Consider the following 57,671-nt stretch of genomic DNA (forward strand, 5'->3'; position numbering starts at 1 on the left):
GCCGAAAAGTAAAATTTGTCGGTTTCCCGGGCTCTAAGTCCGACAGGCTGCTAGCCAGGATCAGCTCAGATGCTGCTCGATGAAGCGCTTCACAGCTTCGACACTGACGTCCATGACCGCGACTCGTTGTGGCAGGTTTTCTATACCCTGCAGGCTGGCGGGCCGTTCTGGTTTCCGGCCGAGGGCCTCGACCATGGTTTCCTCGAACTTGACCGGCAAGGCCGTCTCGAGGACAATCATTGGCATTCCAGGTGTGCGTAACTCACTGCCGACCTTGAGTCCATCGGCGGTGTGCGTGTCGATCATCAGACCATACTTTTCGAAGGTTCGGCGGATTGTTGCCAGACGGTCAGCGTGTGTGCTTTTCCCGGAAACAAAACCGAATTCCGGCAGTCTGGCAAAGAATGACGTTCCGGACAAGTCAAAGCTGCGGCCCGCATCGATCTCCAACCACAACTGGCGAACCATGGCCGGGTTGCGGCCAACGAGATCAAAGACAAAGCGTTCGAAGTTTGATGCCTTCGAAATGTCCATCGACGGACTCGAAGTAGCGCAGGTTTCGGCGGCAGCCCGCGGGCGATAGACGCCGGTACGGAAGAACTCGTCAAGAACATCATTCTCATTGGTTGCCAGAACCAGGCGACCGATTGGCAAGCCCATCATGCGTGCGATGTGGCCAGCGCAGATATTGCCGAAGTTGCCTGAGGGTACCGCAAAGGCGACCTGTCGGGCGTTGCTGCCGGTAGTTGCTGCGAAGTACCCCTTGAAGTAGTAGACGATCTGTGCGGCAACCCGTGCCCAGTTGATCGAGTTGACCGCTCCGATCTTGTACTTTGCCTTGAAGGCATGATCATTGGACACTGCTTTGACGATGTCCTGGGCATCATCAAACATGCCGCGTACCGCCAGGTTGTGGATATTCGCATCGTGCAGCGAATACATCTGCGCCCGCTGGAAAGCGCTCATCCGCTCGTGCGGCGAGAGCATGAATACCTGTATGCCTTTCTTGCCGCGCATCGCGTGTTCGGCCGAAGAACCTGTATCGCCCGAGGTAGCGCCAAGGATGTTGATTTCCTCACCCTGCCTGGCCAGAACGTACTCGAACAGATTGCCGAGCAACTGCATAGCCATGTCCTTGAAAGCCAGGGTTGGACCGTTAGACAATTCAAGGATCGCCAGTCCGCCTTCGGCGCGTGCGGAATCCGGCCTTTCGAGCCAGCGTAAGGGGGTAATCTCGCTCGCCTGTGCACTGCTGCGACCGTTGCAGTAAACCCCCGCAGTGTAGGTCCTGGCCAGCAAAGCCTGCAGATCGGCGGCGGGGATATCGTCGATGAATCTGGAGAGCACGGCGTAGGCCAGCTCGGCGTACGACAGGTATCGCCATTGCTCAAGTTCATCACGGCTGACTTGCGGATAGGTCTCGGGCAGATAGAGGCCGCCATCCGGCGCCAGTCCACCGAGCAGGATCTCGGTAAATGTGTGACCAGAGGAACTCAGTGAACTTGCGGTGTAACCCCGAGTCGAGATATAGCGCATGGCAATGACCGTATGGAAGAATCGGATGGAGGACAAGTGGTGAATGGCGAGCAGTCTATCATGCTCTTTCCCTGACACCGGTGCATGCTCGGGTCTCCGATTCCTTGGGTCTCCACACAGGGACAGTTCAACCCGTGACGACGCAATTCTTGCCTGCCCGCTTGGCCGCGTAGGTCGCCACGTCGGCACGTAGAATCGACTGTTCGAGCGATTCGCCACTTTGCTGCACAACGACGCCGGCACTGAAGGTCAGAACGATTTCCTGGCCCGGGATGGCCTGTGCAGCGAGCTGGCGCTGAAAACGGGCAATTGCATTGATCGCCTGGCTGAGTGCCGTTTCGGGCAGCAGCACGACAAACTCCTCGCCACCAAAGCGGCAGAGAATGTCTGATGGACGTAGCGCCGAGCGCATCACCCTGACCAGATGAACCAGTGCTTCGTCGCCCACCTGATGTCCAAGGGTGTCATTCAGCCGCTTGAAATCATCGAGATCGATCAACGCCAGCGCCAATGGGCTGTTATTGCGGCGTGAGCGCGCAGTTTCACGCTGGTAGGCCTCGGCAAAACCGTGGCGGTTAAGTGCACCGGTCAGCGCGTCGGTATGGGCCGCCTCCCGCGCTTCGCTCAAGGCTCTTTCGAGGTCACCGATGCGCAGTTCGGCTGCCAGTAATTCCAGTGCAGTGGCTTCGGGTTTGCGCGTATCGAAACGGCGAACGTGCGCGTGTTGCGCGCGGCCGGAAGCTGCCGGCAGGCACCCGGGCGGCTGTGCCGACGCCAGGGCTGGAAGAGTTGGGCGCCTGTGAAAGCGACGGGATGCGCGCCGGGAAGAATGCACAAGGGATGAGTGGTCATGCTTGAACATTGTGCTTGCTCCGTCAGTACTGTCGGTGAAGTGGGGTAATACCCTCAGAAACGGATGCTCGCTCGAAATCTTGAGAGTGTGTTCGCCCATCACGGATCACTGGCGGTGCCTTGTTTCAGTTGCCAATGTGCATCTGATATTTGGCGCCGTTGGCGAACGAGCAAGTCCCCGCACCCTGATGAGGCGTGTTCATCTGGTACTCGCAGGACATGTACATGCCACCCGAACTGTAGGCGCTCGCGACGCCGCGCTTTTCTTCGTTCGAGACGCGTGTTGCTTCCCCGCTCAGTACTTCACCAAGATAGTTGACCACGAAGCGGCCTTTGCCGGTCATCATGTTGGTAACACTGCCGCTAACGACGCCGGTGTGGGTCGCTTGTTCATTGCTTGGATACAGCCTGACCGTGAGCGTCGCTGGCGTGGCACCTGCCGGCACCGGCAGCGGCGTTCCTGCGGGAGGCAAAGGGTAATGACTATATTGAACCGTGCCGTCAGTCCCCGTCGTGGGCACCACGTAACAGGCGGAAATAATGTATGTTGCCACCACCAGTCCCATGCTGGTTCGCCGGCCAAAGATGTGTGTTCTCTTGTTCATGATGATGATTTCCCTTTCACTTTCATCGAGCACTGACAACAGATCAGCTCAGCAAGCACAGTATAGCGGAGCCCCGGGAAGAATTCTTCACAAGGCGGGCCGCACAGACAACTTGTGTCAATGTCATTGACGTGGATGCCTGGATTCTCCATCCAGCGTGGTTGGGAACCATGTCTGGTATGGGCATGTGCAGGATTGAACGTCAATGGGCCTTGAGGTAGACTGGGATACAGGGTGATCTATGGTCATCAATGAAATCGAGTGACATTGACAGGAAGGATGGTCGGATGGAACGTATCGTCATCAAACACCTTTCGGGCTCCAAAGCAAATCAGGAGATCAGTTTTCCCATTGATCAGGTACCGGAGATCTCGCTTGGACGAGATGCCGGATCGACCGTCGCTTATGACATGGAACGGGACGATGCCGTCAGCCGCAACCATGCCCGGATCACTCGTGATCCTACACAGAGCACGGTTTTCATCCTCACTGATCTCGGTAGCCGTAACGGTGTCTTCGTCAATCAGTCAAGGATCGCCGGTAGCACGCCGCTCCATCATGGGGACATCGTGCAGCTCGGTACCGGGGGTCCGGAATTTAGCTTCCAGATGGACCCGCCACCGGCACTTACTCCAAAGGCGACGCGCCAGATCGATCTCAGGCAAGCGGCACCTACTCGTGAAATTGCCCCAGGGCCAGCGGCGAACGCTGAGGTACGACCGCAACGCGTGCTGCTCAGACACCTGACCGGCTCGAAAGCGAACCAGGAAGTGACCTTCCCGGTCACGCAGACGACTGAAATTACCTTTGGGCGCGACCCTGCAGCCAGCGTCTCCTACGACGCCGAGCGTGACGATACGGTCAGCCGCAATCATGCGACGATCAAGCGCGACGCTCAGCAGAAGGGCTTCACGCTGCTTGACCTCAACAGTCGGAATGGCGTGTTCGTCAACGGTGCGCGCATTCGCGACAATGTCGCTCTGCACCATGGTGACCTGATTCAGTTCGGGGCGGGCGGGCCGGAACTCACGTTCCTGCTCGACCCGCCGCCTGCCGATGCCCTCCGGGCGACACGCCAGTTCGACCCGCGCCAGGCTCCGCCTGCGCAGACCCGCGAGGCGACGATGACCTCGATGGCGCCTACTGCCACCGGTGGCGAGACAGCCGCGTCTTCCGCGACGGCGGCAGGTGCGCGCGGGGTGGGCAAGGAAACGGTGGAACGACTGATTACCCAGACCAAGGCGGAGTCGCGCAAGTCCATGGTCAACATCGTGGCTGCCCTGCTAGCCTTGGTGGCCGTGGTGGCTGGGGTGTTCGTCTTCATGGGCCGGGAAACGGACAAGAAGATCGAGGCCACAACATCCCAGGTCCAGGCTGCAAAATCGCAATCGGAAGCGACTGCGTCGACAGTCAAAGCGATGCAGGATCTGATGACGCCGAAGGAAATTGCCGCAGCGTATTCGGGGTCGACGGTGTACATCGAAGTGAGCTGGAAGCTGATCGACCTGGCTTCGGGACAACCTTTGTATCACCAGTCCTGGGAAGGGAAACCAGCCTACGTGCGGACACCGAAAGGCGACCTGGAGCCTGTGTTGACCGCGCAGGCACAGAAGAACAGCGTGCCGATCGGCGGTAGCCACTCCGGTTCCGGATTTGCTGTCACCGAGAACGGATTCATTCTGACCAATCGCCATGTGGCTGCACCCTGGAAAGCCTACCAGATGTTACCGGCAGGGGTGCGACTCGAGCTGAATCAGAAGAAGGAATTGGTCGCCGTCGAAAATGTTCCCCAACACCGATGGTATCCCGAAAAAAGCGTCTGGTCGCAAACGCCTCTGGGTGAACAGAAACCTGTTGCCGGACGACATGATCGCCTCGAAGTTACTTTCGCCAACAACAAGCTGCGAATTCCTGCGAAACTCGCCAGGGTCTCGGACGAGCATGACGTGGCCTTGATCAAGGTGGACACACCGGCAGCGGTCAAACCGACCGTACTCGCGCCCGAATCGAGCTACGAGGATGTCAGGCCCGGCGATCCGATTACCGTGCTGGGTTATCCCGGAGTTTCGCCCAAGGTATTCTTCGCCGGCAAATCGAAAGACATGCTCGACCCGGGTGGAATGAATATCGTAGACATTCCGGTTCCGACCGTCACACCAGGGTCCATCGGCAAGGTCATACGAGGCACGGTAACGACTGCCAGCGGTGGGAAAGACGATTACTATAGCGCCTCGGATTCCTACCAACTGACTGCCAACGCCACCGGACCAGGTAATAGTGGCGGGCCAGTTTTCGACAATCGTGGGCGGGTCATTGGCCTCTTCTACGCTGGCAACCCGACCATCACCTTTGCGGTACCCATCAAGTTCGCAAAGGAACTGATGGAAGTCAAGGCCGTGCTCCAGTAATATGATTGTGCGCTGACAGCCCATGACCATGCTCGCCAACGCGGCGATTGGCGAATATCGACTGCTCGAATCGCTTGGTGCAGGTGGTATGGGCGAGGTGTACCGCGCGGTACACTCCAGAATCGGACGGATCGTCGCAGTCAAGATTCTTTCGGGTACCGAACCCGGATCAGGTCTGGTCGAGCGCTTTACCAACGAAGCGCGGATCCAGGCTGGGCTGCACCATCCGCACATTGCCGAACTCTATGATTTCGTCGAGTTCGAAGGACGCCCATGCATCATCATGGAGTATGTGGACGGCATCACCCTCCATGACCGGATACAGCGTGCTCGTGCTGGGCTACCGGTGGCCGAGGCGCTGGCCATCTTTCGTGCCGTGGTCGAAGCCATCACCTATCTGCACGAGCGCGGCATCCTTCATCGGGACATCAAGTCCTCGAACATCAAGCTGAGTTCGTCTGGACAGGTCAAGCTGCTCGACTTTGGCATTGCCAAGGATCCCAGCAGCAAGCGTCTGACGATGGCAGGCGGCTGTATCGGCACGATGGATTACCTGGCGCCTGAACAGATCAGGGGCAAGCCAGCGGATGCACGGGCAGATGTCTGGTCGCTGGGCGTCCTGTTCTACGAAATGCTGACTGCCAACATGCCATTCGCCGCCGACTCTGTAGGTGTACTCTGTGAACGCATCAGCCGCGCAGAGTACCCTACTCCGACGCTGGCCTCGCCGATGTCAGACGATCTGCAGCGCATCATCAGGCGCTGTCTGCGCAGCAATGCGTCGGAACGTTATCATGATGCCTGCGAGCTGCTTGACGACCTTAAGCAAATCGGACGATCACCTCCTGCGCAGATGGTAGTAGCGGATCAAGGATTCCGATCAGGGGGGTGGTCGGCCTGGCGGGGACACTGGCCTCTGATCGGCAGCGGATTCCTGCTTGCGGGCGTACTGCTGGCAGGATTCTTATGGAAGATGCGGCCGGAAACCGTGGTGAACTCTCCGCTCACCAGCGCAGGCTCCGAGCCGATGGTTCCTACCGGGCTGCAGGGTGCCGCGCTGAGGGTGGTGCGCATCGGTACGATTGATGGGCCTGCAGATATCTACGAAGATGGCAAACTGCTTGGCACGACGGTGAAAGTATTCGAGAAACAGTATCCGGTAGGGGCCCATGTCATATTGACGCTCAAGCGAGAAGGACATGAAGATGAGCGCGTGGCGTTCGAGGTTCGCCAGAGCGGTAACGAGTTTCTGGCCTGGCAACTCCGACCGAAAGAGAGAAAGTGATCCCATGAGCGATGCGTCCGTATACTATATTTTCCAGACCTGCATGGCCACTGACATCGGTTGCGTGCGAACCAGCAACCAGGATTCGATTGCTTTTGTTTCTCCGGGCGACCCCGATGAACGCAAGAGGCGAGGTGTTCTGGCGGTGGTGGCGGATGGCATGGGCGGGCACAATGGCGGCGAGGTGGCGAGCAAGCTGGCGGTGGATACGATCTGCAGTCATTACTTCGCAGCGCATGATGATGACCCTCTGCATACGATCGAGCAGGCGCTACGGGAGGCGAATGCTGCGATTTTTCGCGCTGCCGAGGCCGACAGGGCGCTCTCGGGAATGGGAACCACGGCGACGGTGCTGGCTCTGTCTGGACGGGGCATGTGGTTTGGGCATGTCGGTGACAGTCGGCTCTACCGTTGCTCACATGGCCAGGTCACGCAATTGACCAAGGATGACACCCTGGTCGAACAACTGGTCAACGAAGGACTGATCTCGCCCGAACACGCACGCTACCACCCTGAGCGCAATGTACTGTTGCGGTCATTGGGCACGCGCCCGGATCTGCGGGTCACCGCCCAGGTCGGCGACCCGCCAGAGGTCGGCGACTACTTCGTACTCTGCTCTGATGGGTTGTACGACTGTGTCGATGCGCCCGAGATTGCCCAGGTGGTCGAATCGTCCGACCCGCAGGTTGCCTGTCGGCGGCTGATCGAACTTGCGCGCGAGCGAGGTGGCAGCGACAACATTTCCGTCGGGATCATTGCCGTTCGGCTTCCCGAGGCCGTGGAGAGACCGATACCGGTAACGCGTGAAATGGTCACTAGCAACCTAGAGGTCAGGTGATGGGCAACCAGGTGATCGGTGATTTCGAACTCGTCGCCAAAATTGGCGAAGGAGGGATGGGTGAGGTTTTCAAGGGCCGCGACCCGATGCTTGAACGCGATGTCGCGATCAAATCACTGCGCCCGGAATTTGCCGCGCGTGCAGACATTCTCGAACGCTTCCGAACCGAGGCAGTGGCCCTGGCACGCCTCAACCATCCGAACATCGCCGGCGTCTACCGGTTTTTCCGGCATGCTGACCAGTACTACATGGTCATGGAATTTGTCGCTGGCGAAACGCTCGACCAGCTCGTCGTTCGACGCGGCGCGTTACCCTGGCAGGAAGCGATACGCTATGGCATTGCCGCGCTGAACGGTCTTGAGCACGCGCACCGTGCAGGTGTGGTGCACCGCGATATCAAGCCTGCCAACATGATGGTGGCAGTGGACGGGTCGCTGAAGTTGATGGATTTCGGCATCGCGCGCATCCTCGAGAAGATGCGCCTGACGCGTAGCGGACATCTGATCGGGACGCTCGAGTACATGTCCCCCGAACAGGTCCAGGGCCGGGATGTGGACGCCCGCTCGGATCTGTACTCGCTGGCCGTGGTTCTTTTCGAGCTGTTGACCGGGCGTGTCCCGTTCTCGAAGGGGACCGACTTCGAAATCATGAAAGCGCAGATCGAGGAGCCGCCGCCTCCACTACGCCAGTTTGCAGGCAGCCTGCCGGTAGTGCTTGAGAACATCCTGTCACGAGCGCTGGCCAAGGATCCTGCGCAGCGCTACCCTGATGCCAGCGCGTTTCGCAACGCGCTGGAGGGAGCGTTATCCAGTCATTTGCCGCCCCCCGACGCGGCTCCCCACCCGGTTCCCGCGACACGCCTGTTTGCTCCGCAGGATGCCATATCTACGGCAGCAGACATTGGCCGATCCGCCAGTATCGCGGAGCCGGAGACCGCCCGGATTGCTGCCGATGCAAACAGGGAAACCATGGGTGCATCGCCAGGACTAGCGCTCTGGAAAAAGTACCCGGGCATTCTGGCCCTGCTTGTTGCGCTATTGATGCTAGGTGGTCTGGGCTGGTGGAGCAGCAGCAAGAAGACTCCTGCGTCACCGGCGGAAGCGTCCAGTGGGCTGGTGCAAAAACCTCCGGCGGGGGCAACGACTGCGCCTTCGTTGCCGCGTAGCGAGCCTGCTGCTGCGGCCACTGTGAACGCATCAACGCTGCGCGAGCCGATGCTACCGGCGAGTACCCTACAATCCGTTCCGACCGAGGTCGGCACGCCAGCCACGATCCCGGCGCCACCACCGGACCCTGTTGCTCGTCCTACTACCGCCAGCCGCGAGCGAGCCAGCCCGGATTCGGGCGAGAAGGTCGCAGTCACCTCAAAGGTGAAGGAAGCCCCTTCACCACGAGCGAATATCCGCAGCGACCGAAATCCGCCGGTCGTCAAGCGTGACGATTCCGGTTCGGCGGGCGGATGGACCATACGAAAATGATCAATCGCTTGCCAACGATCCCGCTACTGCGTGTCCTGCTGCTCAGTTCCGGCACGGTCCTGCTTGCCGCCTGCGCCACTGGCCAGGGTTCCACCCCGATCGACACCATTCAGTCCTGGTTCTCGCGCAAGGATAAAGGAGTGCGCCAGCCTGGTGAAAAGCTTGTCAGCCCTCCTGATGTCGTCTGGAAAGAGCGCAACTGCGCCAGACTGCAACGTCCCTACATTGACATTGACTTGAACGAAATCCTGCCCTCCCGCGTTCCCGCAGGCGAAGAGTTCAATCACCGCATGGTCTATTCGATGTGTCCGCTGCGTACTGGGGAAGGAGTGGTGGGGGACCTTTCCCGCCGCATCACGTTCAAGGGCAACACGGTCTTTGAAGACATTTCACGTCGTTTCGAGATCAAACCCGGCAAGTGGCAGCTTGACGCTTTCATCGGCATTCCGGCAGAGGCCCCCGCCGGTGTCTATGCTCTGGAAGTCGCTTTTTCAGGTGGCTCAGTACGGTTTCAGCGTAGTGCGAATCTGGTGGTCAGCCGACGCTAGGGCCCGGACCATCCAAGTCCCGCCCTGTCGCGATGATTCGCCTGTCCTCCCATTGGCCGTGGCAGGAAAGGCCGAGGCACGGCTCATTGGTGAAGGTGCGAGATGAAATTTATCGACGAGTTCCGTGATGGAAACCTGGCCAGGGGTCTGGCGGCGGCGATGCGGCAGGCAGTGCGGGCGGATCGCGACTATCACTTCATGGAATTTTGCGGTGGGCACACACATGCCATTTCGCGCTATGGGGTCAATGATCTGTTGCCGCCAAATGTGCGCATGATTCACGGACCAGGCTGTCCGGTATGCGTGCTGCCGATCGGACGGATCGACATGGCGATCGCGTTCGCTCGTGACCTGGGCGTCATCCTGTGCAGCTACGGTGATCCCATGCGCGTGCCGGCATCCGGCGGGCTGTCGCTGCTCAAAGCGAAAGCGGGATTGGGCAGGCATGCGGGCAGCGACACCGTCAGCAAGGACAAGCATCGCGGCGAAATCCGGATGATCTATTCGGGTGCCGACGCGCTGGCCATCGCGCAGCAGAACCCTGCCCGCGAGGTGGTCTTCTTTGCCATCGGTTTCGAAACCACGACGCCGCCAACGGCGGTGCTCATCAAACAGGCGCAGGCGCTTGGTCTCGGGAACTTCTCGGTATTCTGCTGCCATGTGCTGACACCGTCGGCGATTGCCAGCATTCTCGAATCACCTGAGGTCCGGCAATGGGGCAGCGTGCGGATCGACGGTTTCATCGGACCAGCGCATGTCTCAACGATCATCGGCACGCGGCCGTACGAGTTCTTTGCCGAGGAATATCGCAAGCCGGTGGTGATCGCCGGCTTCGAACCGCTCGACGTGATGCAGTCGATCCTGATGCTGATCAGGCAGGTCAACACTGATCGGGCGGTGGTTGAGAACCAGTTTACGCGCGCCGTGACGCGCGACGGCAATCGCAAGGCGCAGCGTCTAGTGGCCGAAGTCTTCGAACTGCGTCGCTCTTTTGCCTGGCGCGGACTGGGCGAGCTGCCCTACAGTGCGCTCGGTATCCGCAAGGAATTCGCCAACTTCGACGCCGAGCGCCGCTTTGCGGTTCGCTACCAGGCGGTGGCCGATCATCCGGCCTGCGATTGTGGTGCGATCCTGCGTGGCGTCAAGCGACCGCAGGAATGCCGGATTTTCGGCAGCGTATGCACCCCGGAAAACCCCATCGGCTCGTGCATGGTTTCTTCGGAAGGAGCGTGTGCAGCACACTATTCGTATGGGCGTTTTGCCGACGTAGCGGCGGTGTCATGAAGGACGTCCGCAAGGGCTACATCCGCCCCCTCGATCTGCGGCAAGGCCGTGTCGACATGACGCATGGCAGCGGTGGGCGGGCGATGGCGCAACTGATCGAGGAACTGTTCGCAAGACGGCTCGGCAACGCCTACCTGGGGCAAGGCAACGATGCGGCCGTGCTGCCGATGCCGCCAGGCCGGCTGGTGTTGTCCACCGATGCGCATGTCGTCTCGCCGCTGTTCTTCCCCGGCGGCGACATTGGCTGCCTGGCGGTGCACGGAACGATCAACGACGTCGCGGTGATGGGGGCAAGGCCGCTGTATCTGGCGGCCAGCTTCATTCTCGAGGAGGGCTTCCCGCTCGGCGATCTGGCGCGCATCGTCGAATCGATGGCGCGCGCCGCCAGCGACGCCGGCGTGCCGGTGGCGACCGGCGATACCAAGGTGGTCGAACAGGGCAAGGGAGATGGCGTCTACATCACGACCACCGGCGCCGGCGTCGTCGCCGAGGGCGCCGACTACGCCGGCGACCGCGCCCGCGCCGGCGACCGGATCCTCGTTTCCGGCAGCATCGCCGAACATGGCATGGCGATCATGGCGCAGCGCGAAAGCCTCGGTTTTGCCGCGAACATCGTTTCCGACACCGCCGCGCTGCATGGCCTGATCGCCGCCATGCGCGCGAGTGGGGCGGCCATTCGCGTGCTGCGCGATCCGACGCGAGGCGGGGTTGCGACGACGCTCAACGAGATCGCTCGCCAGTCGGGTGTCGGCATGATGCTGCAGGAGAGCGCGCTGCCGGTCCAGCCCGAGGTGGCCGCCGCCTGCGAGTTCCTCGGTCTCGACCCGCTGTATGTCGCCAACGAGGGTAAGTTGCTGGCGATCGTCGCGCCGCAGGATTGCGACGCACTGCTCGCCGCGATGCAGGCACACCCGCTCGGCCGGCGTGCGGCGGTGATCGGCAGCGTGCATCAGGACGCGCAGCATTTCGTACAGATGACCACGACCTTTGGCGGCCGGCGTATCGTCGACTGGCTGAGCGGCGAACAATTGCCGCGCATCTGCTGAACCGAGATGCGCATCCTCTTCCTCTGCCACGCTTTCAACAGCCTCAGCCAGCGCCTGTATAGCGAGCTGCGCGCGCGTGGGCATCAGTTGTCGATCGAATACGACATCGCCGACGTGGTGGCCGAGGAAGCCGTTGCGCTGTTCCGGCCCGAGTTGATCGTTGCACCGTATCTGCGCCGCGCGATTCCGGAGTCGATCTGGCGCCGCTACTGCTGTCTGGTGGTCCATCCGGGAATCGTCGGCGACCGTGGCCCGTCGGCGCTCGACTGGGCGATTCAGGAGGGCGAGCGGAATTGGGGGGTCACGGTCCTGCAGGCGACCGCCGAGATGGATGCCGGCCCGGTCTGGGCAACCGAAACCTTTCCGATGCGAAAGGTCAAGAAGTCGAGCCTCTATCGCCACGAGGTCACCGAAGCCGCGGTGCGCGCGCTGTTGAAAGCCGTCGAGCGTTTCGTTGTCGGTGGCTTCGTGCCGACGCCGGTCGACGATGCCGACCCAACCATTCCAGGCAGACAGCGGCCGTTGATGAAGCAGGTCGATCGCGCCATTGACTGGCAGTGCGATGAAACGGCGCGCGTGCTGGCCAGGATCAACGCCGCCGATGGTTTTCCCGGCGTCGCCGATCGCTTGTTTGGCGAGCCCTGCCGCCTGTTCGACGCCTGGCCCGAAGAGACCCTATGCACATTACGCCCCGGAGCGCCGGGCGGGGTGATCGCTTGGCGCGAGACCGCGATCCTGCGCGCAACGGTCGATGGCGCGGTATGGATCGGTCACTTGCGCCGCGAGGAACCTGGCAACTCGCTCAAGCTGCCGGCGACGCAGGTCTTTTCAGCAGCACTGGCGACGATTCCGGAAGCACCGCTCGACGGCTATTTCGCTTCGGCCGGGCGTACCTGGCAGGACATTCGCTATGAACAAGCCGGGCGCGTGGGTTTCCTGCACTTCGACTTCTACAACGGCGCCATGAGCACTCGTCAATGCCAGCGCCTGCAGGCAGCTTACGCCTGGGCACGGCAGCAGCCGATCCGTGTGCTGGTGTTGATGGGTGGACGCGACTACTGGTCGAACGGCATCCACCTCTCCTGTATCGAAGCGGCTGAATCGCCGGCGGATGAATCCTGGGCCAACATCAACGCCATCGACGATCTCGCCGAGGCGATCCTGTGCAGCGAGAACCAGATTACGATCGCCGCGCTGCAGGGCAATTGCGGCGCCGGCGGCTGCTTCCTGGCGCGCGCTGCCGATCTGGTCTGGGCACGCGCCGGCGTGCTGCTCAATCCGCATTACCGCAACATGGGCAACCTGTTTGGCTCGGAATACTGGACCTACCTGCTGCCGGCGCGCGTCGGGATGGCGGGAGCGCGGGCGATCATGCACCACCGGCTGCCGATGACTGCCGCCGCTGCGGTCGCTGCAGGTTTGATCGACGCCAGTCTGGCAGGCGATCCCGACGCTTTCCGGATCGATGTCGCCCGCCGCGCCGCCGAACTGGCCATGGCTCCCGACCTCGACGAGCGGCTGCGGGCCAAGCGGGCGAAGCGCCTGGCCGACGAAACGGCGAAGCCCCTAGCGAGCTATCGTGCGGAGGAACTCGCCGAACTGCAGCGCAATTTCTATGGCTTCGATCCCAGTTATCACGTCGCCCGCTTCCATTTCGTGCACAAGACGCCGAATTCATGGACGCCGCGCCATCTGGCGATTCATCGCGATCTCGGCTGGAGCGTGCCGCCATGACCGCCAGGTCGAGGTTGCCGGCGGTACTGGTCGTCGATGACGAGCCGCGCTCGCAGGAAGCCTTGCGACGAACGCTTGAGGAGGACTTCGAAGTGTTTACCGCCGCAAGCGCCGAGCAGGCGCAGCGGATCATGGAAACCGAGTGGGTACAGATCATCGTCTGCGACCAGCGCATGCCGGAAACGACCGGCGTCGAGTTTCTCAAGAGCGTCCGCAGTCGGTGGCCGGATACCCTGCGTATCATCCTGTCCGGTTACACCGATGCCGAGGACATCATTGCCGGGGTCAACGAGGCCGGCATCTACCAGTATCTGATGAAACCCTGGCAGCCCGAGCAACTGCTGCTGACGCTGCAGACCGCGGCCAGGATCTATCGCCTGCAGCAGGAGAACCAGCGGCTCTCGGTCGAGTTGCGCACCGCCGAACCGGTGCTCGCCAAGCGTGTCGAGATCAAGCACGAACGCGCCAAACGCGAGTTGGCTCTCGACGGGCTGGTGCGAACTCCGGAAAGCCCGCTCAATGCGGTCTGTCATCTGGTCGAGAAACTCGCGCCTTTTGACCTTTCCGTCCTGATCAGCGGTGAGTCGGGGACCGGCAAGGAGATGCTGGCGCGTGCCATCCATTACTGCAGTCGGCGTGCCGACAAGGCTTTCGTCGTCGAGAACTGTGGTGCGCTGCCCGATCAGTTGCTCGAAGCCGAGCTTTTTGGTTACAAGCGCGGGGCATTCACCGGCGCCTATGAAGATCGCATCGGCCGTTTCCAGCAGGCTGACGGCGGCACCCTCTTTCTCGACGAAATCGGCGATACCAGCCCGGCGTTTCAGGTCAAGCTGCTGCGCGTACTGCAGGAAGGCGAGTTCCGGCCGCTCGGTGCGGCGCGCCCGCATTCGGTCGATATTCGGGTGGTGGCAGCCACTCATCACGACCTCGAAGCCGACGTGCGCGCTGGCGCCTTCCGCGAGGATCTCTACTACCGGCTGGCAACCGTGACGCTGCACGTGCCGGCGTTGCGCGAGCGCGCGATGGACATTCCGCTGCTCGCCGGCCGCCTGCTCGAAGCCAGTCAGAAGCTGCTCGGCAAAGCGGTCGATGGCTTCACGACCGAGGCGATCGTTTGTCTCGCGGCGTACCGCTGGCCAGGCAATGTGCGCGAGCTGCAGAACGAGATTCTGCGCATGCTGGCGCTCTGTGAATCGCCGCGCCTCGGTGCCGACCTGCTGGCGCCGCGCATCCTGCGCTCGCCGGCGGTCGACCAGCAGGACGACCGCCTGCTCGATCTGATCGCCGTCGATGGCGGGCTCAAGGAGCGGATGGAAGCACTCGAAGCGCGCGTGCTCAAGGAAACGATGATCCGCAGTCGCTGGAACAAGTCGCGGGCGGCGAGCGAGCTGGGCCTGTCGCGCGTCGGCTTGCGCAACAAGCTCCTGCGTTACGGGCTGGAGCGGGCATGAAACTTCTCTGGCTGCAGGCGGCCGGTTGCGGCGGCTGTACGCAGTCCCTGCTCGGTGCCGAGAGTCGCGCCGGGGTACTCACGCAGTTCGCCGACAGCGGTCTCGATCTGATATGGCACCCCGGCCTGTCGGAAGCCAGTGGCGACGAGGCGCGGGCGATCCTGCAGGCGGCCGCCGACGGCCGCCTGCCGTTCGACATCCTCTGCGTCGAAGGCGCGCTGCTGCGCGGACCGAATGGCAGCGGGCGCTTCCAGATCCTGTCCGGCAGCGGCCGCCCGCTGATCGAATGGGTCTGCGAGCTGGCGGCACGCGCCGCCTATGTGCTGGCCATCGGCACCTGCAGTGCCTATGGCGGGATCGTTTCCGGTGGCGAAAACATCACCGGCGCCTGCGGACTACAGTTCGACGGCGATCAGGAAGGCGGCCTGCTCGGCACCGATTTTTGTTCCGGCGCGGGCCTGCCGGTGATCAACGTCGCCGGCTGCCCGACGCATCCCGGCTGGATCGTCGATACCCTGCTCTCGCTGGCCCTTGGCGCCTTGCGCGCGGCCGACCTCGACGCCTGGCAGCGACCGCGTTTCTACACCGAACAACTGGTCCATCACGGCTGCCCGAGGAACGAATTCTACGAATTCAAGGCCAGCGCGCAGAAACTCTCCGACCTTGGCTGCCTGATGGAGAACATGGGCTGCAAGGGCACACAGGCCAACGCCGACTGCAACCTGCGGCCGTGGCATGGCGTCGGCTCGTGCGTGCGCGGCGGCTTCGCCTGCATTTCCTGCACCGAGCCCGGTTTCGAGGAGCCCGGGCATCCGTTCATGGAGACGCCGAAGATTGCCGGCATCCCGTCCGGTCTGCCGGTCGACATGCCGAAGGCATGGTTTGTCGCCCTCGCCGCGCTGTCCAAATCGGCCACCCCGAAGCGCGTCCGCGAGAACTCACGTTCCGACCATCCGCTGATCGCGCCGGGAATCCGCAAGAGCGGTCCGAAGTGACGCGGCGCCTGACCATCGGTCCGTTCAATCGCGTCGAAGGCGACCTTGAAGTGACGCTCGAAGTCTCCGACGGTCGCGTCGCCTCGGCACAGGTCAGCTCGTCGCTCTATCGTGGCTTCGAACACCTCTTGCTCGCCAAGCACCCACTCGACGCGCTGGTGATCGTACCGCGCATCTGCGGCATCTGCTCGGTATCGCAGTCGGCCGCTGCCGCGGCGGCGCTGGCCGACGCGGCCGGGCTGCAGATGCCACCCAACGGCCGCCTGGCCGCCAATCTGATCCTCGCCTGCGAAAACCTGGCTGATCATCTGACCCATTTCTACCTCTTCTTCATGCCCGACTTCGCGCGTGCCGCCTACCGCAAGCGCTCCTGGCATGCCGCGACCGAGCGGCGTTTCCAGGCCAGCGTCGGCGAGGCGCTACGCGAGGTGCTGCCGGCGCGCGCCGACCTGCTGCGCCTGATGGGCCATCTCGCCGGCAAGTGGCCGCACAGTCTGGCACTGCAGCCGGGCGGCACGACGCGGGCGGTGACGGCAACCGAGAAGGTGCGCCTGCTCGCCGTCCTGCGCGAGTTCCGCGCTTTCCTGAGCCGCACCGTCTTTGGCGACGTGCTCGAGAACGTCTCCGCGATCGGCAGCGCCGACCAACTCGCCGCCTGGGCGGAGGGCCGGTCGGCCGATCTGCCGCGTTTCCTCGAAATCGCCCGCGATCTCGGTCTCGCTCGCCGCGGACGCGCCACTGACAGTTTTCTCAGTTACGGCGCCTACGCGCATGGCGACGGCGACGGCCAGCCGCTCTTTGCGCGCGGCGTCTGGCAGGACGAACGCCGGCCCTTCGACGAGCAGGCGATCCGCGAGGACGTGACGCATGCGTGGCTGCACGGCGACCGGCCGCTGCATCCTGGACAAGGGGAAACGCACCCGCTCACCGGCGAGTTTGCCGACAAGGCCGGCGCCTATACCTGGTGCAAGGCGCCGCGTTACGACGGGCGCATCGTCGAGACCGGCGCCCTGGCTCGCCAGATGGTCGCCGGACAGCCGCTACTGCGTGCGCTGGTGGCCGCTGACGGCGGCAGCGTCCTGGCGCGGGTCGTCGCCCGGCTGCTCGAACTCGCCCTGGTGGTGCCGGCGATGGAGCGCTGGGTACGCGCCCTGACGCCGGGCGAGGCCTTCTGTCATCCCTGGCAGTTGCCGGATCAGGCGAGCGGCGTTGGCCTCGTCGAAGCCGCGCGGGGATCTCTGGGCCACTGGCTGCGCATCGAACGTGGCAAGATCGCCGGCTACCAGATCATCGCCCCGACCACCTGGAACTTCTCGCCACGCGATGCGGCGGGCGTTCCCGGCGCACTCGAGCAGGCGCTGGTCGGGTTGCCCGTGGGCCAAGGCGAAAGGGTGCCGCTCGTCGTTCAGCACGTCGTGCGGTCGTTCGATCCGTGCATGGTATGCACGGTGCACTAACTAACAGACTGCTTATATAGCAACTGTTTTAAGCTGATTTCTGTACCGGAGCGGTATTTAGGTATCACGACTGGTATCACATCATTTTGATGTTTACCGCCGTGGTACCTGCCGGCAAATGACAAAGCTGGGCCGGCAATAGCCACAGCCACCCCGGCAATGCAATCAAATGTCGATATCTGTCACGAGCATGACAAATATCGGCACACAAATTCCCATCAACAACATTCAGCCAATTTCCCTGTCAGGCAATTGGCAAAAAAACATTTGTTGTTGGATAAGGAAAAACGTTGAGTTAGTAGTACCACACCGGTATGCGGAAGGCATATCTGGCACGTCAGCTGCTCTGTACTGGACATCCACGATCAAACAGAGGAGTCCAGAAATGAGTGAACTGCAAGACGAGGTCTTGACCGAAGACGAGGTCGGCGCCCTTGTGAAATCCTCGCAGCGCCGTTTGGCCAAATGCCGCTTGGATGGGCAACCGGTGTTTCCATTTTTTATGGTGGCAGGTCAGCCGCGTTACCTACGTTCTCAGGTCCTTCGGACACTGGCAACCGGCGTTCCCGCAACGCCCACGAATACTCAGCCACCGGGGATTGCGAAGGAAAAACGCGGACGTGGCCGTCCCCGCATTCATCTGCAAACGTAATGCGGATAAATGACCCCGCGTGAAACCCTAGAAATCAGCCAAATGAACTGACATCAATCGCCCCACGGGAGTGACAGCATGGAAAATATTTGCGAGCAATTCGATGGCCCCGAATCGACAGATGACGAACTTGAACGGGAATTCCTCGAAAGTGGTCTGCCAACCACCATGCCGAAATCGGTCGTCAGCCAAGCGCAGCAGATGCGGGATGAATGGGAATACCGAATCGATTGCGTCGACGGGCATGTCGGCTTCCGCCATCTGCCTTTCGAAACCGCGCGAGAGCTAATCGCAGCTGTGAAAGACGCGGGGCTCGACCGTTACGGAAATCGGCGTGATACGCCGGATGTTTATGTGAAAAAACTGCGCGTGCATTTCGGCCGACGCGGCGACGGCCGCCTCTGGTACTACACCGGAACGCACTGGCAACCCTTCGACGACGAGGAGGTTATTTCGGCGGCGTCGCACTTAATTGAAGCGTGTGGCGGTAGCCAGAAAGATCCGCGCAAAGCGCGTGACCTGTGCCAGATGCTGCTGTCCCTCGCCAAGAAGGTTCCGGAGACGGAAGCTGGAATCAACACCGGCAATGGTTTGTTGGTCCGGAACGGTGATACGTGGGAAATCGTTCCCCATTGCCCCGACGACGGACAGTTGAGTTGCCTGCCGTATGGTTACGACTCGAAGGCGGATTGCCCGCGGTGGCGACAGTTTTTGGTCGAGGTTCAGCCCGACCCGGCGGTTCAGTTGTTCCTTCAGGAACTCGTTGGCTACATCTTGCTGGGCGTTTCGCGCCCCCGCGCCGAAGTGTTTTTTGTTCTTCTCGGCATCGGCAAGAACGGGAAATCAGTCTTCATAGAACTCATTCGGTTATTGGTCGGCGAATCTGCTTGCGGCGCTTTGTCGATGCATCAATTCACCAATCGAAATCTTGAAATCCTGGTAGGCAAATTGGTGAATATCGGTTCGGAGACTGAAGAATCCCAGCCGATGCCCACTGCGCTGTTCAAACAGGCGGTCTCCGGTGAATTAGTCTTGGCCGAGCCAAAGTACAGGAGTCATTACTCCTTCCGGAACACTGCCGCGCTGCTGTTCGCGGTAAACGGTTTGCCATCGATCACTGACAAATCCGACGGCATCTGGCGGCGCGTCAAAATCGTCCCTTGGCTGCGGGTGATCGAAAACGAAGATCGCGACTTGATCCAGAAACTCAAAATTGAATTGCCCGGAATTCTCAACTGGGCACTGGAGGGCGCGAGCGCCGTTCTCCGCCGCGGGCACCTGATCGATCCGCCGCAAGTCACCGCGGCAGTCAGCAAGGCGCGAACTGAGAATAACTCGGTGTCCCTTTTCCTGTCGGAATGCGCCGAGTACGGCAAGCCGCCCTACGACCATCGAATTTCCAAGTCCGATGCCTACCGTGCGTATCAGGTCTGGTGCGAGGGCTCGTACCGTCCATTGGCACGCCATAACTTCGGGCGCGAAATCTCGCGTCTTCTGCAATGTCGGGACGATCTCAAGGTGTCGGCGTACTACATCGACATCGATGGCTTCGATTTGAAGAGCAGGCCAGACGCGTATCCCTTTTATATCCCTGAGGGCCGGATCCTGCGCATCGTCAACTCGGACAAGGGACAAACTCGGACGAAAGCCGCGGTCGGCATGGTTACCCGGAACGGCAGCGATGGCAACCGCTGACCCGTACGTCGGAGGTGTCGGAGACGTGTGCGCAAACTTTTCCGGGGTACGCAATGTATGTCATCTGAAGCGTCGCCATTGCAAACTCACCACCCCCTCTCCGACATCTCCGACAAACCGTCGAAACCCTTGGTTTCCAAGCCAACGGCGATGTCGGAGAGGCGTCCGACAAAATTCTTTCCCGGCAGCCGAAGCCCCCTGGGGGCAAGGATCGGGGGCATTCTGAATTCCGACACACCACCCATTCCGTCGCCCCGTGAGGGGCGACGGCTACCGGGAGAAAATTCATGAAGAAGACCGGACTCGATGGTCTGCGCTGGATTTCGCCGGAGCTTGTCATGCTCGGCCTCGGTTGCGTGCGCGATCGGCGAGAACGCAACAAGTGGCGGTCGCCGCAGAACGAGGTAATCACGCTCGACGGTGACAGGGTGTACAACCACAGCACGGGAGCGGGTGGCGGTGGAGCCGTGGATGTCGTGATGCACGTGACCGGTTGGACGCTCGGTGCGTCTGCCGGATGGCTGCGGCGGTTCGCGGCGACATCGGAGGCCATCGACGGAGAAATCGAGCACCGCTGCGAACCGAGTCGTTCGGACGACGTCGAGGTGCCAGACTTCTCCCCGCCGCCGGCCAGCGAGGCGGCGTGGCCGCGAGCCCTCGCCTACCTCGTGGGGCGCGGACTCGATCCGCAAATACTGGAGACGTTGCGCTCCAGCGGCGACGTGTTTGCCGAGGAAAAACACCAGGAAACCGACGAAGTCGATCGTGACCGTTCGGCCCGTGCGGGCGAAGTGGTTTTCCGAACACGGCCGATCATCAATGTCACGTTTCTGCGACGCGCCTACGACGGTACGCCGACCGGAGTGGTCCGTCGGGGAATCTTCGGTGACTTCAAACAAACCTTGGGCAAAAAGGAGGCCGGCTGCTTTTCAGTCGGCAACCGTCTCGCGCCCGACGTGATCGCGATCGTCGAATCACCGGTCGACGCGATTTCTTATCGTCAGCTTCATTCGCCCGACGACATGCTGGTGCTGAGTTCCGACGGTGCCGGCACCGTCTATCGCCCGCTGCTCGACCGATTTCCGAACGCCGAAATCCGGCTCGCCCAGGATGCCGACGCGGCCGGAGATGCGATGGCCGAGCGACTCCGAGCGCTGTTCTCGACCCGCCGAATCCTGCGCGACAGACCGCTCAGCGCGAAGGATTGGAACGATGTCCTTCGGCAACGCTGTCGACAGACCTGCAACCTTTATCCGGACGCGCCATGATCCAGAACCCGGTATTTCGCATCGTAACGGCTCTTTCCGAGCTGTATGCGCAGTTGCCAGCTTCGCAAGCCGAACCTGGCATTTGCCCCAACACCGGTTTGGTTTCGACCCGGCAGTGCCGAAAGACCGTCGATTGGTCTCCAGACTTTGTTCCGAGTGGTCGGACGCCGAGGCGCATTTCGGTCTACCGTTGCTGTCGGCGCGGCACAGGGATGCGGCAATATCATTGGCTATGCAGGCGGTGTTGCGTTGTGCGAGCCTGTCGGATCAGGTCAACTGCGCGGAAGTCCTCGTTGCCGCGGGATATTTTTCGCGATCGCTGATCGGCGCGCTCGATCGGAGCGTGCTCGGCAGGCGGCACGAAGATTGGCGGAATCACGCCGATCTGGCGACCTATCTCCCGCACGTTCTGGCTGCGAACCGGCGCAACCCGCAATTCGCGGACCGGCTCGGCGGACCGATGGTGTTCGCCGCACTGGTCGACCGGTATGGCAATGAGTCCCGCACAAGAATTCGCGCGGGTGAAACCTACTGGCCGATGGAATGAGCGACAAACATCCGAAGATGGCGGCACACGCCGCCAGGATGTCCCACGAAGCGTAGCTGAACCGGTGCCGCGCCGATTGTTTCGGCACGGGGTTATGCGCTGAAAAGACTTATGCTATTCTGCGCAACACCCCAAGCAATAGAAGTAGGGAAATGATCCGCTGCCAATTATCCACGCTCATGGGCCGAGAAAAGCTTCGCATTGCGGATGTCTCTCGTCGCACGGGCCTGAATCGCAGCACGATCACCGCTCTCTACAAGGAAACGACCACGCGGGTCGATCTCCCGGCCATCGAGCAGCTCTGCCGGCTGTTCAGTTGCCAGGTCGGCGACCTGTTCGAGTACGTCGAGGACGGCAGCGAGGTGAACCTGTGACGCTCGGTGCAGCACGCTGGCACGTCATCGCCGAGTCCAACTTCGCATGGGAGCGAGAGGCGCTGGACTGGCTTCGAAGCCAACTACCCGATCGCGACCCGTGGCACGTCTGGACCAACTTCGAGTTCATCGACGACGAGGGCAAGGTCAGCGAAGTCGATGCTCTGGTGCTTTCGCCGGCTGGGCTTTTTCTCGTCGAGATCAAGAGCCGCCCGGGAGTCCTGACGGGCGATGTGCACAGCTGGACCTGGAACACCGATGGCCGATCGACCACGGTCGACAACCCGGTCATCCTCGCCAATCGCAAGGCCAAGCGCCTCGCCAGCCTGCTCAAGCGGCAGCCGGCCATCACCAAGGCCAAGATCCGCCTGCCCTTCGTCGAGCCGGCGATTTTTCTCTCGTCCACCAGTCTGTCCTGCCGGCTCGAAGGGCTGGCCAAGTCGGCCACCTTCCAGCATGGCCGCCCCGGTTCCCAGGGCGACCCGGGGATCGTCGGGGCACTGGCCAACGGCATCACGAATCGATCGGCGACCACCGTCGACTCGCAACAGGCACGCGCCATCGCTCGCGGCCTCACCGAGGCCGGCATCCGCCCCTCCAACAAGCACCGCCAGGTGGGCGACTACCGCCTGGGCAAGCTCCTATCCGAGGGCGAAGGGTTTCAGGACTGGGAGGCCCAGCACGTCAGCATCGACACGGTTCATCGCCGTGTCCGTATCTACACCGTGGCTTCCGCCTCCTCCCCCGAGGCTCGTGCTACACGCGTGCGCCAGGCGCGGCGCGAATTCGAAATCCTCGAAGGCATCGACCACCCCGGCATCCTGAAGGTCAAGGACTACAAGGAGACCGAGCTCGGCCCAGCACTGATCTTCGATCACGACCCCAAGGCCATGCGCCTGGATCACCTGCTGCGCGACTACGGCAAGGACCTCTCAGTCACGCAACGCTTGCAGCTCGTGCGCGACATCGCCGAGACGTTGAAATACGCCCACTCGAAGCGCCTGTACCACCGTGCCCTGGGGCCTCAGAGCATCCTCGTTCATGGCATCGGAATTGGCAGCGGTACGTTGCATCTGCGACTGATGAACTGGCAGACCGCGTCGCGTAACGTCGGTGAGTCAGCGTCGCCGTACACCGTGCATCGAACAACCGGAACGCAGCACGTCGAGGACTATGTCGAAGACCCGGGGATGATCTACCTCGCCCCGGAGACGACCCGCGCCGACCCGGCGCATGGTCCGAGCCTGGATGTGTTCTCGCTGGGCTGCATTGCGTATCAACTCTTCAGCGGCCAGCCACCCGCCGAGTCGGTGCTCGACCTCGCAGAGAAGCTGCGCGTTGGCCAGGGGCTGCGCCTGTCGGACGTGATGGACGGCTGTGGCGCGCGGCAGCAGGAACTGATCCAGTTCGCCACCTGCCCCGACGTGCTCGCCCGCTACGACACGGTTCAGGACTTCCTGGATGATCTGGATCGAGTCGAGGACGAGCTCACGACCCCCGACCCGGAAGCGACTGTCGACCCCAGCGTCGCCAGCGCGGGCGATCGCCTGGACGGCGGCTTCACGGTCGTCAAACGCATGGGGCGCGGCTCCTCCAGCGACGCGCTGCTGGTGCGCAAGGACGGCAGCGACGAAGAGCACGTCCTCAAGGTCGCCTGCGACGTCGCGCACAACGACCGCCTGGCCGCGGAGGGCGAGGTCCTCGCGCGGCTTCATCACCAAAACATCGTCGCCCACCGCGAGACACTCACCGTCGCCGGCCGAACGGCTTTGCTGATCAAGAGCGCCGGCAGCCGCACGATGGCCGAAAAACTCAAAGACGAGGGGCGCCTGTCGCTCGACATGCTGCAGCGCTTCGGCGAAGAGCTGATCGAAGCGGTGAACCACCTCGAAGCCGAAGGTGTCGCCCACCGCGACATCAAGCCCGAGAACATAGGCATCGCCGAGAACCGCACGGGTAAGCTGCAGCTCGTGCTGTTCGACTTCTCGCTGTGCCGTACGCCGGCCGACAACATCACGGCCGGAACCCACCCCTACCTCGACCCGTTCCTCACACTGCGCCGGCCACCGCGCTGGGATCTATACGCCGAACGCTTCGCGCTGGCCGTCACGCTCTACGAGATGGCGGTCGGCCAGCCGCCAGTCTGGGGCGACGGACAGACCTCGCCGGCCATGCTTGACGTCGAGGCCACCATCGAGCGCGACGTCTTCGACCCGGTCACGCGCGAAGGTTTCACCGCGTTCTTCTCGAAAGCCCTGAAGCGCGAATACCGCGAACGCTTCGACAATTCCGAAGACATGCTGCGCGCGTGGCGCGCCATTTTTGCCGCACGACAAACGATTCATCCGGGTGAGTCCGGCGCAGCGGAGGGCCTGGCCGCCATCGCCATGACGGCCACGCCGCTCACGACGATGGCCGAGCTGGGCTACAGCCTGGAAGCGCAGGACATTCTGGAGCGCATGGGCATCCACAACGCCCGCGAACTGCTGGCCGTCGATCGCATCCGCTTCCGTTACCTGCGCGGCGTAGGCGACAAGATCCGCAAGGAGATTCGTCTCACCGCCAAGGAACTCGCCCGTCTGCGGCCCGACCTCACGCAGGGCCGCAGTACTGCGCACGACGCCGACGAGGAGGTCGGCGGCGCCGTCAGCGTCAATGAACTGGCCGCGCAGTTGCTGCCGCGCCGCCCCGCCGGTGATGACCGACCGGAGGAAGCCGCCCTCGCGCACTACCTCGGGCTGGATGACAGTGTGCAGGCCGGCACCTGGCCCAACCTTGGCGATTCCGCGCAAGCCAATCAGGTCGACCGGGGAACGCTGACCGCCGCACTCATCAAGGCCCGCGAGCGCTGGCTCAAGAATCCCGCCTTCACCGAGCTACGTCAGCAACTCGACACCCTGCTGCGCAGCCAGGGCCAGGTGATGAGCGCCCACGAGAGCGCCATGGCCCTGCTCGCACTGCGCGGCTGCGCATCGCAGGACGATGCGGAGCGGCTGCGTCAGGCCATGGCCGTGCTGCGAGCCGCGGTCGAAGCCGAATCGCACCTCGATCAGCCGCGGTTCGAAGCGTTCGATCACCAGCCGCGTGCACTGATTGCCAGCGCATCGCCGTGGGCCGACTACGCCCGGCAGCTTGGCGCCGCCGCCGACGCATGCGCTCTGGCAGATCCCCTGCTCCCGCCACCCCGTGTGCTCGAAACGCTGGAAGGCGTCCCCCTGCCGGCCGCCCTGGCCGGTGAAGGCGCGCCCGCTGCGACGCTGACACCTACCCGACTCCTGCGTCTGGCCACCTCGGCGTCGCGAAAGGCGGCGCTGTCCAGCCGCCAGGAGATCTACCCCCGCGGCATGGCGCCGCTACAAGCCTTGCGCCAGTCCCTGGGAGCCCTGATCGGCGCACCGCAATTGCGTGCGCGTGAAATCCAGGATCGCGTGCGCGGCCGCTATCCCGATGCCGCCGCCGTACCAGGTCGCCCCGAACTGGACCGCCTGCTCGAAGCCGCTGGCGCACCGCTGAGCTGGGACCCCTCTGCTGCGGAAGGTGCCGGCGCGTACCGACTCTCGACCTTGGGCAGCGTGCAGACGGCCGGCACCACCACAGTGTTCTCGCGTCACACCACCGAGCTCGCGATGCGAGCCGGTGGCGACGGTGCCGGAGCCGCTGCTGTTGCCGAACTGGCCGACGCCGCTGCGATCGAGGAGCGCCTCACCCGAAGCCTTCAGCAAGGCGGCCTTCTGGTGCTGACCGTTCCCCCGCGCATTGCGCGCCGGGCGGAAGCCGAACTGCTGCATCGCTTCGGGCAGCCGGGTACTCGGCCGGCGCCATTGCAGCGCGTGAACTTCGACGCGCTGCTGCTGGACGCATTGCGCGAGCAGGCAACGGCCGCCCGCGTCGACTGGAATGTCGTCCTCGAGGCCGACGCCGCCGACCGTGGTAGCCGGCACTGGATCAACCTTCAGCGGCTCGTGCAGCGAACGCTGCCCACGTTGCGCGCCGCACTGCTGCAAGGCTCGGCGCCGATCCTGCTGGTCAGCGCCGGCCTGCTCGCCCGCTACGACCTCGTGACGCTGATCAGCGAGGTCGAGGAGCACGCCGGCCGTCCAGGCCAAACACCCGCAGTCTGGTTGCTGCTGCCCACGACGCACCAGGGCCTGCCGGTCATCGATGGCGTCGCGGTACCGATCGTGAACAACATCCAGAACACCCGCACCTTGGCGCTGGCACAGGCCTGGGTGGAGAACAAACACCGCGCGAGCATCGCCTCGTAGATCCTCGTAGCCACCATGCCAAACGCCACAACGGGAAGAACCGCTCAGTGATCAACGCCCCCCAACTGCTCGCAGACCTGACCAGCCTGCTCAAGCGCCTCGAAGACGACCTGCGCCAGCGCATTGCGGAGGTGGCCGAGCTGAAGACTGGCCTGCAGGCCGAGTGGCAGGCCGCCCGCGACTCCGATCGCACAGCAGAGACTTTCGATAGCTGGGCCTACCAAGTCATCACGCAGGCGGGCGTACATTGGCTGCTGAGCTGCGTGTTCCTGCGTTTCATCGAGGACAATGGACTGGTCGAGCGCCCTTGGCTGGGCGGCACGCCGGATTCAGGCCGTCTGGCGCTGGCGCGTGACCGGCATGAGGCTTACTTCCGAGAGAAGCCGCTGGAGAGCGACCGCGAATACCTGCTGGCGTGCTTCCGCGAAGCCGGCACGCTGCCGGGGCTACATACCTTCTTCGACGAGGCGCACAACCCGGTCTTTCGCCTCGGCATCAGCGGTGACGCGGCAATGGCTCTGCGCCAGTTCTGGCAGCAGGTGAACCCGAACACCGGCTCCCTGGCCCACGACTTCACCGACCCCGACTGGAACACCCGCTTCCTGGGCGATCTGTACCAGGACCTGTCCGAAGCCACGCGTAAGCGCTACGCGCTGTTGCAGACGCCCGAGTTCGTCGAGGAATTCATCCTCGACCGCACGCTGACGCCTGCGATCCGAGAGTTCGGCTTCCGCGAAGCGCGAATGATCGATCCGACCTGCGGCTCAGGCCACTTCCTGCTGGGCGGCTTCCAGCGTCTGGTTGATGAGTGGATTCGACAAGAGCCAGCGCGCAACCCGCGCGACATCGCCCAGCGCGCGCTGGACGCCGTCGCCGGAGTGGATTTGAATCCATTTGCCGTCGCGATCTCTCGTTTCCGGCTGCTGGTCGCAGCGCTTAACGTCAGTGGCGTGCATCGTCTGTCCGAAGCGCCCGACTTCAAGCTGAACGTCGCCATCGGCGACAGCCTCCTGCATGGGAGCCGCTTCGGGCTGAAAGCCTCAGTCGGCATGTTCGAGGGCGCCGAACACTACGCCGGCACCGGGCTGGCTCACGCCTACGCCAGCGAAGACCTCGCCGAGGTGAACCGCCTCCTCGGTCAGCAGTACCACGCCGTGGTGGGGAACCCACCGTACATCGTCGTCAAGGATGCGGCGCTGAACGCGGCATACCGGCAGCGCTATGCGAGCTGCCACATGAAGTACTCGCTCGGCGCACCGTTCACAGAGCGCTTCTTCGAGCTGGCGCTCACGGGCAACGGTCGGGCCGCCGGCTTCGTCGGGCTGATCACCACCAACAGCTTCATGAAGCGCGAGTTCGGCAGCAAGCTTATCGAGCAAGTACTGCCACGGTTGGACCTGACACACGTCGTCGACACCGCAGGCGCCTACATCCCAGGGCACGGCACGCCCACTGTGATCCTGTTCGGCCGGCATCGGGCACCGGTCGGCGACGCGGTGCGCACGGTTATGGGCATCAAGGGCGAGCCCAGCACGCCGAACGATCCGGCGTACGGACTGGTGTGGTCGGCCATCGTCGAGCAGATCGATCAGGCGGGGTCGGAGAGTGCGTTCGTCAGCGTGGCTGATACGCCACGATCGATATTCGAGCGCCATCCCTGGAGCATCGGAGGCGGTGGAGCAGCAGAACTGAAGGAAACGATCGAGTCGGACAGGTCTCGTCTCAGCACCATCACAAGCAACATCGGATTCGTAGCCATCCCTGGTGAGGACGATGCGTTCGTGATGCCCATGCGAAGGGCCGCATGCCTAGGATTTGAGGTTCGCGAATTCTTGGTTGGCGACGGGGTACGAGACTGGTCATTGACAAGCGATAGTGTCCTGGCCTTTCCATACGAGCTAGTTGGCGGCACGCTGGAGCCAAAGCGCCCAGCTCAGGGACAACTGGCCGATCAACACTTCTGGAGTCTGCGCACAAACCTTCGCAACAGATTAATGTTCGGCAAGACGCCAGAGCAGGCAGGCCTCAATTGGTGGGAACTGAGTTTTCTGTCGAAGGACAGACTAACTGCTGGCCCACTGATTAGTTTTTCGGAGGTCGCCACGCACAATCACTTCGTTCTTTCGCGTCGGCAACAAGCTTTCAAACACTCCGCGCCGGTGATCAAGCTGCCGACCGGCGCCAGGGAGGACGAACACCTCGGGCTGCTCGGGTTGCTGAACTCGTCGGTGGCGTGCTTCTGGTTCAAGCAGGTTTGCCACAACAAGGGCAGCACCGTAGATCAGCACGGCGCTCGGCAACGCACGGCGCCGTTCGAGGACTTCTACGCGCTGAACTCGACCAAGGTGTCCGAGTTTCCGATGTGTGAACAGCGCCCGACGGAGCTGGCGCGGACGCTCGACACGCTGGCCCGCGACATCGAGGCATGTGTGCCAGCGGCCCGATTTCGGTACGCCGGCCAAGGCTCGCAACGACTGCCCACGAGGCAGACCCTCGACGAGATGCGCGTTCGTGCCGCTGGGCTGCGTCGCCAGGCTGTCGCATGGCAGGAAGAACTCGACTGGGAGTGCTACCGCCTCTACGGCCTGCTGCCCGCCGATGCTGGTCAGTTACGCTACGAGTTAGGCGCGCCGCCCGAAGTCCACTTGGGCGAGCGAGCCTTCGAGATCGTGCTCGCCCGCCGCATGGCTGCCGGCCGTGAAACGACCACTTGGTTCGAACGCCACGGTTCCAAGCCCATCACCGACATTCCGTCGCACTGGCCCGAAGGCTATCAGCAGGTTGTCCAACGCCGCATCGCCCTGATCGAGCGTGACCGCAACATCGGCCTGATCGAGCGCCCCGAATACAAGCGCCGCTGGAACACCCCCGCCTGGGACGACCTGGAACGCGCCGCGCTGCGCGATTGGCTGCTTGCCCGACTGGAAGCACCGCACCTGTGGCCGGCCGGTGCCGACCGGCCGGCCCAGCTCACCACGGTCAACCGCCTAGCTGACGCGGTGCGTGCGGACGCTGCCTTCATGCAGATCGCCGAGCTGTACGCCGGCCATTCGGGCTTCGATCTCACCCAGGTCGTAGCCGAGCTCGTCGCCGGCGAATCGGTGCCCTTCCTGCCTGTGCTGCGCTACACAGACACCGGCCTGCGCAAGCGCGCGCAATGGGAAGACACTTGGGCGCTACAGCGGCGCGAGGATGCCAATGAGAAGGTCGGCAAGATCCCAGTCCCGCCAAAGTACCAGAGCAAGGACTTCCTGAAGGCGGATTTCTGGCGCCTGCGCGGCGGTCTGGACGTGCCGAAGGAGCGGTGGGTCAGCTACCCCGGCTGCGAACGCGGCGCCGACACCAGCCTGCCCATCGCCTGGGCGGGCTGGAACCATCTGCAGCAGGCCACTGCCCTGGCGGCCTACTACCTGGAGATGAAAGAGAACGAGGGTTGGGAGCCCGCGCGCCTGCAACCGCTGCTCGCCGGCCTGCTGGAACTGGTGCCCTGGCTGGAGCAGTGGCACAACGAGATCGATCCGACATACGGCGAGCGCATGGGCACCTACTATCGCGGCTTCGTCAATGACGAGGCCAGGGCGCTCGGATTCACGTTGGATGACCTGAGAAGCTGGCGACCCGCTGCGACGGCGACCCGTCGAGGGCGCGCAAGGAGGGCTTCATGAGCACGATTCAACCGCTTTCGTCCATCTGGCCATACGAAATGCAGGCACTGCAATGACCGATCAATCACCCACCGACCTGGGGCCGGCCGCGGTGTCGTCAGCCGACGCGCTCGTCCGTTTTGGATCAGCCGAAATTTCCGAGCGTGATCGACAGGCGGCTCTGACCGCGCTGATAACCGCCAAGGTCTTGCCAAAACAGGCGGGAGACGAGCGGGTGGCGGCCGGTCGCATGCACTTGTTGCGACAGGCGCGCACTGGCGTCGACCCAACCGAGCGATTGCTCGCGATCGCCGAGAGCATCCGTCTCGGGCAAGTGGTACGGCGATGGTCGGAAGAAATCGCCAAGGAACTGGCTCCGGCGTTCGAATCTGAAATTCCGCCAATGCGCATGCTCAGCGACGCGGATGATCGTTTGAATCTGGCCCGCGCCTGCACCCAGATGGCGGTACCTTGGCTACCCACCTATCTGGCGCGTTCGGTCGCCGAGGAGGAGGCCGGAGAGAAAGCGCGCACCCAAGCTGTCGCGGCCTTGCTGGCACGTTCGGCCAACTTGAGCCAGGCCATGAATCTCCTGGCCGATTCATTCGAGGTCCTTCGCCCAATGACCGAGGCTCCTAGCGATACAGTGGCGAGGCGCATTACGCGCACCTTGAGTGTCCTCCGCGAAGGTCTGCTGGAAAGCGAGCTTGAAGCCGGTGACGAACTGGGCAATGCCCTGCATCGCCTGGTTTCCGGTCCGCTGGCGATCGTCGGGCGACCGGTGGATGAGAAAGTGCAAACAGATCTGTCGCGGGAGTCTCTTCTTACGGTTCACGACATTGTTCGCACGAGGTTGTCGGTGGTGATCGCACCCGAGACCTACCGAGTCGTAACGTATTGCCGCAAGCTGTGCGGCGGCAGCAGTTGGCCCGACGAGCTGAAAAAGCCTTTGGAGCGCCTGATTACGGATGTGTCCGAAGCACTCGTGCTTCTAGGTCGCCAGGGGCAGTGTGATCAGGGACTGTTGGTGCAGCTTGAGGCATTGACCAACCCAGCGCGGGCACGTGCCTTGGCTCGCGAGATTTCGGCACGTCATCCGGAACTGCCCGAAGGCGTTCGAGACTGGCTGGAAACCGGCCGCCAGCGTGTCGTTCGCGAGGCAAGCTCGGCTGCGGTCGAGACCGTCGCTGCTCGGGCTGACGAGAGCATAGGCCTTGCGCTCCAGGCCGCCCGTGAAGTGCGCTCGCTCCGCGACAGCTTGCGCGAGCCGCTCAAGTCCAGCCTTGAAATCTTTGAGCCGGCGTTGGCTCCGTTGACCATGAACCTGCTGGACCGCGTCCAGGTTGTCGCGGTTCAAATCGAGCAGGCTGCTGCGTTGCGTGGGCTGGACCTGTACGGGACTCCCGGTGAGGAAATCGACGTGTCGCAAAAGTACTTCACTGTCGTGGGTGCGGTACCGCGTCAACGCATGGTGATTCGACAACCGGCCGTTGTCCGCAAGCGGGCAGACGGTTCGATTGGCGATGTGGTGACCAAAGGGCTCGTCGAGTGACGGGCGTTTCATCCATTCCAAGAAAGGCATTCAGGGAACCCATGGATCAGAAAACCGCATCAGTGCTGCTGGCCAGTCTTTTGGAACGCATCGAACGCGACAACGCGATCGGCGTGGTGTCTTCGCTCGAGAAGCGGGCGTTGCAGTTGGCGCTGCAGGCCTTGTCGGGCGATGCGGGTCCCGCCTTGGTACCAACAATCGCTCCGCCTCGACCCGGTTCGGACGGCATGGCTCCGCCGGATGACGTGCCGGCACCACCTCCGGCTGCAACTCCTCAGACATTCTCATTGCCCAACGTCGATCTCGATCTGACGTCTCTGGACCGCGGAACCCCGGCCAATCCTGGCGTAATGCTTTGCCTCGACTTCGGAACCGCGATGTCGAAGGCGTTTGCGATGACATCTTCTGAGCAGCACTTCGAACTCCCATTGGGAGCGATCGCGGGGCGCCAGGGATACGCGTTGCCATCGTCCGTGTTCATCGGTGACAACGGAAAGGCCTATTTCGGGTTCGAGGCGATCGAGCTGAGCCAGGAACTCGTCGAGTCCGGTCGTGAGCGGCTGGACTCGATCAAGCACTGGTTGAGTTTGCGGCGCGAAGGCAACCTCGACGGCGAGAGCTGTGTCCTTCAGCCCGCGCTGAACCCCATAACCTCGGTCAAGCTCACCCAGGGCGACCTGATCAGGATCTATCTGGCGTACCTGACCGACATGGCGGGCATCGCCTTGGGGCAACTTGAAATCGACGGCGTCCGCATTGAGCGCCTTGTGAAGCGCCGATTTGCACGTCCTTGCTGGCCGGACGAGAACCAGGCGAAGTGGGCAGATGCCTTGATGCGGTCGATGATCGCTGAAGCACAGATCCTGGCAGACACGTTTAGTCGCCGGTGGTCAGGTGGCATCGATGTGACGGAGCTGAAAGCAGCCGTCGAAAAAGTGAAGGCATTGACTTCGCGCCCTGATTACGTGATCGAGGAGGGGGTGCCCGAACCGGTGGCGGTCGCGGCTGGTGCGTTCGGGAGCATCGAGAATTTGCGCGACGCCTTCATGGTCGTCGACGTCGGCGCAGGCACGACCGACTTTGGCCTGTTCGTTTCGACGCGACGACAGAATGAGGAGACGGTCCGCGTGTTTCAGGTCCCCGCGTCAATTCAGGGACTGATGCAAGCCGGGGACAAGGTCGACGGAATGCTGCGCGTGTTTATCGCGCAGAGAGAGTCGATCGATACTGCCGACAGTGCAGGGCGCATGAACATGGCTGACCTGACCCGAAAGATCAGGAGCCTGAAAGAAACGCTGTTCAAGGCCGGTCAAGTCGAGTACGCGCTAGCCGACGGAACCGTTGGTCACTTGACCGTCGAGGGATTTCTCGCCGACGAGCGAGTCACTCGATTTGCCGCAGCGATTGAGGAAGGCTTCACAAAATCTCTCGAAGCACTGGACGCGTCGTGGCTGCGTTGGTTGTCTGCGCCCGGGGTACGGCTGAGGGTTGTTCTTACTGGCGGCAGTTCGCAATTGCCGATGGTGAAGGGGCTTACTGAAGGCGCTATCCAGGTCAAAGACTTCCGGATCCAACGCGAACCCGTCGATCCCCGACCAGAGTGGATGGATGACGTCTCGGACGAGCTGCGAGAGGTCTACCCGCAATTGGCCGTAGCGATTGGTGGCGCGGCCGAGAAGATGCCCCAGTCTCTGACAGCGCCACCAGTTTTCGGCGGAGGCACGAGCCAGACGAGTTACGTTGCCGGTCGTCTGCAGATTTCCGGTGGTTAAGCAGTTTGAATGTGCCTTTGCTGCTCTTTCCCGCGGCAAGGACACCGCATTGATCGAACGGCGACGGCGCGAGCGATCACGTAACGCTTCCGCCGCTCCCTCCCCGCCCAGCGCAGGGGTGACGTGCGCCAGAGGGCAATCAGTTGATTGTGTAAAATTCGACCACTTTTTTTATCACGGTGATAAACTAAATGCCCGATCTGTGGCGCATTCCTTTCGATTCGTTGGCGCAGCCGACCGCTAGACGCCGGGTTATCCCCGGCGGGCCGGTGTTCGATCTGGCGATCGTGCAGGGCATGGTTACCGCCGGCGAAATGGGCGAGGACTCGGTTTGGGTCGCCACCGACAGTTGCGAACGCGATTTGGAAAACGCGGCGTGGGACTACGGCGATGTGCTGCAAATGTTGTCTTGTGCGCGCCCGGCGGACTTCAAGAACGCCGAGTGGTGTCAGGTAAAGGGCGGGGAGTTATATCCCTGCGATGTCTATCGATTTGGTTTTGACTGCGAACGGCGTGTGCGAAATGCGCGTGGCCTCGAGGTCTATTTGAAGTTCTCCGTGACCGACGACGGCCGGCTCACTCTGGTGCTGGTCTCGTGTCACGGCTCTCGCTGAGGAGGTGGAGATCATGGTGAATCGGCATGGGAGTCTGGGTGTGTGCCCGGCGTGCCGCAAGGGCTGCCTGGTGGCCGCGGAACGCATCCGGGTGTTTGAGCCGCATGGCAAGCATGTGGAAGTGAAGCTGCAGACCTCGCAATGTGACGCCTGCGGTGAAACGACAACGACCGCTTCGCAGCACAAGAGCAACCTGCGCGCTTTGGCCGAGCGGAAGGTCAATTACGACGGACTTCTGATGGGCGAAGAGATCCTTGCGTTACGCAAGCGCTATGGTTTGACGCAGCAGCAGGCATCGGCGGTCTTCGGCAAGGGCAAGATTGCATTCTCTCGCTACGAGTCCGAGACGACCTACCCAGACGAGAGCACCACCTTGCTGCTGAGGCTGGCGATCGAGCGGCCGGAGGTAATGAAGGATCTGGCCGACAAGGCCGGCGTGGAATTGCCGCTTTGGCTGGAACGTTGTGAGGACAGTCAGCGAGTGAAGCTGCGGTCAATTCGGCGGGTGCCGGCCCCTGCGACCCACAAGGAGCACGCGCGTGTGTCGATGTACGGGGCCGAATCCGCCTTGGCACGACTTGCCACGGCAGTTGACGTCAAGAAGTCCTGGACGACGTGGACCAAAGCGGCTTGTAATGATTCGCAAGAGCTGGAGGCTGTCGCATCATGAAGCCCGCGCCGCTCCAGTTGCTGCAGATGATGTTCCGGAAGGTCTCCGTCGAACTCGACGAGCGTCACGCGCCTCCGGAACCACCCAATCCCTTCACGTCGATCTTCGTCTTCGACGGGGTGGAGATCAATACGGAGTGCGGCATCGGCGAACTGGACCCGGCTCACGAACGCGGGCGCTTGTATATGGTGACCTTGCGCGTCTTGATCGACAACCAGCCCAAGGAAGAAGCGCAGCAAGGCAAGTACAGCCCGTATCTCATCGACGTCGACGCACGCGGCGTGGTCATCGTGCCCAAGGCAGCCGAGCAACTCGCGCCGCCGGAAGATCTTGCCATGGTGAACGGTGCGTCGCTGCTGTGGTCTGCAGTACGCGAGCAGGTGCTGTCACTTACGTCTCGCATGCTGGCCGGACCGGTAATGCTGCCGACCATGAACTTCCATGATCTTAGGAAGGGGCCTGAATCCTCTGAAGCGGCTGAGCCGGTTGCGAAGCCCCTGAAGGGAAGAAAGGCCAAGATCTCGGCTGCCAAGGAGTGAGCTCGACCGACTTGGTACGGTTGCCCTCGAATTGGGTGGGCCCGTCCCGGGTAAGCGTGAAAGCAATGAGCCACGTTTCTTGACATGTTTGTTCGGACAATATTTCCGCCCCAAGAGGCGGAATGCAGGGAAGGAGTCTGCTGATGACGCTGCTGAATAATCTGATCTCCATTCCGGAGCGCGTGCATCAAGGCGACTTCGTTCTGCAGCTGACCAAAGGGGTCACGGAACCGGAGCAGACACTGCGCGACTACGTGGTAACACCTCAACTGGTCGATGCCTTCAGCAATGCGCTTGGTTTCATTCAGCAGGCGGTGCAGACGGGGAATAGCAAGGCCGCCTACCTGCACGGCAGCTTCGGCTCCGGCAAGAGCCACTTCATGGCGGTGCTGAACCTGCTGCTGGCTGGAAACACCCAGGCGCGCTCGACTCCAGAGCTGGCCGATGTCGTGGCGCGCCACGGCTGGACGCATGGCCGCAAGTTCCTGCTCGTCCCGTATCACATGATCGGGGCCCGCGACATGGAGTCGGCCATCCTTGGACAGTACGCCGAGTTCGTGCGCAAGAAACACCCGGAAGCGCCAGCTCCTGGCTTTTACCTGGCGGAAGGCCTGTTCAAGGATGCGTGCGAACTTCGCGAACGCATGGGGGACGACAGGTTCTTTGCCGACCTGAACAAGAGCACTGGCGGCCACGGGGACGGCGGTGGTGGCTGGGGCGAATTGGAGAGTGGCTGGGACGAGGCAAGTTTCGAGGCCGCCATGCTCGAGCCGCCCAATGGCGAAGAGCGCTCACGCCTCGTTGGCGACCTGATTACGCAGTTCTTCTCGGCATACCGCAGTCTGGCCGGAAGCGGCGAGTCCTTCGTCTCGCTGGACGATGGTCTAAGCATCATGAGCCGCCATGCCCAGGCCCTCGGTTACGATGCAGTCATATTGTTCCTGGACGAGCTGGTGCTCTGGCTCGCGAGCCACGCCGCCGACGTCAGCTTCGTCAGCCGCGAGGGCACGAAGCTGGTGAAGCTCGTGGAGGCGACCAACGCGGATCGGCCCGTGCCCCTGATCAGTTTCGTGGCCCGACAGCGCGACTTGCGCGACCTGGTCGGCGAGAACCTCGCCGGATCGGTGCAATTGCAGTTCAGCGATGTGCTGAAGCACTGGGAAGCGCGCTTCCACCGTATCACGCTCGAGGATCGCAACCTGCCGGCTATCGCCGAAAAGCGCGTGCTGCGCCCGGTGGACGAAGCTGCGCGCCAGACGCTGCAGGCCACGTTCGACGACGTGATGAGGATGCGCAAGGACGTGCTCGACACCCTGCTCACGACCACGTCCGACCGGGAGATGTTCCGCAAGGTCTATCCGTTCAGCCCCGCGCTGGTACAGACATTGATCGCCGTCTCGGCGGCGCTGCAGCGCGAGCGCACCGCGCTGAAGCTGATGCTTCAGTTGCTGGTCGACCGTAGGGCGGACCTCGAACTCGGGCAACTGATTCCGGTGGGCGACCTTTACGACGCCATCGCTGACGGTGACGAGCCATTTTCGGAAGGCATGCGCCTGCACTTCGACAATGCGAAGCGTCTGTACAACCAGCGACTGCTGCCCATGCTGGAGCGCCACCACAGCGTCACCTGGGAGGCGATCAAGCTCGACCAGGCAGACCCGACAGCGGCCAAGAACCTGCGCAACGACGCGCGGCTGCTCAAGACACTGCTGCTCGGTGCACTGGTGCCCGAGGTGGAGTCGCTCAAGGGCCTGACCTCGCAGCGTTTGGCGGCACTGAACCATGGCACCTTCCGCTCGCCCATTCCGGGGCGCGAGGCGCAGGACGTCCTGCGCAAATGCCGCGACTGGGCCAGCGAGATCGGCGAGATCAAGATCACCGAGGACCAAAACCCGGTGATCTCGATCCAGGTCACTGGCGTCGACATTGAGCCCATCCTGCGTGCGGCCGAAGCCAACGACAACGCCGGCAATCGGCGCAAGAAGATCCGCGAGACCCTGTTCGAACAGCTGGGCATTCAAGACACCGGCGGGTTGTTCACGACCTACGAATTCGTCTGGCGCGGCACGCGGCGTGAGGTCGAGCTGCTTTACGAGAACGTCCGCGAGATGACCGATGACCGCCTGCGTGGCCGCTCGGGCGCATGGTCCGTGGTGATTGATTTCCCGTTCGACGACGCGAATTTCGGTCCGGCGGATGATCTGGCGCGCCTCGGGGCATACCGCGGCGGCGACACGCGAACACTCGTGTGGCTGCCCGCGTTCCTCAGCAACAAGGCGCTGGCTGACTTGGGCCGCCTGGTGGTGCTCGACTACATCCTGCAGGGCGATCGCTTCGACAACTACGCGGCGCACCTCTCGTTCGTCGACCGTGTGCAGGCCAAGGCATTGGCCAGGAATCAGCTCGACCAGTTGCGGATTAAGCTCCGTTCGCAGCTCGAAGTGGCCTACGGGATCAGCAATGAGCCGCGGGACGCGGTGAACAACCCACTCTCGGCAGATCAGCAGTTCCAGTCGCTGGATCCGACGCTGTCGCCGCGCCCTCCTGTCGGCGCCGACTTTCGCAGCGCCTTCGAGAGCTTGCTAGGTCAGCTATTTGCCCACCAGTACCCGGCGCATCCCGAGTTCGACGCCGAGATCAAGGCCAGCGTCATCAAGAAGGTCTGGCCGGAGGTGCAGAAGGCGATTGAATCGCCTGGCCAGCGCGGGCTGGTGCAAGACAGCTCGACGCGCAAGCTGGTACGCACGGTGGTGAACCCCTGCCAGCTGGGCCAGATGGGCGAGACCCACCTGTTGATCGAGCCGCACTGGCAGTCGCGATTCGGACAGAGCCACGCGCGCGAAGGCGGCGGGCAGATCACGGTGGCCAAGCTGCGCCGCTGGATCGACACTCCGGTGCCGATGGGACTGCCGATCGAGCTGCAGAACCTCATCATCCTGGCCTACGCCGCAGCAACCAACCGCCGCTTCACGCTGCGCGGCGGGCCGGTCGAACCTACCATCGACAGCCTTTCGGACGATCTCGAGCTCAAGGAGCAGGCACTGCCCAACGCTGCCGACTGGCAGACAGCACTGCAACGCGCTGCCAGCCTGTTTGGTCTGACGCTCGCGCAGACACTCAATGCAGCCAATGTCGGCCGTCTGGTCGATGACGTGAAGCAAGCAGCCAGCGGCAAGCGCGAGGCGGTGGGCCGGCTGGTTGCCCAGGTCCGTGACCGGTCGAACCGCTATGCAGCGGGCAGCATCGGTGCCCGTCAGCAAACGGCGGAGTCGGCGCAGGCGCTGCTGGCCACGCTCACGCAGGCCGCAGAAGGTGATGTCGTGACGTCGCTGGCCACCACGCCCCTGAATACCTCGGAGGCGGCGGTCAGTCGCACCCTGGGCCAGGCCCAGTCGTGCGCCGACACGCTCACCAACGGCAACTGGCAGTTGTTCGACGTGGTCCGCGATCTCGGTGACCATCGACGCGAAGCGGCAGCCGGAATCATGAGTCGCCTCGCCGAAGTGCTGACCGCCGACGAGCATGTCGTCCCGCTCAAGTCGCGACTGGCAGAGCTCGAACGAGACGGTATGCAGTTGCTGGCGGCTGCGGCGCCCCCGCAACCCCCCGCACCTGCCCCGGTCGCTCCTGGCGGGGGGGCTGCGCCCACGCCACTGCCCCCGGTTTTGCCTCCGACGCAAGGTTTCAACGGGCCCGAGGTAGTGGAAGAGAAGCAGGCGCTGCACCTGACCGGCGCCGCTGCCGTGGCGGAGTTGGAGGATCTGAAGGAGCGCATCGCAAGTGACCGCGATCTCGAGCTGACCCTCAGCTGGCGACTGGAGCGCAAGGGCACCCGACTATGAGCTTGTCGACCCCTCAGATCGCAGCGCAGCTCGATCGAGTGCTGGTGAGCGATCCGTCGACTATGGCCTTGGCGATTCGGTCGAAATCGCGTCAACCGTGGCCCGAGACTCTGATTCAGCATGGCCGACAGTTTGCGCTGCGGTGGTGCGAGTCGTCGCTGGCCATTCGCGAGGCACTGTGTGATGCCGAGCGGAACGATCCGGCAACCTCCGGGTTGGTGGTCATCACTCCGTTGGCGACACACGAGATCGCCGAGGACATTGCGGCGCGGTTGGCGCGCGCTCGAATTTTCCAGCCCGAGGGTTGGGACATCGTCCGCCAGTTATTCCAAGCCAAGGAAACCGATGCACGACTGGGGCGCTTCGCGTGGATGCCCCAGTGTCTGATCGACGGCGCGGCACAAGGGCCCTATCCGCCCGTGGCCAATGGTTTTCTTGGGCTGGAGACGGCATGGCAGGAGGTGCTGCAACGGTTTCTCAAGATTCCTGTGGCTCGCCCGGATTCCGTGGCTCTGCTCCACTGGTCGATGACGCCCGGAGCCGATGGGACGCTTGGTCTACTGCCCGCAGCGGCCAGGGCGGACGCGATGCGTTGGCTCGCCGAAACAGCCGGCAAAGCGGGGGATCTGGTCTTGGGTTGCGTGGACGCCGGTCGCACGACTGACGCCTTGCCGCTGGGCTTGGTGTGCGGCGTGGTTTTCGCGCCTGAGGGAGAAGGCCAGGCTGGGTTAGGGCAGGCGGCCATCCGCCTCGAACGATTCGTCAGCGACAAGCACATCGGCGTTCCGGAAGGTCGGGCCTGGGCCCGTGCAGCGGAGCAGGTGGTGCGGACGGCGGGATTGGAGGCTGCTCGCGCGGCGCTCGACCGTGCAGATGCCTTGCTGCGGGACCTGCGTGTCGCCGAATTTGCGCACTTCAGCGATCTGCTCCCCGCTGCGTTGGACCAGCGGCTACAGGACTTCGCGCTCGCCCTGGCGGCGCATGTTGCTGAGCCCACTGAGGCCAACCTGTCCGAAGTAGAGCGGCAGGCTAACCGCGTGCTCAGGCACGCGTTGATGGCTGCGCAACCGCCACGAGCGGAGCGCGTTGAAATGGCCCGCCGTCTGGCGCGCTGGATGTTGACAGTGCCCCAGCCCGCAACGCCGCTGCATGGCGCGGTGACCTGGCAGTCGGACGAAGGTGCGTTTGTGGACTGGGCACGCTTCCGTCTGCTCGGCGGCGACGAATTGCCTGAGCTTTCACAGGCCTACGGCGCATGCCGTGAGGCGCTGATTGCACGGCGGAACAAATTCGCCAAGCCGTTCGCCCAGGCGTTGATCGAGTGGAACGCGAATAAGCCGTCCGTTGACGGACGCCTGGTGCCTGTCGAATCCGTCCTCGAGCACGTCGTAGGGCCGATCGCCGCTACACATCCAACCTTGTTGCTGGTGATGGATGGCTTGAGCATCAGCATCTTTCGGGAACTGTTCGCGCGCAGCGTCAGCCATGGCTGGGCGGAGATGGTGTCGAGCGATCTCGGGCAGCCCCTGGTCGGGGTGGCGGCGCTGCCCACCGTAACCGAGGTGAGCCGTGCCAGCCTGCTTAGTGGACGGCTCACGCTCGGTACTGCCGCGCAGGAGCGAACCGGATTCGCGACGCATGCGGCGCTGCTGGCGCACTGCCGCGCTGGAGCGCCGCCCCGATTGTTCCACAAGGGCGACCTGACCGACGCGACCAACTTGGCGCCCGAGGTTCGTGTAGCGATCGCGGATCCCCATCAACGTGTGATCGGTGTGGTTTACAACGCGGTCGACGATCACCTGAGCGGCCCGGACCAGTTGCATCAACGTTGGTCGCTCGAAGACTTGAGACTGCTGCTGCCCTTGTTGCGTGAGGCCCGGGAAGCAAAACGCGTGGTCGTGATTACCGCGGACCATGGACATTTGCTGGACGATGGCACCACCCAGGTGAGCAGCGATGCCGAGAGTGATCGCTGGCGTCCGGGCAAAGACGGGCGCGCACCGCACGAGGTGGCGGTAAGTGGCGGGCGCGTGGTCACAAGCGATGGCTCAAACACGGTTGTGTGCCTTTGGGGAGAAAGCACTCGATACGGCGGGCGCAAGAACGGCTACCACGGTGGCCTGTCACCCCAGGAGGTGACGGTTCCGCTGAGCGTGATGGTGCCCTTAGGCATGAACTTGCCTGGGTGGACGCCCGCGCCGCCCGCACAGCCCGAGTGGTGGGAGCTGCCACCGATCCCGAAATCGAAAGAAACCAAGTCGGTGGAAGCACAACCCGTTCGACCGGTTGGCCGCAAGCCGACCGCACAAGTTGGTCAGCATCGGCTTTTCGATGAGACCGAGTTGCCGCTCGCACCGGCGCCGGGCTCGCCCGACTGGATCAGCGCCATGCTGAGCGGAACGATCTACGCGTCGCAAAAGCAACTGGCTGCTCGGGTTGCACTGCCTGACGAGAAGATGCGCGCGCTTTTGACCGCATTGGCTGAGCGTGGCGGCAAGCTCTCTCGCGCAGCACTGGCCCAGCGGCTCTCGCTGCCGGAGATCCGCCTCGGTGGCATGCTGAGCGCGGTAAGGCGAATGTTGAATGTGGACCAAGCACCGGTACTGGTTATCGATGAAGTCGCTGGAACGGTGGAATTGAACATCGCGCTGTTGCGCCAGCAGTTCCGGGTAGGCGACTCGAGGAATCAACGATGATCAGCGCAGCGCGGCGAGAAGACATCGTCGGTGCCCTGCGTCGCGGCACCGTACCGAGCAGCGGTCTTGATGCGCTGGCGGTAGGTATCGAATCGTTTGCGCCTACCCTAGACGAAGAGCTTGTAGCGGTCGCTGCAGGGCGCGGCGGATTCAAGGCCGTACGCGGCGAGTACGGCACCGGAAAGACCTTTTTCGGACGTTGGCTGCAGGAACGGGCGCGGACCCGCGGTTTTGCGGCGACGGAAGTCCAAATCAACGAGACTGAAACGCCACTGCACCGATTGGAAACCGTGTACCGCCGGCTCGTCGAACACCTGGGCACGGCCGACACCGCTAGCGGGGCTTTCCGAGGTGTCGTCGACGGCTGGTTCTATGCGCTGGAGCAGGATGTTCTGGCCGATACGTCGGTCGATCCGAACGACGCCGAGGAGTTGCTATTGCGCACCGATGCGCTGATGGAGGCGCGCATTGCCACGATCAGCAAAACTGCACCCGCGTTCTCGGCTGTGCTGCGCACCTACCGACGTGCCTTGGCCACCGGGGATAGCATGTTGGCGGATGGTCTCATCAGTTGGCTTGCGGGACAGCCAAACGTGGCGGCCAGCGTCAAGCGCGCAGCAGGCATCAAGGGCGACCTTGATCATTTCGGTGCTACGAACTTTCTGGTGGGGCTACTCACCATCCTGCGCGACAGCGGCTACTCCGGGCTGGTCATGGTGCTGGACGAGGTGGAAACGCTGCAGCGCATGCGCACCGACACCCGCGAGAAGGGCCTGAACGCGCTCAGACAATGGATCGACGAGATCGATGCCGGGCGGTATCCCGGCCTCTATCTGGTCGTCACGGGAACACCTGCGTTCTTCGACGGACCGCAGGGCGTACAGCGCCTTGCGCCGCTGGCCCAACGCCTGCACGTCGACTTTGGGACCGACTGTCGATTCGACAACCCCCGGGCGGTCCAGATCCGCCTGGCACCCTTCGACCACACGGCACTGCTGGCGGTGGGACGACGCGTCCGAGAGATCTACGCCGAAGGACGTCCCCACGAACAGCGCCTGCGCAGTATCGTGGACGACAGCTATCTCGACACGCTGGCCCGCGCGGTGGCCGGAGGCCTGGGCGGCAAGATTGGCGTGGCGCCGAGGTTGTTCCTGAAGAAACTTGTCGCCGACATTTTGGATCGCGTCGATCTGCATGAAGACTTTGATCCGCGCAGGCACTACAACCTGACGCTGGCCGAGAGCGAGATGTCTGTGGTCGAACGTGCGGCCGCAAGCGCCACTTCGGTGGATGACATCGAGCTGCCGTGAGCGAGTTCGAGCGACTGCACCCTTCGCTGCAGTACCACGTCGTCAATTCGTTGGGCTGGAGTACGCTGCGTCCGACCCAGCTGGCGGCGATCGCACCGATTCACGCGGGGACTCATTGCCTGCTACTGGCGCCGACCGCCGGCGGCAAGACGGAAGCGGCGGCGATCCCGATTCTGTCGAGGATGCTCTTCGAGGCCTGGCCAGGCACGAGCGTTCTCTATATCTGCCCGATCAAAGCGTTGCTGAACAACCTTGAGCACAGACTCTCGCATTACGCCGGCCTCGTCGGACGCCACGTAGAAGTCTGGCACGGTGACATCTCGCAGTCGCGCAAGAAGCGGGCGCTCAGGGATGCGCCGGACATCCTGCTCACGACGCCCGAGTCGGTTGAGGCGATGTTGATCTCAGTAAGGATCGATCGGCCCGGATGGTTCGGCAACCTGCGGGCGGTGATCGTCGATGAACTGCACGCTTTTGCCGGCGACGACCGCGGATGGCACCTGCGATCGGTGCTGCACCGGCTGGACCGGTATTTGGAACGACCGCTGCAGCGCATTGGCCTGTCGGCAACGGTCAGTAACCCGAGCGAGCTACTGACCTGGTTGGCGCCCACAGGAAGCCGATGCGTGGTCGGAAATGCGAGCGTCAGTACGGACGCCGACGTGACCATCGACCACGTCGGCTCGCTTGAAAACGCCGCCACCGTGATCGCGCGACTGCACCGTGGTGAGAAGCGCTTGGTCTTCTGCGATTCCCGCAGCAGCGCGGAGCAGCTGAGCAGCATGTTGCGGACCCACGCGATCCGAACTTTCGTCAGCCACGCCTCGCTCAGCTTGTCGGAACGACGGCAGGCCGAGGCTGCATTCTCCGAGGAGCGGGACTGCGTCATTGTCGCTACGTCGACGCTGGAGCTCGGCATCGACGTTGGTGACCTCGATCGCGTTGTCCAGATCGATTCGCCATCGAGCGTTTCATCGTTCCTCCAGCGAATGGGGCGCACGGGTCGCCGGACAGGTGGCCGTCGTAACTGCCTCTTCCTGACGACGGTCGACAACGCCTTCCTCATGGCCCTTGGCGTGACGCAAAAGTGGTCCGAGGCATGGGTCGAGGCTGCGCGTCCGCCCGCGGAGCCGTGGCACATCGTCGCGCAACAGGCATTGGTCCTGAGCCTCGAGCGAGGCGAGCTCACGACGAAGGAACTGGTCGATATGCTCCATGGGGGGTTCCCCGAGCTGCCGATCGCGGACATCGAGGTGCTAGTCGAACATCTGGTGGGCCAGGAATTTCTCGATCGCACTGAGGGCGTGGTGCGGGTAGGTCCCCAGACAGAACGCATCTACTCGCGTGGTCACTACCGTGATCTGCTGGCATCTTTCACTGGCTCACAACTGCTGACCGGCCGACATGGAGCGTCGGAGATTGGATTTATCGACCCCACTGTGTTGACCGGCGAAGAGAAAGAACGGCTTTTGTTGTTGGCTGGCCGAAGCTGGCGGGTAACGGAAGTCGATTGGACTAAGCGAATCGTATGGATGGAGCCAGCTACCTCAGGCGGAAAGGCGCGCTGGATGGGTTCTGCGCGAAGCATCGAGGCCGAAATTTGCCAAGGCATTCGTACTGTATTGGCAAGTGGTGTATCTGAGACCATCTCTTTGTCGCGACGCGCGAAGGCGGAATTGGAAAAACTATCCGATGAAATCCCGGCCTCACAGGGGACGCATTTCCTGACATCCCGAGCGGACGGAGGTCCTCTTGAAACATGGACCTTTGCAGGAACGAAGGTGAATCGAACGTTGGCTCGACAAGCATCGGTCGGAGGTCCAAGGATTCGATTCGATGCACTGAGCGTGCAGGCCCCACTTGCGGCTGTTTCCACCTTGCCGCCAGACGGGGAGGCGCTGAACGCTGGCGAGCTTGCTGAGTTCCAGGAGGCGATCAAGTTCACGGAGTGTTTGCCATCAGCGCTGGTATCCCGCGCAGTTATCGCAAGGTTCTTCGATAGCGGCAACCGGAAATAATTGTGCATCGCCACTGCGGGCTGATGAAGTGGGACCAGCGAGACTATCGTCCTTAGGGGCCACTTGCTTGGTGCACGCCGCCACCCGCGCATTCCGCTCAATCTCGGGACGCTCGCAACTGGACGAATTGGAATCGCTGGAACGGGCGCTGCGGGCCATTTGATTGTGTTTGCGCTTGCGATCCCACGCCTTCGCATTCCCCGCAGTCCGCCGTCCCAGATGGACCGTCGGCACGGCATCGATGCCGCGCTCGGCAAACGAGCGATGGTCGATCTCGACCTCGACGCCGGCCGCCGCCAACGCGTGGTTGCAGTGACTCGCCCAGGCTGCGCGCCAGATCGGCACGAGGTCGGCCTTGTCCCACGCGCGTTGCTTGCCAAGGAAACCGGTGTCGTCAACCGTTCGCGTGGTCAACATGACGTGGATGTGCGGGTTGTGGATCAAGGGCGCCTCCGGCTTGCCCTTCGGCCGGCTCCAAAGATCATGGAAATCCCAGCTCGCAACCATGCCGTCGCCGACGAACATCGCCGAGAGGTAGCCGGTCACGAGTTCCACGTTCTGCTCGACCGACAATTGGGTCGGCAACGCGATGATCAGTTCGCGGAACAGGCGCGCGTCGATGCGCGCCTCGGCTGCTTCGCAAGCGTTCCAAAGTACTTCCCTGTCGCGGAACGCAATCGGCGCACCCTCGGGCAACAGGACCCCGCTGAAGATCACCTCCATTTTCCGCGAGTAAGTCCTGCGCCGGCCGTAGCGCTGGTCATACAGACTCGTGCCGCCGCGATACGCCGCCGCCGAGACGCTGGAGATCGCACCGCGCCCGCACCGGCTGTGCGTCTTGACCTTCAGGTGGAACAGGCCTTCGGCTTTCTTTGTGGCGTTTCTTTTCATGGCACACCTCCTTTGGGGTCTTGGGGCCGGGCCCCGAGCGCCGCTCCATCCGCGGATGGGGCGAATAACGTTCGTCGGACACGACGAATGTGTATGTGCGCTATTGGCACGGCAATTTCACCACTCCCGAGCATCCGATGCCGGACGGAATTTCCAGGCAAGGGATTTCCTTAAAGTCTAGCGAGTGATTTCCAAAATTCACGCAACCTCCCGTTTACATTAGAAAAAATTTGTGTCAAGGGGGTTGTGGACGGGCAGGCGATGTCCTAAGGTTAAGGCACCTGTCATTCACCGGAGATCGCCATGACACAAAAGGACAACGCCGGATGTCCCGGCCCCAAGCTTCAAACGACGCGCCTCGCCCGCATCTCGGCGCGGCTTGAGCGACTGAAACTCGAATGCACGCAGACACGCGCCCGCCAGCTGGAGGAAACGCAGCGTCAGGCCAAACTCGCACGAATCCGCGATCGACAAAACGGCGAACGTGAGTTGCGCCAACTGGGTTTGCTCTGCCGGATCGCGGGCTTCACCGACTTCCGTCTTTCCACCGGCGAGGTACTCCCCGACCAAGGGGATGCCCTCGATGCCGATCTGATCGTCGGCAGCCTGAAGCTCCTGCACGACCAGCTGGGCTCTTTGGGCTCCGGGGATCTCGACAAGCTGCGCCACGAGGGCCAGCAGTTGCGCCGTGCGCACAGCGCAACGACACGGGGTCGGCAAGCGGAGACCGAACAATGAGCGCGGCCTGCGTCACGGTCGCGAACGCCGTCGATCCGACCATGGTGGCCGTCGCCACGACGGTGTTCTCGGTCCATCAGGCCCTCGAAAGAAATGACCGGGAGCGCTGGAAGAAAAACCGCCGGATCATCCGCAACCTGCACACACTGATTCGGCCGGAGCGATCCATGGTTCAGGTCTATATCCGGATCGACGGCCTCAAGCCCTTGGTCGACGGCTTGAGCAAACGCGAGCGCCGCGCCGCGCGCGCTACCCTGCGGCTGTTCTGCGAATCGGCCCCCGATCCGTTTCCCGAACAGCGGAACCGGCTGCTGCGCGCGATTCCCAAGCTGCCGGTCGGTGAGCTGCGCCTGATCGTCGCCGGTGCCGCGCTCTGCGCCACCGACAAACTGAAGCACGCGCTCGAACTTCTGCCGACCGACGATGCCTGGGGTCTTGTGATTGCGGAGGCCGTCTGGTACGCCGACTGGTGGTTGCAGATCGTCGACGAGATCGAGCGGCGCAGGCCCGGCCTCATTGCCGACGAGGCGCTGTTTCGCGACCTCGTCGCGGACGTCGATTCTTGATTGGGCGGATCGCCCTCAGGGCGGTCCCTCATCGTCCGCATCCAGCCGGATCCGGGCGCGCGTGAAGGAACCATCGGCGAGCAACGCAAAGCATTCGCCGACGCGCAAGGTCGTCGGCGGACGGGCGTCGACCAAGTTGACCCCGCCGCCGGGCGAAGAGGGAATCAGGTTGCGCAGCAGCTCGCGCGTCCCCTGATCGCTGACCCGGAAGACATACTTGCTGGCCAGGTTGGTCGCCAGGACCTGGATCGCCGCGCCGATTTCCTCGGAGTGCAGATCCACCTCGCGCTTCGCCATCGCGAGTCGGATGCTCGCCAGCGACTGGCTGGCCAGACAGACGATACCGCGATGCGCGCGACAAATGTCCACCCACTCGGCTTCGTCGCTGGTCAGGTAACGATGCGCTTCGTCAACGATATAGGCGACGCCACGAGTGCGGTTCCGGCGCGACAGGGTGGCGCGGAAGAACAACTGCTTCAGGGTTCTCGAAAACGCATTGTCGGCATCGGTGGCAAGAAGCTGCGGCTGAAACACGACAACCCGCCCGGCCTCGACACAGTCCGCCATCGATACCGTGGCCCCGCACGCACGCACGGGGTCGAGATGCAGGCGTCGGGCGACATCCGGGTCGATCAGCGGCTTGATCAGGGACATGGCGATATCTGCATGCCAGAACATGGTTTTGGCGTCTGCCGAGCCAATCGCGGCCAGGGCTTCCGCCAGGTCGGAGCGACCCACGGACCGGGCGATCCGGCGCAGGGCATCCCCGATCGCCTGCACCTCCTTGCCGGCCGCATCGAAGCGCGTTTCGCGGCCGATCCGCAGGGAGGCCAGGAGGCCGGCCAGCAATCCCGCCGGCTGCGCATACCAGGACGAGCCTGGGGCATTCGTCGCGACAAAGGCGTCGAGCAACAGGGTCTGCCCGACGGGCGCTTCCGGGGTTCCCGAGGATGGGTAACGCCGCCACAACTGCTCGGCGATCGCCGTCATGTTGAGGTCGACATCGCGAAACCACGTACGCAGCGCCTCATTGCGCATGTCATCCGGCCATTCGGTCGTGGCGACCATGCGACGGATCAGGCGGACGACGCGCAGTGCATCGCGACGGCCTGGCGGAATGGTGACGCCGGCCCCGGTGCCTCGTCGAGTACACTGATTGGATACGGCAAAGCGCTCGATGACCGACGTGGCCATCGCAATCCGCCCCCGAAATGCCGCGAGTGTCGTCTCCTGCGGCTGGAAAAATCCGCCGACCTGCCACAACATCTCCATGAAGACGCGACTGGGCGACGGCTCGGGTGCCGCTGATCGGGTCGTCGGATCCTCCCACATGTCCCGTCGCCGGAGCATGCCCACCACGGTTCGTCCGGCAGATTCGATCGCCGCGACCAGGCCGACGAGTTGCCGCGCGAGATCCATGCCGGCCATTTGCCAGTACTGGTTGTCGCCGCCGCTGCGGACGGATCGGCGGGCGTCGGGACTCAGAAAATCCAACGCATGGTCGAAGGCTTCCATCGGCGACATCGATCCGCGCGCGCCTTCGTGGAAGTCCACGCTCGGCGATCCTTCTTCGCCGAGCACGACGAGTCGTTCCGGGTCGCCGATGTGGGCTCGAACGACATCGAGCAACTCAGCTTTCGGGTCGATCACCAGCATGGCAAACCTCCCCCCGGGATCGTCCTGGCGATGGCGTAGCAGACCCTTGAGCAGCGGGATCACGATGCTCGCGGTCTTGCCGCTGCCGGTGCCGCCCAGCACCAGTGATCCAGTGCCGAGGAGCGCGGCCGGGATCATCGCATCGCCTGCGAAGAGCGCCGCAAATTCGGGAATGTGGATCCGGTCGTCCGGAGCCCAGGGGAGTGGTGCGTTGATTCTCATGGGGCCCCCCGGGACATTTCTTCGCCAAGATCAAGTCCGTCGACGTGATCGACTAGGAACAGCGCCCAGGCGAGCAACGGATTGATCGGCCGATCGGCATCAAGGATATCGCCGAGGACTACGAACAGCACTTCGAGCGCCTGCGGGTCGGACAATGCCGGGTCGGCCAGCGCGGCGGCCGCATCAGAGAGCCGCGCAAGGTCCTGATCTTCGATGGGCACGATGCCGCGGTTGGCACCGGCGACCAATCGATCCCGGGGTGCGGCGAGAAGGCTTGCGCGGCGTTGGCGTTCGGTTGCAAACCAGCGCTGCGAGCCCGACTGATCGGACCGGATGTGCGTGCGCACGATGCCGTGGTGGTGATCATCCTCGCGGCAGATCGACTTCTCCAGTCGCTCGAGCTGGCGAATGACGGCGGCGCCCGACTCGGCGGTCAGCACGCCGGCGATCTTGCGGACTTCGCGCGACAACACGGCCCCGGCGTCGATGCGCGGGCGGTGGAAAAGGAGTCGGCTCGACAGACCGGCGTGGCGGTGTCCCGGCGAACCGACCGCCAGGATGATCGCCGCCGCGCTCGCACATTCGATCATGGCCACGGTCCGGATCAGCACGCCGCGCCGGTGCCAGCGCGGCAACTGCACGACCAGGTGGCGCAACGCGTCGCTCTCGCCCCCAGGTGAATGGATGCGGATTTCCACGGTCTCGTAGTGGAAGTACGAAAGGGCCAGGTCGATCGCGTCACAGAGCGCGTAAATCGATTCGGCATCGACCGGCGCCCGAAACGTGATCCGCGCGTGGTCCGCCTCGCAGTGCATGGTGACTCCGCTCATGGCCGCCCGCTCCGCAGTTTCGTGAAGAGGGCCCTCGATGCGGCGTCGAACCAGTGCGTCGTGTCCTTGGCCGGTCGCAGAATCTTCTGCAGGACGTAGTCGCAATAGAGCCGGAAGTGGCGATCCGGAAGGCGGGCCTTGGCGAGGCGATCGCGCAGAAGCTGCCCCGGGGTCTCGCCCCAGCGGTTGGAGTACAGCGGGTCGGAGCCCGCGGTAATCAGCGCGTGTGCGCAGTCGACCCACGTCCGTCCGCGGGCCATGAGGGCAAGTTGTAGGGCCGAACGGCGCGGCCCTTGGGCCCGGCCGTGGATGCCGATCGAGCGGGAGGTGGTCTCGACAGCGTTTACGTTGGCGCCGGCGCGCAGGGCTTCGCGCAGTCGCGGCAGATCTGCGGCCCGTGCCGTGCTGAGCAGCGCCTGGTCGGGATGCCGCAGGGGCTTGCGTCGAGCAGGTGGTGCGGTGTGTTCGGCGATGCGCTCGCTGGCGCGGGCAAAGGCGGGATGCGTCTCCAAGAGACGCAGCGGGGCGTCGTCGTCCGACGAATGGGGAACGGTATATCCAGGGTGAGGCATGGTGGCTCCGGGAAAGATTGGGTAGACCCCGGAGCCGTTGGGGCTACGGGGAGTCGGGGATCGGGAAGTCAGCTATTCGGCGGGGCATCGGGGGCTTTCGTGGGTTGCAGTGTTAGTTGGACGGATGGCGCTCGACCACCGGTCTGAGGAGGGTGGACAGGATTTCGTCTCGCGCCGGGTAGGCCGTGTCGCCCATGACGGTGAGGGACAGATCCAGCGGTGTCGGCAGACGCTGGCGCAATGGGGCGGCAAAGAGGTCGGGCAGCGCTCGCGCGAGCATCAAGTCGTACAACGGCGATCGATCTTCGTTCACGGCGCTGAAGATGATTCGGCGGAGGTAATCGAACGGGCCGCGGCGACCGGCCCGCCAGGTCCGGGTGATGCCCAACTTCGAGTGCGTTGGCTCGATCCCGGTATCCTCGTGACGGAGGCGGATCGTGAGCGAGTTCGCGCCGGTTTCGAGAAAGACCAACCAACCGGCCGGAGACCGGTAGTAGTCGACGATGCACACGCCCGGCGCGGCCCAAGGGAATTCGACTCCGAGAATGCAGCCGTCTTCCGGCGCGCGACATCCGTGAAAAGCATCGATGCGGGGAAGCGCTTCGATTGGCCGGATCAACACCGTCTCCGCAGTCGAGACGATGGCGTTGGCGATTTCCGCCATGTCGAAATCGAAGGCGCCGTCGTCAGGCATGCGCACTCCCGATAGCCAGGGCGAGTCCGATCGCATTGATCATGACGAAGGTCAGTTGCATCGCAGCCTGTGCGGCGTCCCGCCGGTTCAGCGCGACGGCGAGGAGAACGAGGCTGCCTGCGGTCAGGCAGAGGTAGGCGAGCAAGGCCAAGGGTGACCGGACGGCGAGCAGGAGGGCGCCGCCGATGACGAGTGCGACACCGAGTCGCTCGCTGTGGGCGACGGAAAGGAAATGCGTGGACATGATGCCCCTGAGGGTTCGTGACGAGGCCGACACGATGTCGGGCCGCAATCGATCAGGGGGTGAAACCGGGAGAGAACGGAGTGCCGCCTGATCAGACGATCAAAGGCGGGATATAAGGAGACTACTGATGGGGTGATGGATGTGCGAAGTCACTCTGGAATAATGCCATAGACATGCTTGTTTGTCAAGTCCTTGTACCCGTGAAATCTCTTTGCCTTGTTGCCAAAGGTGGCGGTTGTCCAAGGTGTATTCGCTGCAAGGAGTCAGGGTTTCGGCGCGAAGGGTACGGTAGCTGCCGCAGATGTCTGCATGATTTGCCCTAACTTCCGACCAAGTTTTTCCCAAGCCTGTACCCGCTCGTCCTCATAGCCCCAATGGAAATATGCTGATGCCACGCGGTCTCCCCGGGCGTAATGGCCGATGCACTTGTCCGCGACAGGTTGTGTCGTACCGACGGAGAGCAGAAGTGTCGCGGTGCTTCTCCTCAGGTCATGCGGTGTCCAAGGCTGGCCGCCTGTGTAAAGGGAGGCGCCCAGGTCCGCGACTTGTCGTCGCAGCGAATTGTCCGGCGCGGCGGTGCGGCGGTCCCGCTTATTGGGGAATAGATATGGTGAATCGCCGGTGTGTGCCTCTAGCAAGCGCAATTGCCCGAGTGCGAAGTCAGAAAGGCATACCAAGTGGTCTTTCGCCGGGTTCAATCGATTTCCTTTTCGATTCTCTTTCGGGATAAACCAGGTTCGGCCTTCAAAACTGATTTCGGACCAACGCGCCTTATACGACTCCCCAACCCTGTTTCCGGTGGCTAGTAGCAACCACACAGCGCACTGGGACACTTTGCTGAGTCGGGACGCGGGGAGGATCTTCGCAAGCTGTTGCAGTTCTGGCTCAGTCAACCATCGATCGCTGGCATGGTCTTGTCCGCCGTAATCACGAGACCTGATCCCGGCTGTCGGCTGGACGTTGCTGTAACCACGGGAAACTCCGAAGTTGAACATTTGCCGCAAATCGGACAAATGCATATTGACTAGGCGCGATCCGTCAGCGTCTGCGGCCCGCCTTGGCCGCTTGGTCGCCCGCATGCGGTCTCTGATTGCCCAAATGTCCGCCTGGGTAACGTCTACCAGCGGTTTGTCCCCGATCACCGGAAATACGTCGCGCTCAAAGTACGTTTCAGTGCGCGCACCGAGGTCCTTGCGTTGAGTCAACTCGACCTCTTGCCATTTCTCGAAAAGTTGTCGGACCGTCTTAGGTGGTCCGTCCCCTCTTGCCTCACGTCGAGCTGCTTCTTTCGCCTTCTTGCGGGCCAAGATCGGGTTTTCTGTTTCACGTACCTTGCGGGCGTCGTCTCGGCCCTTGCGTGCTTCTGCAAGGCCTACCGCAGGGTAGCTGCCAAGGCCCATCCGGCGCTGGTTTCCGTCTAGGTGGAATACGTACACCCAGGTCTTCGATCCGGTCGGCCTGACGCGTAGGGATAGCCCGCCACCATCCGAAAGCGAGTATTGTTTTTCTTTCGGCTTCGCGGCGGCGATGCGGGAGTCAGTGAGCTTGTTGATTGCCATTCGTGGCGCCTAAATTCGGGTATCACGAATGGTATCACTTTGAGTCTGGCTGCCTCCGAGCATTTTCAGGCATTTTCCGTCAATAAAAAATATCGTAACGCAATTAACAATATGAAAAATAACAAGTTTATGTCTGGTTCGCTTCTGTGCTGCCTTGCTGGTTATGATATTGCACCATGCATGGTCTGCACGGTGCACTGAGAGTTCTGCACCGGCCGGTGTGGCCGAACAGCGCACCAGTGGTCGAGGGTTGCGGCGCTTTACTTGGTCCGTAATTGTCCGCCGGGGTGCCGCACCGTTGCGCGACGGGAGCTCACCGGGCGGCGCATTCCGGGTTTCCTGCTGCGCCTGAAAAAAAATTCTCATGCCAAAAAAGTCTGCTGGTGAGGCTGCTTGAATCCAGAAGTACGGCTTTATCCCCGCCACCGCCTAAGCCTCTCTTCCTTCGAGCCGCTCTTGATGGCCTCCGGTGCCAGAGCCGCTTTTCTTCAGGAGGGTGTTCTTTGACGGTAAGTCTTCTGCCCAGACGGGAGATTACTTGAGATCTACCAAGACCTTTATAGGGGTGGGTGTGAACTGTTACTATCGACCTCAGGTGATCGATGTATCTCATAGCTGGTACTCGTCAGCCGGACGCGTGCCGGCCATTGCCATGTCTACCGCCTTCCTGGTCAGGTGCGACGCAAAAAGCTCGATGAAATCGTATTCATAGCGACGGAGGTGGGTTCCCCGCCGCAAACCGATGCGCGTCGTATTCGAACCGAACAGATGCTCGGCGGGCAACGCCTGCAGGCCGGTATCACGTGTCGGATCAAAAGCCATGCGGGCGATGATCCCCAACCCGAGGCCAAGCCCGACGTAGGTCTTGATCACATCCGCATCGATCGCGGTGAGCACCACGTTGGGAGTCAGCTCGGCCAGTTCGAAAGCCTTGTTGATGCGCGAGCGCCCGGTAAAAGCCGAGTCATAGGTAATCAAAGGCCAGCGCACCAGCGCGGCCAGTGACACCGGCTTTTCGGCAAGAATCGGATGTCCGTCGGGAGCGATCACGCAGTGTACCCACTGGTAACAGGGCAGCATCACCAGTTGTGGATACTGCTCGAGCGCTTCGGTAGCGATGGCGATATCCGCCTCGCCTTTCGATGTCCACTCGGCGATCTGGGTCGGATGGCCCTGATGCAGTGACAGACGGACCCTGGGATGCCGGTCGACGAAGCTCTTGACGACGGCTGGCAGAGCATAGCGCGCCTGGGTATGGGTGGTGGCAATCACCAGACTACCGGAGTCGCCGTCGGCATATTCCTCGCCAACGCGCCGGATGTTCTCGGCTTCGCGCAGCATGCGTTCGGCAATTTCAAGCACTGCCCTGCCGGGTTCGGTGATGGCCGTCAGGCGCTTGCCGCCCCGCTGGAAAACGGTCACTCCCAGTTCCTCTTCGAGCAGTCTGATCTGCTTGGAGATCCCGGGCTGCGAGGTATACAGCGCCTCCGCAGCCTCTGAAACATTGAGACCACGACGTGCGACTTCAACGAGGTAACGGAGTTGCTGGAGTTTCATGGCGATCGCACATGTAATTGGTTATAAGAATCTAACTGAATATTCTTTTTCGATCAAATACGGTGGCTGTTACCATGTGCGCATACCTTTTTTCGTTATGGCGCGCCATGGACTGGATGTATACCTTGTCGGGCTTTGTCGTCGGCGCCATCGTCGGTCTCACCGGCGTCGGCGGTGGCTCGCTGATGACGCCATTGCTGGTGTTGCTGTTCGGCATTCACCCGGCAACGGCGGTCGGCACCGACCTGCTCTATGCGGCAATCACCAAGGCCGGCGGCACCGTCGTGCATGCTCGCAAGGGGCACGTCGACTGGCGCATCACGCGACTGCTGGCGAGCGGCAGCATGCCGGCAGCGCTGCTGACGATCTGGGCCTTGTCGTTCCTGCCCAAGCAGAGCGCAGCCGTCTCGCAGATCATTTCGATCTCGCTCGGGGTTGCCCTGCTGCTGACCGCGGCCGCGATCATCTTTCGCAACCAGCTACAACAGCAGGCGCTGGCGCAAGCCGACGATGTCGCACACACGCAACTGCGGGCACCGATCACGATAGCGGTCGGCGCCCTGCTCGGGGTGCTGGTGACCATTTCCTCGGTCGGCGCTGGCGCGCTCGGCGTCGCCGTACTGTTCTACCTCTACCCCAGGCTGCCGGCGATCCGCATCATCGGCAGCGACGTTGCCCACGCGGTGCCGCTGACGCTCCTTGCCGGCCTCGGTCACTGGCTGATCGGCAGCGTCGATTGGTCACTGCTCGGCAGTCTGCTGCTCGGGTCGCTGCCCGGCATCTGGCTCGGCAGCCACGCCTCGGCAAAAGTACCGGACCGCATTCTGCGTCCGATTCTTGCCGGCATGCTGGTGCTCATCGGCAGCAAGCTGATTGCCCATTAGGCTGTAGCACCAGCGCTGACCAGCGCCTCATATTACCCAAGGAACGAGCGCAATGTACCGCTACGACAAAATTGACCAACAGATCATCAACGAACGCGTCACCCAGTATCGTGACCAGATCAGCCGTCATCTGGCCGGTGAACTCACGGCCGACGAGTTGCGTCCCCTGCGCCTGCAGAACGGCCTCTACATTCAGCGACACGGGCCGATGCTGCGGATCGCCATCCCCTACGGCATGCTCGCCGCTACACAACTGCGCAAGCTGGCCGAAATCTCGCGCCACTACGACCGCGCTGTCGGTCATTTCACCACACGCCAGAACATGCAGCTCAACTGGCCGCAGTTCGAGGAAACCCCGGCGATCCTCTCTGAACTGGCGAGCGTGCAAATGCACGCCGTGCAAACCTCGGGCAATTGTGTGCGCAACATCACCAGCGACCATTTCGCCGGGATCGCTCCCGACGAACTGACCGACCCGCGCCCCTACTGCGAACTGTTGCGGCAATGGTCGACCTTCCACCCGGAATTCGCTTTTCTGCCACGAAAGTTCAAGATCGCGGTCAATGCTGCGGCCGTGGATCGGGCCGTGATTCGTGCGCACGACATCGGTCTCGACCTCGTCCTCGATGACGACGGCGAATTCGGTTTCCGGGTATTTGTCGGCGGTGGCCTCGGCCGCACGCCGATCCTCGGCAAAGTGGTTCGCGAATTCCTGCCGCGCCGGCATCTGCTCTCGTACCTGGACGCCATCCTGCGCCTGTATAACCGCTACGGTCGTCGCGACAACATGTACAAGGCGCGCATCAAGATTCTCGTGCAGGCACTCGGCATCGAGGAATTCGGCCGTCAGGTCGAAGCCGAGTGGTCGCATCTCAAGGATGGCCCGACGACCGTGCCAGATGCCGAGTTCGCGCGACTTGCCGGATATTTCAACCCACCCGCCTGGGAAACGTTGCCGGCAGAAGACCCGCTGCACGCCGCCCGGGTGAGGACAGACCGAGCCTTTGCCCACTGGGTCATGCGCTGTGTGCATGCCCACAAGACCCCGGGCTACGCCGCCGTCACCCTTTCGCTGAAAGCACCGGGTGTCGCTCCCGGCGACATCAGCGACGCGCAGATGATGGCCGTTGCCGATCTCGCCGAACGTTTCAGTTTCGGCGAGGTACGCGTCAGCCATGAACAGAATCTGGTTCTTGCCGATGTCCGCCAACGCGATCTCCACGAACTCTGGCAGATCGCCCGCAGCCATCGCCTGACGACCGCCAATGTCGGCCTCCTGACCGACATGATCTGCTGCCCCGGCGGTGACCTCTGCGCGCTCGCCAATGCGCGCTCGACCCCGATTGCCGAGGCGGTCCACCAGAAATTCGACGATCTCGACTACCTCCATGACATCGGCGACATCTCGCTGAACATTTCAGGTTGCATGAATTCCTGTGGCCACCACCATGTCGCCAATATCGGCATCCTCGGTGTCGACAAGAACGACGAGGAGTGGTACCAGATCACGATTGGCGGCCAGCAAGGCAATGCCGCCGCGATCGGCAAGGTCATCGGCCCCTCGTTCTACGCCCAGGAAGTCCCCGCGGTGATCGAGGCGCTGATCGCCGTTTATCTGGAAAACCGGACCGACAGCGAGCGTTTCATCGATACCTTGCAGCGGATCGGCATCGATCCGTTCAAGGTCCGCGCTTACGCAGGTCGCGATCGGCGCAGAACCGCCAAGGTCGATAGCCGGGAAAAGGAGGTCGTCAATGCCTAGGATCATCAAGAACAGGCAAATCGTCGAGGACGACTGGCAGGTGCTTGCCCTCGCCGCAGGTGAATCGCCGGATACGGTGCCGCTGCCCGCCTCACCGCTTCTGTTGCCGCTGTCGGTCTGGCAAGCCCGCCGCGACGAAATCATCGCCCGCGCCACGCCCTTCGGGGTCTGGCTCGACAGCCACGAAGGTCCGGAAGCGCTGGCCAGCGACATCGACCGTTTCACCGTGATCGGCGTCAATTTTCCGAAGTTCACCGACGGACGCAGCTACTCCAGCGCCCGCCTGTTACGCGAACGCTATGGTTACGACGGTGAGATCCGCGCCCTCGGCGACGTCCTTCAGGACCAGCTCTTCTACATGCAACGTTGCGGCATCGACGCCTACGCGCTGCGGGCCGACAAGGACATTGAGAAGGCGCTGGCCGGCTTGTCGGTTTTCAGCGAGACCTATCAGGCGGCGGTCGACCAGCCGCAGCCACTGTTCCAAAGACGCTCCGTACAGGAACCGGCATGAACAAGCT

44 protein-coding genes (1 of these 44 running past the window's edge) are annotated in these 57,671 nt (G+C 62.6%); 33 read left to right on the forward strand and 11 right to left on the reverse strand.

The window, feature by feature from the left end:
* Positions 1-60: 60 nt before the first annotated feature.
* From thrC to AW06_RS10845, 3 genes are all read right to left on the reverse strand, one after another.
* Positions 61-1,536, reverse strand: a complete 1,476-nt coding sequence (gene thrC, locus AW06_RS10835) for a threonine synthase (protein WP_034949847.1) — start codon at positions 1,534-1,536, stop codon at positions 61-63.
* Between the two features lie 127 nt (positions 1,537-1,663).
* Positions 1,664-2,398, reverse strand: a complete 735-nt coding sequence (locus AW06_RS10840) for a GGDEF domain-containing protein (protein WP_273704606.1) — start codon at positions 2,396-2,398, stop codon at positions 1,664-1,666.
* 115 nt (positions 2,399-2,513) lie between these two features.
* Complete coding sequence (locus tag AW06_RS10845; protein WP_034949852.1) at positions 2,514-2,993, reverse strand: hypothetical protein; 480 nt, start codon at positions 2,991-2,993, stop codon at positions 2,514-2,516.
* Between the two features lie 287 nt (positions 2,994-3,280).
* On the opposite strand from AW06_RS10845, the gene AW06_RS10850 reads away from it, so the two are divergent.
* From AW06_RS10850 to AW06_RS10980, 27 genes are all read left to right on the forward strand, one after another.
* Positions 3,281-5,401, forward strand: a complete 2,121-nt coding sequence (locus AW06_RS10850; protein ID WP_034949699.1) for an FHA domain-containing protein — start codon at positions 3,281-3,283, stop codon at positions 5,399-5,401.
* A 22-nt stretch (positions 5,402-5,423) separates the two neighbouring features.
* Positions 5,424-6,686, forward strand: coding sequence for a serine/threonine-protein kinase (locus AW06_RS20405; protein ID WP_273704607.1), 1,263 nt, complete (start codon positions 5,424-5,426; stop codon positions 6,684-6,686).
* A 4-nt stretch (positions 6,687-6,690) separates the two neighbouring features.
* Positions 6,691-7,524 (forward strand): Stp1/IreP family PP2C-type Ser/Thr phosphatase, encoded by an 834-nt coding sequence (locus AW06_RS10860; protein WP_046535366.1) that lies wholly within the window; start codon positions 6,691-6,693, stop codon positions 7,522-7,524.
* The gene (locus AW06_RS20410; RefSeq protein ID WP_273704608.1) at positions 7,524-9,002 is read left to right on the forward strand and encodes a serine/threonine-protein kinase; all 1,479 of its coding nucleotides are present in this window, start codon (positions 7,524-7,526) and stop codon (positions 9,000-9,002) included. The genes AW06_RS10860 and AW06_RS20410 overlap by 1 nt, the downstream gene beginning before the upstream one ends.
* A complete protein-coding gene (locus AW06_RS10870; RefSeq protein ID WP_034949702.1) occupies positions 8,999-9,550 on the forward strand; it encodes a hypothetical protein in 552 nt (183 codons plus the stop codon). The genes AW06_RS20410 and AW06_RS10870 overlap by 4 nt, the downstream gene beginning before the upstream one ends.
* Before the next feature lie 102 nt (positions 9,551-9,652).
* The gene (gene hypD, locus AW06_RS10875; protein WP_034949705.1) at positions 9,653-10,834 is read left to right on the forward strand and encodes a hydrogenase formation protein HypD; all 1,182 of its coding nucleotides are present in this window, start codon (positions 9,653-9,655) and stop codon (positions 10,832-10,834) included.
* The gene (hypE, locus tag AW06_RS10880) at positions 10,831-11,880 is read left to right on the forward strand and encodes a hydrogenase expression/formation protein HypE (protein WP_034949708.1); all 1,050 of its coding nucleotides are present in this window, start codon (positions 10,831-10,833) and stop codon (positions 11,878-11,880) included. Before hypD ends, hypE begins: the two co-directional genes overlap by 4 nt.
* 6 nt (positions 11,881-11,886) lie before the next feature.
* Entirely contained in the window at positions 11,887-13,614 is a 1,728-nt protein-coding gene (locus AW06_RS10885) for a hydrogenase maturation protein (protein ID WP_034949711.1), read from the forward strand.
* The gene (locus tag AW06_RS10890) at positions 13,611-15,065 is read left to right on the forward strand and encodes a sigma-54 dependent transcriptional regulator (RefSeq protein ID WP_034949714.1); all 1,455 of its coding nucleotides are present in this window, start codon (positions 13,611-13,613) and stop codon (positions 15,063-15,065) included. Before AW06_RS10885 ends, AW06_RS10890 begins: the two co-directional genes overlap by 4 nt.
* Positions 15,062-16,060, forward strand: coding sequence for a HupU protein (locus tag AW06_RS10895; protein WP_034949717.1), 999 nt, complete (start codon positions 15,062-15,064; stop codon positions 16,058-16,060). Before AW06_RS10890 ends, AW06_RS10895 begins: the two co-directional genes overlap by 4 nt.
* Positions 16,057-17,517, forward strand: a complete 1,461-nt coding sequence (locus tag AW06_RS10900) for a nickel-dependent hydrogenase large subunit (RefSeq protein ID WP_034949720.1) — start codon at positions 16,057-16,059, stop codon at positions 17,515-17,517. Before AW06_RS10895 ends, AW06_RS10900 begins: the two co-directional genes overlap by 4 nt.
* Positions 17,518-17,902: 385 nt before the next feature.
* The gene (locus AW06_RS10905; RefSeq protein ID WP_034949722.1) at positions 17,903-18,169 is read left to right on the forward strand and encodes a hypothetical protein; all 267 of its coding nucleotides are present in this window, start codon (positions 17,903-17,905) and stop codon (positions 18,167-18,169) included.
* Positions 18,170-18,247: 78 nt separating this feature from the next.
* Complete coding sequence (locus tag AW06_RS20415; protein WP_138677267.1) at positions 18,248-19,864, forward strand: phage/plasmid primase, P4 family; 1,617 nt, start codon at positions 18,248-18,250, stop codon at positions 19,862-19,864.
* A 287-nt stretch (positions 19,865-20,151) separates the two neighbouring features.
* Entirely contained in the window at positions 20,152-21,132 is a 981-nt protein-coding gene (locus AW06_RS10915; protein WP_034949725.1) for a toprim domain-containing protein, read from the forward strand.
* Positions 21,077-21,679 (forward strand): hypothetical protein, encoded by a 603-nt coding sequence (locus AW06_RS20420; protein ID WP_171047197.1) that lies wholly within the window; start codon positions 21,077-21,079, stop codon positions 21,677-21,679. The genes AW06_RS10915 and AW06_RS20420 overlap by 56 nt, the downstream gene beginning before the upstream one ends.
* Before the next feature lie 152 nt (positions 21,680-21,831).
* Positions 21,832-22,053 (forward strand): helix-turn-helix transcriptional regulator, encoded by a 222-nt coding sequence (locus AW06_RS10925; RefSeq protein WP_034949730.1) that lies wholly within the window; start codon positions 21,832-21,834, stop codon positions 22,051-22,053.
* Complete coding sequence (gene pglW / locus AW06_RS10930) at positions 22,050-26,318, forward strand: BREX system serine/threonine kinase PglW (protein WP_034949732.1); 4,269 nt, start codon at positions 22,050-22,052, stop codon at positions 26,316-26,318. Before AW06_RS10925 ends, pglW begins: the two co-directional genes overlap by 4 nt.
* Positions 26,319-26,365: 47 nt before the next feature.
* Entirely contained in the window at positions 26,366-29,983 is a 3,618-nt protein-coding gene (gene pglX, locus AW06_RS10935) for a BREX-2 system adenine-specific DNA-methyltransferase PglX (protein WP_034949735.1), read from the forward strand.
* Positions 29,984-30,035: 52 nt separating this feature from the next.
* A complete protein-coding gene (locus AW06_RS10940) occupies positions 30,036-31,514 on the forward strand; it encodes a hypothetical protein (RefSeq protein WP_034949738.1) in 1,479 nt (492 codons plus the stop codon).
* Between the two features lie 41 nt (positions 31,515-31,555).
* A complete protein-coding gene (locus AW06_RS10945; RefSeq protein ID WP_246148262.1) occupies positions 31,556-33,286 on the forward strand; it encodes a hypothetical protein in 1,731 nt (576 codons plus the stop codon).
* A gap of 191 nt (positions 33,287-33,477) precedes the next feature.
* Positions 33,478-33,900 carry a hypothetical protein gene (locus AW06_RS10950; protein ID WP_034949740.1) on the forward strand — a complete coding sequence of 141 codons (423 nt, stop codon included), beginning with the start codon at positions 33,478-33,480 and terminating at the stop codon, positions 33,898-33,900.
* A gap of 13 nt (positions 33,901-33,913) precedes the next feature.
* The gene (locus AW06_RS10955; RefSeq protein ID WP_138677271.1) at positions 33,914-34,570 is read left to right on the forward strand and encodes a type II TA system antitoxin MqsA family protein; all 657 of its coding nucleotides are present in this window, start codon (positions 33,914-33,916) and stop codon (positions 34,568-34,570) included.
* The gene (locus AW06_RS10960) at positions 34,567-35,109 is read left to right on the forward strand and encodes a hypothetical protein (protein ID WP_034949741.1); all 543 of its coding nucleotides are present in this window, start codon (positions 34,567-34,569) and stop codon (positions 35,107-35,109) included. Before AW06_RS10955 ends, AW06_RS10960 begins: the two co-directional genes overlap by 4 nt.
* A 143-nt stretch (positions 35,110-35,252) precedes the next feature.
* On the forward strand, positions 35,253-38,951 hold the full coding sequence (locus AW06_RS10965; RefSeq protein WP_034949743.1) for a phage resistance protein: 3,699 nt from the start codon (positions 35,253-35,255) through the stop codon (positions 38,949-38,951).
* Positions 38,948-41,647, forward strand: coding sequence for a BREX-2 system phosphatase PglZ (gene pglZ, locus AW06_RS10970; RefSeq protein ID WP_034949746.1), 2,700 nt, complete (start codon positions 38,948-38,950; stop codon positions 41,645-41,647). The genes AW06_RS10965 and pglZ overlap by 4 nt, the downstream gene beginning before the upstream one ends.
* A complete protein-coding gene (brxD, locus tag AW06_RS10975) occupies positions 41,644-42,957 on the forward strand; it encodes a BREX system ATP-binding protein BrxD (protein ID WP_034949748.1) in 1,314 nt (437 codons plus the stop codon). Before pglZ ends, brxD begins: the two co-directional genes overlap by 4 nt.
* Complete coding sequence (locus AW06_RS10980; protein ID WP_034949751.1) at positions 42,954-44,975, forward strand: DEAD/DEAH box helicase; 2,022 nt, start codon at positions 42,954-42,956, stop codon at positions 44,973-44,975. Before brxD ends, AW06_RS10980 begins: the two co-directional genes overlap by 4 nt.
* On the opposite strand, the gene AW06_RS10985 is transcribed toward AW06_RS10980, so the two are convergent.
* The gene (locus tag AW06_RS10985) at positions 44,916-45,866 is read right to left on the reverse strand and encodes a MobA/MobL family protein (RefSeq protein WP_034949754.1); all 951 of its coding nucleotides are present in this window, start codon (positions 45,864-45,866) and stop codon (positions 44,916-44,918) included. The two genes, AW06_RS10980 and AW06_RS10985, sit on opposite strands and share 60 nt — an antisense overlap.
* Before the next feature lie 303 nt (positions 45,867-46,169).
* Between AW06_RS10985 and AW06_RS10990 the strand changes: the two genes are divergently transcribed.
* Complete coding sequence (locus AW06_RS10990) at positions 46,170-46,604, forward strand: hypothetical protein (RefSeq protein WP_034949756.1); 435 nt, start codon at positions 46,170-46,172, stop codon at positions 46,602-46,604.
* Positions 46,601-47,170 carry a hypothetical protein gene (locus AW06_RS10995; RefSeq protein ID WP_034949758.1) on the forward strand — a complete coding sequence of 190 codons (570 nt, stop codon included), beginning with the start codon at positions 46,601-46,603 and terminating at the stop codon, positions 47,168-47,170. Before AW06_RS10990 ends, AW06_RS10995 begins: the two co-directional genes overlap by 4 nt.
* A 15-nt stretch (positions 47,171-47,185) precedes the next feature.
* On the opposite strand, the gene AW06_RS11000 is transcribed toward AW06_RS10995, so the two are convergent.
* From AW06_RS11000 to cysB, 7 genes are all read right to left on the reverse strand, one after another.
* Entirely contained in the window at positions 47,186-49,048 is a 1,863-nt protein-coding gene (locus tag AW06_RS11000; protein WP_034949761.1) for a hypothetical protein, read from the reverse strand.
* Positions 49,045-49,878, reverse strand: a complete 834-nt coding sequence (locus AW06_RS20425) for an ATP-dependent Clp protease proteolytic subunit (protein WP_138677274.1) — start codon at positions 49,876-49,878, stop codon at positions 49,045-49,047. The genes AW06_RS11000 and AW06_RS20425 overlap by 4 nt, the downstream gene beginning before the upstream one ends.
* A complete protein-coding gene (locus tag AW06_RS11010; protein ID WP_034949764.1) occupies positions 49,875-50,450 on the reverse strand; it encodes a hypothetical protein in 576 nt (191 codons plus the stop codon). Before AW06_RS11010 ends, AW06_RS20425 begins: the two co-directional genes overlap by 4 nt.
* A 112-nt stretch (positions 50,451-50,562) precedes the next feature.
* Positions 50,563-51,144 carry a hypothetical protein gene (locus tag AW06_RS11015; protein WP_034949766.1) on the reverse strand — a complete coding sequence of 194 codons (582 nt, stop codon included), beginning with the start codon at positions 51,142-51,144 and terminating at the stop codon, positions 50,563-50,565.
* Entirely contained in the window at positions 51,137-51,388 is a 252-nt protein-coding gene (locus AW06_RS11020) for a hypothetical protein (RefSeq protein WP_034949767.1), read from the reverse strand. The genes AW06_RS11015 and AW06_RS11020 overlap by 8 nt, the downstream gene beginning before the upstream one ends.
* A 263-nt stretch (positions 51,389-51,651) precedes the next feature.
* Positions 51,652-52,947, reverse strand: coding sequence for a site-specific integrase (locus AW06_RS11025; protein ID WP_034949769.1), 1,296 nt, complete (start codon positions 52,945-52,947; stop codon positions 51,652-51,654).
* 609 nt (positions 52,948-53,556) lie between these two features.
* Positions 53,557-54,504, reverse strand: a complete 948-nt coding sequence (gene cysB, locus AW06_RS11030) for an HTH-type transcriptional regulator CysB (protein WP_034949773.1) — start codon at positions 54,502-54,504, stop codon at positions 53,557-53,559.
* Between the two features lie 107 nt (positions 54,505-54,611).
* Here cysB and AW06_RS11035 point away from each other — a divergent pair, with 107 nt between their 5' ends.
* The 4 genes in view from AW06_RS11035 to AW06_RS11050 are tightly spaced (at most 52 nt apart) and all read left to right on the forward strand, a layout consistent with a single transcriptional unit that may run on beyond the window.
* Positions 54,612-55,388 (forward strand): sulfite exporter TauE/SafE family protein, encoded by a 777-nt coding sequence (locus tag AW06_RS11035; protein ID WP_034949775.1) that lies wholly within the window; start codon positions 54,612-54,614, stop codon positions 55,386-55,388.
* A 52-nt stretch (positions 55,389-55,440) separates the two neighbouring features.
* Positions 55,441-57,150, forward strand: coding sequence for a nitrite/sulfite reductase (locus tag AW06_RS11040; RefSeq protein WP_034949779.1), 1,710 nt, complete (start codon positions 55,441-55,443; stop codon positions 57,148-57,150).
* Positions 57,143-57,664 (forward strand): DUF934 domain-containing protein, encoded by a 522-nt coding sequence (locus AW06_RS11045; RefSeq protein WP_034949782.1) that lies wholly within the window; start codon positions 57,143-57,145, stop codon positions 57,662-57,664. Before AW06_RS11040 ends, AW06_RS11045 begins: the two co-directional genes overlap by 8 nt.
* Positions 57,661-57,671 carry the 5' portion of a phosphoadenylyl-sulfate reductase gene (locus tag AW06_RS11050; RefSeq protein ID WP_034949784.1) on the forward strand. Its footprint extends 736 nt past the window's final position, so only the first 11 of its 747 coding nucleotides appear in the window; the start codon lies at positions 57,661-57,663; its stop codon lies off the right edge, out of view. The genes AW06_RS11045 and AW06_RS11050 overlap by 4 nt, the downstream gene beginning before the upstream one ends.

The sequence above is a fragment of the Candidatus Accumulibacter cognatus genome, assembly GCF_000584975.1.
Taxonomy (GTDB): domain Bacteria; phylum Pseudomonadota; class Gammaproteobacteria; order Burkholderiales; family Rhodocyclaceae; genus Accumulibacter; species Accumulibacter cognatus.

Coding starts and splice junctions, on each gene's coding strand:
- thrC (WP_034949847.1), bottom strand. CDS start 1,536: ATGCGCTATATCTCGACTCGGGGTTACACCGCAAGTTCACTGAGTTCC.
- AW06_RS10840 (WP_273704606.1), bottom strand. CDS start 2,398: ATGTTCAAGCATGACCACTCATCCCTTGTGCATTCTTCCCGGCGCGCA.
- AW06_RS10845 (WP_034949852.1), bottom strand. CDS start 2,993: ATGAACAAGAGAACACACATCTTTGGCCGGCGAACCAGCATGGGACTG.
- AW06_RS10850 (WP_034949699.1), top strand. CDS start 3,281: ATGGAACGTATCGTCATCAAACACCTTTCGGGCTCCAAAGCAAATCAG.
- AW06_RS20405 (WP_273704607.1), top strand. CDS start 5,424: ATGACCATGCTCGCCAACGCGGCGATTGGCGAATATCGACTGCTCGAA.
- AW06_RS10860 (WP_046535366.1), top strand. CDS start 6,691: ATGAGCGATGCGTCCGTATACTATATTTTCCAGACCTGCATGGCCACT.
- AW06_RS20410 (WP_273704608.1), top strand. CDS start 7,524: ATGGGCAACCAGGTGATCGGTGATTTCGAACTCGTCGCCAAAATTGGC.
- AW06_RS10870 (WP_034949702.1), top strand. CDS start 8,999: ATGATCAATCGCTTGCCAACGATCCCGCTACTGCGTGTCCTGCTGCTC.
- hypD (WP_034949705.1), top strand. CDS start 9,653: ATGAAATTTATCGACGAGTTCCGTGATGGAAACCTGGCCAGGGGTCTG.
- hypE (WP_034949708.1), top strand. CDS start 10,831: ATGAAGGACGTCCGCAAGGGCTACATCCGCCCCCTCGATCTGCGGCAA.
- AW06_RS10885 (WP_034949711.1), top strand. CDS start 11,887: ATGCGCATCCTCTTCCTCTGCCACGCTTTCAACAGCCTCAGCCAGCGC.
- AW06_RS10890 (WP_034949714.1), top strand. CDS start 13,611: ATGACCGCCAGGTCGAGGTTGCCGGCGGTACTGGTCGTCGATGACGAG.
- AW06_RS10895 (WP_034949717.1), top strand. CDS start 15,062: ATGAAACTTCTCTGGCTGCAGGCGGCCGGTTGCGGCGGCTGTACGCAG.
- AW06_RS10905 (WP_034949722.1), top strand. CDS start 17,903: ATGAGTGAACTGCAAGACGAGGTCTTGACCGAAGACGAGGTCGGCGCC.
- AW06_RS20415 (WP_138677267.1), top strand. CDS start 18,248: ATGGAAAATATTTGCGAGCAATTCGATGGCCCCGAATCGACAGATGAC.
- AW06_RS10915 (WP_034949725.1), top strand. CDS start 20,152: ATGAAGAAGACCGGACTCGATGGTCTGCGCTGGATTTCGCCGGAGCTT.
- AW06_RS20420 (WP_171047197.1), top strand. CDS start 21,077: ATGTCCTTCGGCAACGCTGTCGACAGACCTGCAACCTTTATCCGGACG.
- AW06_RS10925 (WP_034949730.1), top strand. CDS start 21,832: ATGATCCGCTGCCAATTATCCACGCTCATGGGCCGAGAAAAGCTTCGC.
- AW06_RS10940 (WP_034949738.1), top strand. CDS start 30,036: ATGACCGATCAATCACCCACCGACCTGGGGCCGGCCGCGGTGTCGTCA.
- AW06_RS10945 (WP_246148262.1), top strand. CDS start 31,556: ATGGATCAGAAAACCGCATCAGTGCTGCTGGCCAGTCTTTTGGAACGC.
- AW06_RS10950 (WP_034949740.1), top strand. CDS start 33,478: ATGCCCGATCTGTGGCGCATTCCTTTCGATTCGTTGGCGCAGCCGACC.
- AW06_RS10955 (WP_138677271.1), top strand. CDS start 33,914: ATGGTGAATCGGCATGGGAGTCTGGGTGTGTGCCCGGCGTGCCGCAAG.
- AW06_RS10960 (WP_034949741.1), top strand. CDS start 34,567: ATGAAGCCCGCGCCGCTCCAGTTGCTGCAGATGATGTTCCGGAAGGTC.
- AW06_RS10965 (WP_034949743.1), top strand. CDS start 35,253: ATGACGCTGCTGAATAATCTGATCTCCATTCCGGAGCGCGTGCATCAA.
- pglZ (WP_034949746.1), top strand. CDS start 38,948: ATGAGCTTGTCGACCCCTCAGATCGCAGCGCAGCTCGATCGAGTGCTG.
- brxD (WP_034949748.1), top strand. CDS start 41,644: ATGATCAGCGCAGCGCGGCGAGAAGACATCGTCGGTGCCCTGCGTCGC.
- AW06_RS10985 (WP_034949754.1), bottom strand. CDS start 45,866: ATGAAAAGAAACGCCACAAAGAAAGCCGAAGGCCTGTTCCACCTGAAG.
- AW06_RS10990 (WP_034949756.1), top strand. CDS start 46,170: ATGACACAAAAGGACAACGCCGGATGTCCCGGCCCCAAGCTTCAAACG.
- AW06_RS10995 (WP_034949758.1), top strand. CDS start 46,601: ATGAGCGCGGCCTGCGTCACGGTCGCGAACGCCGTCGATCCGACCATG.
- AW06_RS11000 (WP_034949761.1), bottom strand. CDS start 49,048: ATGAGAATCAACGCACCACTCCCCTGGGCTCCGGACGACCGGATCCAC.
- AW06_RS20425 (WP_138677274.1), bottom strand. CDS start 49,878: ATGAGCGGAGTCACCATGCACTGCGAGGCGGACCACGCGCGGATCACG.
- AW06_RS11010 (WP_034949764.1), bottom strand. CDS start 50,450: ATGCCTCACCCTGGATATACCGTTCCCCATTCGTCGGACGACGACGCC.
- AW06_RS11015 (WP_034949766.1), bottom strand. CDS start 51,144: ATGCCTGACGACGGCGCCTTCGATTTCGACATGGCGGAAATCGCCAAC.
- AW06_RS11020 (WP_034949767.1), bottom strand. CDS start 51,388: ATGTCCACGCATTTCCTTTCCGTCGCCCACAGCGAGCGACTCGGTGTC.
- AW06_RS11025 (WP_034949769.1), bottom strand. CDS start 52,947: ATGGCAATCAACAAGCTCACTGACTCCCGCATCGCCGCCGCGAAGCCG.
- cysB (WP_034949773.1), bottom strand. CDS start 54,504: ATGAAACTCCAGCAACTCCGTTACCTCGTTGAAGTCGCACGTCGTGGT.
- AW06_RS11035 (WP_034949775.1), top strand. CDS start 54,612: ATGGACTGGATGTATACCTTGTCGGGCTTTGTCGTCGGCGCCATCGTC.
- AW06_RS11040 (WP_034949779.1), top strand. CDS start 55,441: ATGTACCGCTACGACAAAATTGACCAACAGATCATCAACGAACGCGTC.
- AW06_RS11045 (WP_034949782.1), top strand. CDS start 57,143: ATGCCTAGGATCATCAAGAACAGGCAAATCGTCGAGGACGACTGGCAG.